Annotated in this window: 50 protein-coding genes; 18 read left to right on the top strand and 32 right to left on the bottom strand. The window is 45.3% G+C overall.

Translation table 11 applies throughout. The features are described 5' to 3' along the window. Positions 1–226 precede the first annotated feature (226 nt). Positions 227–529: a Rieske (2Fe-2S) protein gene (locus tag QUA34_RS23235; RefSeq protein ID WP_333322724.1), complete on the bottom strand. Its 303-nt coding sequence runs from the start codon at positions 527–529 to the stop codon at positions 227–229. Positions 530–628: 99 nt separating this feature from the next. After that, positions 629–865: a helix-turn-helix transcriptional regulator gene (locus QUA34_RS23230; RefSeq protein ID WP_333173917.1), complete on the bottom strand. Its 237-nt coding sequence runs from the start codon at positions 863–865 to the stop codon at positions 629–631. A gap of 115 nt (positions 866–980) precedes the next feature. Here QUA34_RS23230 and QUA34_RS23225 point away from each other — a divergent pair, with 115 nt between their 5' ends. After that, positions 981–1244, top strand: a complete 264-nt coding sequence (locus QUA34_RS23225) for a peptide ABC transporter substrate-binding protein (RefSeq protein WP_333223995.1) — start codon at positions 981–983, stop codon at positions 1242–1244. 192 nt (positions 1245–1436) lie between these two features. Here QUA34_RS23225 and QUA34_RS23220 read toward each other — a convergent pair whose 3' ends face one another. The 3 genes from QUA34_RS23220 to QUA34_RS23210 all read right to left on the bottom strand — a co-directional run bounded on the left by QUA34_RS23220 (position 1437) and on the right by QUA34_RS23210 (position 3764). Further along, a complete protein-coding gene (locus tag QUA34_RS23220) occupies positions 1437–2105 on the bottom strand; it encodes an HAS-barrel domain-containing protein (protein ID WP_333040001.1) in 669 nt (222 codons plus the stop codon). A gap of 265 nt (positions 2106–2370) precedes the next feature. Beyond that, positions 2371–2562 (bottom strand): NAD(P)H dehydrogenase subunit NdhS, encoded by a 192-nt coding sequence (locus tag QUA34_RS23215; protein WP_293145052.1) that lies wholly within the window; start codon positions 2560–2562, stop codon positions 2371–2373. Between the two features lie 131 nt (positions 2563–2693). Next, complete coding sequence (locus tag QUA34_RS23210; protein WP_333322725.1) at positions 2694–3764, bottom strand: Mrp/NBP35 family ATP-binding protein; 1071 nt, start codon at positions 3762–3764, stop codon at positions 2694–2696. A 190-nt stretch (positions 3765–3954) separates the two neighbouring features. Between QUA34_RS23210 and hemF the strand changes: the two genes are divergently transcribed. Both hemF and QUA34_RS23200 read left to right on the top strand, forming a co-directional pair. Continuing rightward, on the top strand, positions 3955–4998 hold the full coding sequence (hemF, locus tag QUA34_RS23205) for an oxygen-dependent coproporphyrinogen oxidase (RefSeq protein ID WP_333211153.1): 1044 nt from the start codon (positions 3955–3957) through the stop codon (positions 4996–4998). Between the two features lie 57 nt (positions 4999–5055). Then, a complete protein-coding gene (locus tag QUA34_RS23200) occupies positions 5056–5418 on the top strand; it encodes an STAS domain-containing protein (protein ID WP_006631392.1) in 363 nt (120 codons plus the stop codon). A gap of 244 nt (positions 5419–5662) precedes the next feature. On the opposite strand, the gene QUA34_RS23195 is transcribed toward QUA34_RS23200, so the two are convergent. Beyond that, positions 5663–6283 carry a chromophore lyase CpcT/CpeT gene (locus QUA34_RS23195; RefSeq protein WP_333389375.1) on the bottom strand — a complete coding sequence of 207 codons (621 nt, stop codon included), beginning with the start codon at positions 6281–6283 and terminating at the stop codon, positions 5663–5665. A gap of 339 nt (positions 6284–6622) precedes the next feature. Between QUA34_RS23195 and psb29 the strand changes: the two genes are divergently transcribed. After that, a complete protein-coding gene (gene psb29, locus QUA34_RS23190; protein WP_333389377.1) occupies positions 6623–7336 on the top strand; it encodes a photosystem II biogenesis protein Psp29 in 714 nt (237 codons plus the stop codon). Positions 7337–7585: 249 nt separating this feature from the next. On the opposite strand, the gene QUA34_RS23185 is transcribed toward psb29, so the two are convergent. The 5 genes from QUA34_RS23185 to QUA34_RS23165 all read right to left on the bottom strand — a co-directional run bounded on the left by QUA34_RS23185 (position 7586) and on the right by QUA34_RS23165 (position 12449). Beyond that, a complete protein-coding gene (locus QUA34_RS23185) occupies positions 7586–8122 on the bottom strand; it encodes a late competence development ComFB family protein (RefSeq protein WP_006631395.1) in 537 nt (178 codons plus the stop codon). A gap of 208 nt (positions 8123–8330) precedes the next feature. Next, positions 8331–9272, bottom strand: coding sequence for a M23 family metallopeptidase (locus QUA34_RS23180; RefSeq protein WP_333389376.1), 942 nt, complete (start codon positions 9270–9272; stop codon positions 8331–8333). A gap of 132 nt (positions 9273–9404) precedes the next feature. After that, entirely contained in the window at positions 9405–9632 is a 228-nt protein-coding gene (locus tag QUA34_RS23175; protein WP_333322729.1) for a hypothetical protein, read from the bottom strand. 52 nt (positions 9633–9684) lie between these two features. Further along, complete coding sequence (locus QUA34_RS23170) at positions 9685–11211, bottom strand: phosphomannomutase/phosphoglucomutase (protein WP_333389374.1); 1527 nt, start codon at positions 11209–11211, stop codon at positions 9685–9687. A 332-nt stretch (positions 11212–11543) separates the two neighbouring features. Further along, positions 11544–12449: a D-hexose-6-phosphate mutarotase gene (locus tag QUA34_RS23165; protein ID WP_333389373.1), complete on the bottom strand. Its 906-nt coding sequence runs from the start codon at positions 12447–12449 to the stop codon at positions 11544–11546. 40 nt (positions 12450–12489) lie between these two features. Here QUA34_RS23165 and QUA34_RS23160 point away from each other — a divergent pair, with 40 nt between their 5' ends. Further along, positions 12490–12717: a hypothetical protein gene (locus tag QUA34_RS23160; RefSeq protein WP_333389372.1), complete on the top strand. Its 228-nt coding sequence runs from the start codon at positions 12490–12492 to the stop codon at positions 12715–12717. A gap of 215 nt (positions 12718–12932) precedes the next feature. On the opposite strand, the gene QUA34_RS23155 is transcribed toward QUA34_RS23160, so the two are convergent. Both QUA34_RS23155 and QUA34_RS23150 read right to left on the bottom strand, forming a co-directional pair. After that, positions 12933–13994 (bottom strand): NADH:flavin oxidoreductase/NADH oxidase, encoded by a 1062-nt coding sequence (locus QUA34_RS23155; protein WP_333389371.1) that lies wholly within the window; start codon positions 13992–13994, stop codon positions 12933–12935. A 36-nt stretch (positions 13995–14030) separates the two neighbouring features. Beyond that, positions 14031–14270 carry a glutathione S-transferase domain-containing protein gene (locus tag QUA34_RS23150; RefSeq protein WP_333322734.1) on the bottom strand — a complete coding sequence of 80 codons (240 nt, stop codon included), beginning with the start codon at positions 14268–14270 and terminating at the stop codon, positions 14031–14033. 541 nt (positions 14271–14811) lie between these two features. Here QUA34_RS23150 and QUA34_RS23145 point away from each other — a divergent pair. Further along, positions 14812–17127: a cation:proton antiporter domain-containing protein gene (locus QUA34_RS23145; protein WP_333389370.1), complete on the top strand. Its 2316-nt coding sequence runs from the start codon at positions 14812–14814 to the stop codon at positions 17125–17127. Positions 17128–17310: 183 nt separating this feature from the next. On the opposite strand, the gene QUA34_RS23140 is transcribed toward QUA34_RS23145, so the two are convergent. Beyond that, positions 17311–17523 carry an Hfq-related RNA-binding protein gene (locus QUA34_RS23140; RefSeq protein ID WP_333150164.1) on the bottom strand — a complete coding sequence of 71 codons (213 nt, stop codon included), beginning with the start codon at positions 17521–17523 and terminating at the stop codon, positions 17311–17313. 312 nt (positions 17524–17835) lie between these two features. On the opposite strand from QUA34_RS23140, the gene dapF reads away from it, so the two are divergent. Both dapF and QUA34_RS23130 read left to right on the top strand, forming a co-directional pair. Beyond that, entirely contained in the window at positions 17836–18678 is an 843-nt protein-coding gene (dapF, locus tag QUA34_RS23135; RefSeq protein WP_333389369.1) for a diaminopimelate epimerase, read from the top strand. Between the two features lie 264 nt (positions 18679–18942). After that, positions 18943–20085, top strand: coding sequence for a hypothetical protein (locus QUA34_RS23130; RefSeq protein WP_333322737.1), 1143 nt, complete (start codon positions 18943–18945; stop codon positions 20083–20085). Between the two features lie 126 nt (positions 20086–20211). Here the strand turns inward: QUA34_RS23130 and QUA34_RS23125 are convergent, their stop codons facing one another. Continuing rightward, positions 20212–21393 carry an aspartate aminotransferase gene (locus QUA34_RS23125; RefSeq protein ID WP_333322738.1) on the bottom strand — a complete coding sequence of 394 codons (1182 nt, stop codon included), beginning with the start codon at positions 21391–21393 and terminating at the stop codon, positions 20212–20214. Between the two features lie 99 nt (positions 21394–21492). Next, positions 21493–22638: an iron-containing alcohol dehydrogenase family protein gene (locus QUA34_RS23120; RefSeq protein ID WP_333389368.1), complete on the bottom strand. Its 1146-nt coding sequence runs from the start codon at positions 22636–22638 to the stop codon at positions 21493–21495. 204 nt (positions 22639–22842) lie between these two features. On the opposite strand from QUA34_RS23120, the gene QUA34_RS23115 reads away from it, so the two are divergent. Further along, entirely contained in the window at positions 22843–23310 is a 468-nt protein-coding gene (locus tag QUA34_RS23115) for a DUF29 domain-containing protein (RefSeq protein WP_333389367.1), read from the top strand. Positions 23311–23405: 95 nt separating this feature from the next. Here QUA34_RS23115 and QUA34_RS23110 read toward each other — a convergent pair whose 3' ends face one another. The 7 genes from QUA34_RS23110 to QUA34_RS23080 form a co-directional block, all read right to left on the bottom strand. Beyond that, complete coding sequence (locus QUA34_RS23110) at positions 23406–23735, bottom strand: type II toxin-antitoxin system PemK/MazF family toxin (RefSeq protein WP_333389366.1); 330 nt, start codon at positions 23733–23735, stop codon at positions 23406–23408. After that, positions 23722–24015, bottom strand: coding sequence for a hypothetical protein (locus QUA34_RS23105; RefSeq protein WP_333389365.1), 294 nt, complete (start codon positions 24013–24015; stop codon positions 23722–23724). Before QUA34_RS23105 ends, QUA34_RS23110 begins: the two co-directional genes overlap by 14 nt. 134 nt (positions 24016–24149) lie before the next feature. After that, positions 24150–24434: a peptidase gene (locus QUA34_RS23100; protein WP_333322743.1), complete on the bottom strand. Its 285-nt coding sequence runs from the start codon at positions 24432–24434 to the stop codon at positions 24150–24152. Positions 24435–24653: 219 nt separating this feature from the next. Next, positions 24654–25085, bottom strand: coding sequence for a hypothetical protein (locus tag QUA34_RS23095; RefSeq protein ID WP_333322744.1), 432 nt, complete (start codon positions 25083–25085; stop codon positions 24654–24656). A 462-nt stretch (positions 25086–25547) separates the two neighbouring features. Next, positions 25548–25715, bottom strand: coding sequence for a type II toxin-antitoxin system PemK/MazF family toxin (locus tag QUA34_RS23090; RefSeq protein ID WP_333389364.1), 168 nt, complete (start codon positions 25713–25715; stop codon positions 25548–25550). Next, positions 25705–25971, bottom strand: a complete 267-nt coding sequence (locus tag QUA34_RS23085; protein ID WP_333389363.1) for a hypothetical protein — start codon at positions 25969–25971, stop codon at positions 25705–25707. The genes QUA34_RS23090 and QUA34_RS23085 overlap by 11 nt, the downstream gene beginning before the upstream one ends. A 179-nt stretch (positions 25972–26150) precedes the next feature. Next, positions 26151–28268: a WD40 domain-containing protein gene (locus QUA34_RS23080; RefSeq protein ID WP_333389362.1), complete on the bottom strand. Its 2118-nt coding sequence runs from the start codon at positions 28266–28268 to the stop codon at positions 26151–26153. Between the two features lie 276 nt (positions 28269–28544). Between QUA34_RS23080 and QUA34_RS23075 the strand changes: the two genes are divergently transcribed. The 4 genes from QUA34_RS23075 to QUA34_RS23060 all read left to right on the top strand — a co-directional run bounded on the left by QUA34_RS23075 (position 28545) and on the right by QUA34_RS23060 (position 33126). After that, complete coding sequence (locus QUA34_RS23075; protein WP_333389361.1) at positions 28545–29969, top strand: aspartate ammonia-lyase; 1425 nt, start codon at positions 28545–28547, stop codon at positions 29967–29969. Between the two features lie 173 nt (positions 29970–30142). Further along, the gene (locus tag QUA34_RS23070) at positions 30143–30469 is read left to right on the top strand and encodes a hypothetical protein (protein ID WP_333081738.1); all 327 of its coding nucleotides are present in this window, start codon (positions 30143–30145) and stop codon (positions 30467–30469) included. A 126-nt stretch (positions 30470–30595) separates the two neighbouring features. Continuing rightward, entirely contained in the window at positions 30596–31555 is a 960-nt protein-coding gene (locus QUA34_RS23065; protein ID WP_333389360.1) for a DUF362 domain-containing protein, read from the top strand. 632 nt (positions 31556–32187) lie between these two features. Next, complete coding sequence (locus tag QUA34_RS23060) at positions 32188–33126, top strand: class I SAM-dependent methyltransferase (RefSeq protein WP_333389359.1); 939 nt, start codon at positions 32188–32190, stop codon at positions 33124–33126. Positions 33127–33831: 705 nt separating this feature from the next. Here QUA34_RS23060 and QUA34_RS23055 read toward each other — a convergent pair. From QUA34_RS23055 to QUA34_RS23035, 5 genes are all read right to left on the bottom strand, one after another. Further along, on the bottom strand, positions 33832–34677 hold the full coding sequence (locus QUA34_RS23055) for a WecB/TagA/CpsF family glycosyltransferase (protein WP_333389358.1): 846 nt from the start codon (positions 34675–34677) through the stop codon (positions 33832–33834). Positions 34678–34755: 78 nt separating this feature from the next. Next, complete coding sequence (locus QUA34_RS23050; protein ID WP_333322753.1) at positions 34756–35838, bottom strand: NAD-dependent epimerase/dehydratase family protein; 1083 nt, start codon at positions 35836–35838, stop codon at positions 34756–34758. A gap of 58 nt (positions 35839–35896) precedes the next feature. Then, a complete protein-coding gene (locus tag QUA34_RS23045; protein WP_333389357.1) occupies positions 35897–37126 on the bottom strand; it encodes a glycosyltransferase in 1230 nt (409 codons plus the stop codon). Continuing rightward, on the bottom strand, positions 37126–38286 hold the full coding sequence (locus tag QUA34_RS23040) for a glycosyltransferase family 4 protein (RefSeq protein WP_333389356.1): 1161 nt from the start codon (positions 38284–38286) through the stop codon (positions 37126–37128). Before QUA34_RS23040 ends, QUA34_RS23045 begins: the two co-directional genes overlap by 1 nt. 1 nt (position 38287) lies before the next feature. Continuing rightward, positions 38288–39196 carry a glycosyltransferase family 2 protein gene (locus QUA34_RS23035; RefSeq protein ID WP_333389355.1) on the bottom strand — a complete coding sequence of 303 codons (909 nt, stop codon included), beginning with the start codon at positions 39194–39196 and terminating at the stop codon, positions 38288–38290. Positions 39197–39584: 388 nt separating this feature from the next. Here QUA34_RS23035 and QUA34_RS23030 point away from each other — a divergent pair, with 388 nt between their 5' ends. Together QUA34_RS23030 and QUA34_RS23025 are read left to right on the top strand one after the other, a co-directional pair. Then, positions 39585–40529, top strand: coding sequence for a glycosyltransferase family 2 protein (locus tag QUA34_RS23030; protein WP_333389354.1), 945 nt, complete (start codon positions 39585–39587; stop codon positions 40527–40529). Between the two features lie 22 nt (positions 40530–40551). Continuing rightward, entirely contained in the window at positions 40552–41244 is a 693-nt protein-coding gene (locus QUA34_RS23025; RefSeq protein ID WP_333389353.1) for a CatB-related O-acetyltransferase, read from the top strand. Between the two features lie 39 nt (positions 41245–41283). Here the strand turns inward: QUA34_RS23025 and QUA34_RS23020 are convergent, their stop codons facing one another. The 3 genes from QUA34_RS23020 to QUA34_RS23010 all read right to left on the bottom strand — a co-directional run bounded on the left by QUA34_RS23020 (position 41284) and on the right by QUA34_RS23010 (position 45503). After that, positions 41284–42315, bottom strand: coding sequence for a hypothetical protein (locus tag QUA34_RS23020; protein WP_333389352.1), 1032 nt, complete (start codon positions 42313–42315; stop codon positions 41284–41286). Between the two features lie 161 nt (positions 42316–42476). After that, on the bottom strand, positions 42477–43814 hold the full coding sequence (locus QUA34_RS23015) for a flippase (RefSeq protein ID WP_333211229.1): 1338 nt from the start codon (positions 43812–43814) through the stop codon (positions 42477–42479). A gap of 267 nt (positions 43815–44081) precedes the next feature. Continuing rightward, the gene (locus tag QUA34_RS23010; RefSeq protein ID WP_333389351.1) at positions 44082–45503 is read right to left on the bottom strand and encodes an O-antigen ligase family protein; all 1422 of its coding nucleotides are present in this window, start codon (positions 45501–45503) and stop codon (positions 44082–44084) included. Between the two features lie 205 nt (positions 45504–45708). On the opposite strand from QUA34_RS23010, the gene QUA34_RS23005 reads away from it, so the two are divergent. From QUA34_RS23005 to QUA34_RS22995, 3 genes are all read left to right on the top strand, one after another. Next, positions 45709–47181, top strand: a complete 1473-nt coding sequence (locus QUA34_RS23005; protein ID WP_333086208.1) for a polysaccharide biosynthesis/export family protein — start codon at positions 45709–45711, stop codon at positions 47179–47181. Between the two features lie 135 nt (positions 47182–47316). Further along, entirely contained in the window at positions 47317–49653 is a 2337-nt protein-coding gene (locus tag QUA34_RS23000; RefSeq protein WP_333389350.1) for a polysaccharide biosynthesis tyrosine autokinase, read from the top strand. A gap of 322 nt (positions 49654–49975) precedes the next feature. After that, complete coding sequence (locus QUA34_RS22995; protein WP_039886668.1) at positions 49976–50341, top strand: response regulator transcription factor; 366 nt, start codon at positions 49976–49978, stop codon at positions 50339–50341. A 66-nt stretch (positions 50342–50407) separates the two neighbouring features. Here the strand turns inward: QUA34_RS22995 and QUA34_RS22990 are convergent, their stop codons facing one another. Continuing rightward, entirely contained in the window at positions 50408–50905 is a 498-nt protein-coding gene (locus QUA34_RS22990) for a hypothetical protein (RefSeq protein ID WP_333216787.1), read from the bottom strand. Between the last annotated feature and the right edge of the window lie 710 nt (positions 50906–51615).

Genomic DNA, 51615 nt, shown 5'->3' with positions numbered 1-51615 from the left:
TTGCACTTTACCCTCGCTCTCGCGAGCGCATAACCCAGGCTACGTCAAGTGCCATCGATATATTCAGCAAGCCCTACAAAAGCAAAGTCGGCCTCCGCAGACTAAGAGAGTGAGGGGGTATTTAAGCCGGATTTGATATCACATATTAATTTACAGTCGTCTGGAGACGACTTGAGCTATGAGACAGGGGTTTAAACCCCTGTCGGACTTAACGAATAACGAATAACTAATCTATCTCCACAAAAATGCGATCGCCCTCAATCTTTACCGGATAAGATTCCAGGGAATCGGCGGGTGCATTCAAACATTTACCGCTATCTAATTTGTACTGATACTTATGAAACGGACAGGTAATGATACCGTTATTTACCTTACCCATGTCGATCGGATATTCTAAATGAGTGCAAGCATTGCGGTAACAAGTGACATTCACCCCTTGACGATTCAAAATCAGCGAAGTCCCCTCAACTTTTACCTTCAACACACCCCATTCGGGAACTTGATTGACCCCTGTTATCTCTACCCACATATAATCTTTCTCGCTTTAAATAAATGATTGCAAACTAATAGGCGATCGCCCTTGAATGCAGCAAGGGCGATCGGTGAGGTCTCATCCACACCTGATAACCTAATCGTTTTCCTCGCCATTTCCCAGGTACAACCTGACGAATTCATTAGCCGCCTCCCGATTGAAGGTCTGCAACGCTTGCTTAATCGCAAATACCGCCTCGGCAGATGGGTCTCGTTCTTCGCTCACCCAACGGCTAACGTTTGAGCGATCGATTTCCATCTTTGCCGCCAATTGATATTGACTGATATCGTATGCCTCTAATATTTTTTTGAGGGCTTTACCTGCTCTTCCCATGCTCCCGATTGTGTCAGAGAGTCACCCTCCTGTAAACGTTGCTGATTGTCATCTAATGCGGTACACTGCGCTCAGTTGACAATTAGCACCTATTAGATCGAGGAGATAGACCGCAATGACTCAAACACAGCTTTTTGTTTCCACAGATATCAACGAAATCCCGACCTCGCCGACATCACAGCCAAATCCTGTGCCTGCTGAACCAGACCGGGAACCTGTGCTGATCCTAGTGATTGGCTCGCAGAAGGGAATCGATAAAATTGTTAGCGCACTCTACTTGCGTCGTTTTGCAGCAGTTCAAGAATGGTCGCAGATTTTACCTGCCCCGACTATCGGCAAGCTCATGCGGAGTTTGATTCGCTATGTTTCTTTAGATTAAATTGGGCAAAAATGCTCTTTGACATCAGACGCAGTGTTCTGCAAAACTGAAGGGGGCGATCGCATTTTAAATTAAGTGCGATCGTTTCTTCTTTCTCAATTTAATTGTAAGGTCGATCAAATACCAGAGTCTGGCTGGTGCGATCGCCTCACTATTTGACGATCGGCCTCAAACATACTATTCAGCTTTTCCCTACGGATGAATCTGACTCAAAATCACCCGCAACCGATCGTAATCATCCTTCAACAAAACACTCAAACTCCTCCCCGCTTCCACCAACCAAGATCGATCGCGCATCCGCAACTGATAAATCTCCCGAATCGCTGCCGCCGTCAGCGCCTCCACCGGCGCATTAGCCACCCCCAGCAGCGTCCTCAAAAAATCCAACTGCACCGTAAAATCAATCACCTCATCGGGTTCGCAGCGATAAACCGCCTGGTGAATTTGCGGCGGGCGCGGCGGCAAATACTGATAAATTTTACCCCTAGATGGGCCGTGACCATTCAACCTTTCCGGCGCAGCCTCATACCCGACAATCGCCACTCGAAACTCGGTTTTTAGCATCGCAAAAATCTGCGGTTGTTCCTCCCGCAACTCTTCCAGCGACAAACCCAAAGCGCGAGCTCTGTGCACCGAGTCGATCGGGCTAGTCGTGGCATAATAAACCACGCCGTAAATTTGATTTTTCGACTCTTCATCCTCGGCCTTCACCCAACTCCCAAAAGGTGGCATCACGGGAAAGCTTAAGTCTTCCGGTTCTAAACATTGAGCCAGAAACTCCGAAGTTGCGGTCTCGATTACCTCAGCAATGCGATCGGGATGGCGCTCTTTTATAGCAAATTGGGGTAAAGGTAAACGCATAGTTTTAGTGATTAGTCATTAGTCATCAGTTATCAGTCATTCGTCATTAGTCAAGGGTTTTCATTTAGTAGCCTGGTCTTGGGTACTTTACCAATTACAAATTACATATAGCGATTCTAAATGAATTGTGTAATTGTTGTAGGGGCAAACCCCCCGTGGTTGCCCCGATCCGTGAGGGGTAGGCACGGGGGCACTACCCCTACATATTTTTACAACTGATTTAGGATTGCTATATTACCCATTACCAATGACTAATGACCGCTGACTATTTCGCGCGGCCAGCCGTAGCATCGACAAGTTCCAACTGCGACAGGCGGAACGTAATCAGCTTGTCCCAATTCCCGCCTTCAAACAGTACCGCGACTTTTCCGTCGGTAACTCGCTGGACTTGTCCTTGAAAGGCGTAGTAAATCTCACCCTTATCTTTAACTCGAACTGCCGAACCTGGAAAAATCATAATTGTTTGAATGTTAAGTTTGCTCTTTATAGCTTACCGTTTATCGTTTCTAGTTCCCAAGCAGAGCCTGAGAACTAGGCAAATCTTCGTCAACCGGAAGACGCGAGGCAAAGCCCCGAAACGAGAGTTTGTTAGGCTAAAGCTGCTACGGAAACTTTACCGGCAATGCGGCCCGCGATCGCCCGCAACTCCCTAGCTGAAGCAGAACCCGGTTGTCCCACGACGATCGGCACCCCCGAATCGCCACCTTCCCGCAACGGAATTTCCAGCGGAATGCAGCCTAACAGCGGCACTCCCAACTCAGCAGCAGTCTTTTCCCCGCCACCTGAACCGAAAATATCGTATTGCTTGTCAGGCATATCCGGTGGCACAAAATAGCTCATGTTTTCCACAATTCCCAACACCGACACTCCCAACTGCTGGAACATCTTTAAACCCTTGCGAGAGTCCAACAATGCCACAGTCTGCGGTGTGGTCACGATCACAACACCGGCCATCGGCACCGCCTGCGCCATTGTCAACTGCGCGTCTCCAGTACCCGGAGGCATATCGACAATCAAATAGTCTAAATCGCCCCAATTCACCTGATAGAGGAACTGTCGAATGATCCCGTTCAACATCGGGCCACGCCAAATGACGGGCTGGTCTTTGTCAATTAAAAACGCCATCGACACTAATTTGACGCCGTAATTAAAGGCGGGTTCGAGGCTTTCCCCGCTTTTTCCGTCCCTCACCATGACTTTCGCGTCTCCCAGACCTAACATTGTCGGGTCATTGGGCCCATAGATATCCGCATCCAGCAAACCCACCTTAGCGCCGGTTTGCGCCAGCGCTACGGCCACGTTTACCGCCACCGTGCTTTTGCCGACGCCACCTTTACCGCTGGAAATTGCGATAATATTTTTCACGCCTTCAATGCCTTGGCGATCAACCACTCCCTTCTGCTGTGGCGTCTCGGCTGTCACCTCCACCGCCACTTTTTCAACTCCTGGCAACTGTTTGACCGCTTTTTGGCAATCTTCCACAATAAATTCTCGCAGCGGGCAAGCAGGCGTTGTCAGCACTAAAGTAAAACTGACGACACCGCCGTCAATTTTTATGTTACGAATCATGTTCAATTCCACCAAACTCTTTTGTAGTTCGGGGTCTTGCACGGGTCGCAGGATTTCTAAGACTGAACTAACATCGAGTGTATTGGGCATTGTGTTCTCCACCATAGCTCTGCAATTGGGTTAGCGAATTTTCGATCGCACGTTTAAGTATATTTTTATTGCTATTTTTTAATGTAACTTCATAGCGATCATTTGCAGACCTACGGTGGCATAATTACATGACGACTGGATTTGGGATTCATCGCCCATCTAAAACTCAAATCTGACAACAGAAAATTTTATGACAGTTTCTACAACACTTAAAACCGCCACTTCCCCGTTTTTGCCGCCCGCTGACTCTAGAGCTAGAGTCAGCCAATTTATGAAAACCCTACAAGACGAAATTTGTCAATCCCTCGAACAGCTCGATGGCGTTGGCAAATTTAAGGAGGACGCTTGGGAACGCTCCGAAGGTGGCGGCGGACGTTCTCGCGTCATGCGCGAAGGCAATGTTTTTGAACAAGGGGGAGTCAATTTTTCCCAAGTGTGGGGCGAAAGTTTGCCGGCTTTGATTCTGGCAAAGCACCCAGAAGCCGCAGGTCACGATTTCTATGCAACTGGCACTTCGATGGTGCTGCACCCCCGCAATCCCTACTTGCCTACGGTTCACCTGAATTACCGCTATTTTGAGGCCGGCCCGATTTGGTGGTTTGGCGGCGGTGTGGATTTGACTCCTTATTACCCGTTGGCTGAGGATGCAGCTCATTTTCACAAAACTCTGAAAGCAGCTTGCGATCGCCACCATCCCGGATATTATCCGACATTTAAACTTTGGTGCGACGAATATTTCTACCTCCCCCACCGCCAAGAAACCCGCGGCGTGGGCGGCCTATTTTTTGACTACCAAAGCGCTCAAGGCCCGCTTTACCGCGACCATCATGTCAAAGGCAAGGCCGCTGAGTGCAGCAACAACATTGGGGCGCCGGAACCTAGGACTTGGGAGTCGCTGTTCGCCTTCGTACAGGATTGTGGCAGGGCATTTTTGCCGGCTTACACCCCTATTATTGAAAAGCACCGATCGAAAGAATACGGCGAGCGCGAGCGTAATTTCCAACTTTACCGCCGCGGCCGTTACGTTGAATTTAACTTGGTGTACGATCGAGGCACGACCTTTGGCTTGCAAACCAACGGACGCACCGAATCGATTTTAATGTCCCTGCCACCTTTGGTACGCTGGGAATATTGTTACGAGCCAGAACCCAACTCTCCCGAAGCCGAACTCTACTCCAAGTTCTTAAAACCGCAAGATTGGGCGAATTGGATGCCTCAGCAGTCACCGACCTGAGTTAAACTACTGGGACAGTAACCACCGCGATAGATAATAAATTTGAGGGAAGGGTCAGTGATTCATATTGATCAAAAAACCCACACGCTTCAAGACGGTACAACAGTTATCGTCTTAGCACCGACAGGACGGTTGGACATCACTACAGCTTGGCAATTCCGCCTCAAGTTGCAAGAGTGTATTTCCAAACTTAGCCGCCATGTTGTAGTGAATCTTGGTCAGGTTAACTTTATCGATAGCTCTGGCCTGACCTCACTTGTAGCAGGTATGCGGGATGCGGATAAAGTTAAGGGAAGTTTCCGCATTTGCAATGTTCATCCCGAAGCCAAACTGGTGTTTGAAGTCACCATGATGGATTCTGTGTTTGAAATCTTTGAAACGGAAGAAGAAGCTCTAGAGGGGGTACCGCGCGCAAGTTGACCACCCGGCTTGCATCGGTTGCGGTGTAAGCGCAATTTAAGCTTGAGGCTCACAAAATGCGCCGGAACCCTGCACAAGAACAGGAAGCAGGTACATTATTGCCAGCTTCCTTATGCTTTCTTCCTTTCTTGAGAGATTGAGAGGTTCACCAAAACACTAAAGTAGAAGAATAGGTCAAGGTAAAGTCTTGCCTTCTATCCTAGATAGCTAAATCTTTCTTCCTAGTTTCTTGTTGCTTCTTGCTTCAAACCAATATCTCAGCAGCAAAATCCTGACGCTTGACAAATCTAAAAGGGCCCATTAAAGCTCCCCAGATAGCCTTGCCTGTCGTGGGGCTTATTCCTTTGTCGTAGCTGAGAAATTCCTCGCCTGCGGCTTCAAATCCCAAGTCTACTTGGTAATTTTGCCCCCCGTAGGCAAAGCCGCAGCGAGTGCCCTCCGGCAAAGATGCCCGAAAGCGATAGCTGTTTGAGGCTAAATTTTGCACCGCAACCGAGAGGGTGCAGCCGGGAAGGAGTTGGATTTGCTCGTTCGTTAGCTTTCCAAGCAAGTCGGGGTTGCAACCGGCTCCTTTGACGGCTGCGATATCCTTGAACATATAATACTGAGCTTCGATAAGTCCTGGCGCTATCTGTGAGTGCCTCAGTTGCACGATGCGGGGGCGGTATGGCTTGTCTAATTCCAGAATGTTGGCTTGTTCGGCAAACAGGGCAATGCTGGGTTCGGAAAATAAATGAACGGGTAGTGGTCTTTGCCACATACGAAGGTGGACGTACCACGCCGGCTCTGCTAGCGCTTGTGCCCGGTTGTCAAATTCGCCCGCCATGTACTGCGCTAAAGCTATTAATTCAGGAGAAAGTGTCATGTTTGTTTGATTTTTGACGATGAGGGTTGACAAGAAAAAGTTATTATGATATGTAAAACCATATCAAGGCTGGGGAAGTCAGAAGATGAGATTTATGAGCGATCCCAGCTAAGCTATGATTGTAAATATACTGGGGTTTTTCCCTCCTCTTGCGACATATTAATTGTTGCTGCTGATCGCGCGTAAAATCTTTTTGATAAAATTTTGTCTCGCAATCCGGCGGCAACGCTTAAAAAACTGGCACTTTTTGTCAGCCCGATCGCAGAATTGACTCCCCGACTTTACTCACGCCGCGCTGGCACGCCCGCTACGGCAAAATTATTTATCTATAAGACTCAGGTGAACAATAACCGTACTGTTTCAGATACTAAGCGAAGTTTCTATACGATTCACACTCGACCGATCAACTCAATTTACCGTCGAGTGGTGGAAGAGTTGATGGTAGAAATGCACTTGCTTTCGGCGAATGCCGATTTTCAATACGACCCGATTTATGCTTTGGGTGTAGTGACAGCTTTCGATCGATTCATGCTTGGGTACGCCCCAGAAGCAGACAGAGTTTCGATTTTTAACGCTTTGTGCAAGTCCCTAGAAGACGATCCAGAGCGCTACAAGCAAGACGCTCAGCGATTGGAAAGCTTGGCGGATAGACTTTCCGGGCAAGAGTTGCTCTCGTGGCTCGATCGCTCTACCAGCTTTGAAGATACACCAGATTTGCAAGCGTCTTTAGGGGCGATCGCCAGCAACCCTCAATTTAAGTACAGTCGCTTGTTCGCGATCGGTTTGTTCTCGCTGTTAGAAAAAGCTGATCCTAACTTAGTAAAAGACCAAGAAACGCGAAACGACGCGATCGCTAAAGTCTGTGTGGCCTTGCACCTGCCAGAAGACAAAGTTAGCAAAGATTTAGATTTGTACCGCAGCAATTTGGAAAAAATGGCTCAAGCACGAATAGTGCTTCAAGATGTCATCCAAGCGGAACGGAAAAAACGCGAAAAGCGAGAAACAAAAGTTACCGCTGGCCCCTCCGCTGAGTCTTCTGACAGCAGCAATTAATCGTTTGAAGGAAGAAGGAAGTTCGGCAACGGATTCTCTAACGGATGTAACGGATGTCATGAACAAGGAAGAAGAAAGAGGGAGTTTTTTATTTCTTACATCAAATAAAAATTCTTAAATTTTTAATTTTTTTTCTTGAATTCTGGCTTCGGCCTTGTGCCTTCAGATGTTGGTTGCTCAGAAACTAAAAATCCCGCTTTCTGAATAGAGCGGGATCGACTTAATCAAAATATAGCTGTTGGGGTGGTACTAAGGCTGGGGTTCAAAATTAGTGGCGTTAGCTTGCAGCCAAGTGCTTAGCTGTGAAAGAACTTCGTTTCCCGAAGACTTGCCCAAAGCTGTCGGGTTTGGGGTGTCGGGCCGATCCAAGTTGCGGGCGATCGCTGCGTTGACTTCTTTGGAAATCAAATCGTGAAGTTGCTCTTTAGCCCTAGCCCTTTGAAAGTGAGCGCCCTCTTCCGTCGTAGCGTACAGAGGTGGCAGCCTATTTAAAGCATAAGCTGCAATATCTCCCACATCCAGACTCAGGTCGCTCGTCGCCTCAATTTCTGCCACCCTAGCGATCGCATCGCTGAGTACCAACTCTTCCATCACGTTGATGAACTGTTTGCGTGGCAGAACTACAACTTCGCCAGTCAACAAAGAGCCCATCAGACGATCGAGAGCCATGTACTCTTCGATCGACAATTCCGAAGCCGTATTGCAGATCCGTCCCACCTCAGCTTCCATAGACGGCGTTAAATAGCCATCCTGCAAAGCCTGTTCAACAATTTTTTCAATACTCATATATGCGTCCCCGCTCAACGGCATCATCAATAAAGTTTTGTGAAGACGCGATTATTAGCGTCTTGAGATTCGAGTTTTGAGAGTTGAGTTGAGAAATTTTATACAAATCCTAACTCAATACTGATAACCCATCACAGTTATCTGCACACCCTAGCCACAAACTTACCCCATAATTGACTGATAAATCCGTCAACACCTGTAAAAACTCCTACTCAACTCCCTGAAGTCGCCAAGGTACAGGATCAACGGACTGCCCATGCACGTAAAGTCCCCAATGCAGGTGAGGGCCTGTAGAAGCCCCTGTTGACCCCACAGTACCAATTACTTGACCGGCTTTCACGACATCGCCTTCCTTGACATCAATCCGGCTGAGGTGCATCAAAATACTTGCTACGCCGTGACCGTGGTCGATACCAACCACGTTTCCGTGGATTTTGAAGCCTTGCGATTCGCGTCCCACTAGAGACACCCGACCGGCTGCTGGTGCCACTACAGGGGAACCGGAAGCACCCGCGTAATCCACGCCGCGATGGTAGTAGTCTTGAGCAAATACCCCATTATAATAGCGTCGCACCCCGTAAATAGTGGTAATTTCGCCGGAGTTGGGGCGCAACAATTTGCCGTCCCAAAATTTTTCGGGTGTCACGAGTGCTTTAAATGCGTCTACGCGATCGAATTCAGCATCTGTACCTTCCTCGTCTTTCCCAGGCGGTAGCCAGATGGATTGAGTGGGAAAATTTCGATCGCGCACTTGCACGCTCAAGTTCTGCACTTGTCCGTCACCTGCGACTTGGATTTGGCGGGCACCGGGTTTCTCTACCGGCGTCGTCGGCAGCAGGGCCCGAAAGCGGCCGTTGCCGATGGGAAAGGCAGGGTAGTTTTTTTGCTGTAGAGAAACTGTTGGAGTTTCCCCGCCGTTACCGTCAACTTGAATCATTACTGACAGCGTATCTCCCAGTTGGGGATTGGCCGGCGTCACAACTACCTGCAAAGCTTGCACCGGCAGGGCAAAACTCAGAAAGCCAGCAACAATTCCCCCGATCGAACTAGCGGTTAGCTTGTTTGCTTTCAACTGCCCCCACCGCAAAATCCGACCTGTAATTATTTCCGTACTTAGCCCGCAGTTGTCTCGATTCACACTCATTACCATCACTAGCAGTCCTTAACCTTTCTCTCGCTGATATATTTTTAACTATCTAGACTAACTATAGCAATCCGCAATGAGTCCAGAGAAACAGCCGTAGATAAAAATTGAGAATGGCTATAATCTTATCACCTAAATTTATAGGGATTCAAAGGTAGCGGTGAAACCATTTAAGGTTAAGCATTCTTCCATAAATTCCTCTACATCATTGACATTCTCAAGCTGATATTCCATAATCCGTTGACCATCGCCTTTCATCTTTTTGGAAGAAAGAGGCGTAGCCGGATATTTATCAGCGATCGCTTTGAAAGCTTTGGAATGGGTATCCCAGCTTTCAGCAGAACATTTTATGGTTAAAAGCCACATGATGAAATTCCTCCTTGGGTTGGGTTTAGTAATAGTCTGACACGAGTAAAACTTAAATCGATAGTGCCGAAAAATCAAGAGATTCGGTGGTTTGGAAAAAAGCTAAAAGCCTAGCCACTATGCGAGCGACACCACCCTTAACATTCGACTCCACATTCAAAGGCATCACCGGATCATGGAGTGATAAGCGTAACAGAAACCAGCCGGATTCGCTAGCTGACGTGCTGGAAATTCGCAGACCTTCGTAGTTATTGGGAACTATTTTCCAGTCTGCTTGCGTCGAGACAAATTGTTGCAGTTGTTCAATAACCCGATCGCCGTGAGCCTTGAAATCATCCACACCAATTTTAATCCGAAATTCTGCACTTTCTTCGGGTTCTTTTAAATTCGCAATTAAATCCGGCAAAGATTGATTTGCTAGCTTTGATTTAGCCAATTCAATCAACAATTTGCTGACCAAATAAGCGCCATCATCCAGAAAGTAATTTTCTTTCAAAGCTCCATGTCCAGAGGTTTCAATCGCCAGCCATGATTCCTGTCCGGCTTCATTGAGGCGTATCGACTCGTCAATCACATTTTTGTAGCCGCGTTTAAAGCGATGGTGAATCCCTTTTAAATCTTGTTCGATGAATTGCGTTAAGCCATCGGAGGTGATAGAATCCGTGACAATGGTAGAGCCTGGGTGTTCTTTTAAGATGATGGCAGAAATCAAGGCAATTAAGCGATTGCGATTGAGTTCCTTGCCAACTTGATCGACGGCCGCACTGCGATCGACATCGGTATCAAAAATAATCCCAAAATCAGCTTGGTGTTCAATTACCGCTTGACAAATTGACTGCATTGCCTGTTTATCTTCGGGATTTGGCACATGATTGGGGAAAGTACCATCGGGTTCTAAAAACTGACTGCCCGTAGTGTCTGCACCTAAAGGTTTTAAGACTTTATCAACATAAAAACCGCCAGCACCGTTTCCTGCATCTACAACAATTTTTAATCCTGTTAGTGGTTGCTCAAAATTATCGGGATGATTGACTGCTTCCCTAATGTTGGTGACAAATTGGTTAGCATAAACTGAGATAAAATCATGCTTTGTAATCTTACCGGGCGATGAGGCGGGCTGAAAGTAATTGCTTTGGGCTAGTGTTAAGATATCTGTAATATCCTGCTTTTGTAACCCACCTTTGGCAGTGAAAAACTTTAAGCCATTGCGATTAAATGGCAAATGGCTAGCAGTGAGCATAATCGCGCCGTCGCAATCAAAACCAGGGGTAATGGTACTCATAAACATGGCGGGGGTTGAGGCCATGTCAAAGTCGTACACTGTTGCACCAACTGAGGCGATTCCCTCCATGACTGCTTGCATTAAGGTTGGGCCTGATAGGCGACTGTCACGCCCGATCGCGATCGTTAATTCTGCCGCTGGTTTATTGACTTTTTGCACCAGCCAACTGACAAATGATTTACCTAAGATTGTCGCAATTTCGGGCGTTAGGTTGACTTTTTCATTGGGAACTCCTTCGAGGGCGATACCGCGAATGTCTGATCCATTTTGAAGTTTTGTCCAGTTGAAGATTTGCATAATAATGGATGGTAAGTAAAAAGATCGGAGTCGGCGGTTGAAACCGATAATACAAAGTTTTGTCTGTAGCTAGACGGTTCGACTCAGCTTACCCGAACGTCTTTCGCGGACTAATAAATAAACAGGGGAGAAATTTGGGATTTGGTATTATTAGTCATTAGGGTGACAGAGTTTTTCAATTCAATCAGCTAATCGGCATTTAAGTTGTATTTAAAGAAACAATCCCAGTCTTGTGGGTGGGATTTGAGCAACGCCCAAAATATCCAATTGAAATGTTGACCCGCTGACGGAGAATTTTGACCCCATCACCGCTAAGCTTAAGCTCTAATTTCTTAGTCGCGTTCCACACTGTAAATTGCCTGCAAGCGGAACTCACCATGAGGGGGAACTTCGACAATATCTGTAGCTGCATTGGTCGTTTCTACGCAGAGTAAACGCTGATAATCTGCATCATCAAGGTCGGCCATATTTGCAGAAATTGTCACCCAGGGATTCCACACTACGACGGATTTACTACCAGATGATTTAATGCGAATCCGACGATTGAGGGCGCTATCGTCAATGACTAATTCATTGGTGACATCAAGATAAATACGATCGACTTCACCTGTTACTACTACTGCACCCACTTGAGTTTTTTCGACACCACCATCCGCTTTATCAAGATACTGGCTATTTTCTAAGCCTAAAATCTGCACGCGGTTGATATCGCCGACTTGGAAATAGGTGTGGAAAGCTTGGGTGAGGGGAAATGCTTTGTCGCCTAGATTGCGGGTGATTAATTCTACCGTGAGGCTGGTGCCGATCGTAATTGCGATCGCCAGTTCAAAGGCTTGGGGCCAAATTGCTCTAGTTTCATCGGTATCCTTGAGTCCGAGAGTGACTTTGGTTGCGCCGTCTGGGGTTGTGGCGGTTTCTAGCACATTCCAGAGGCGATTCCGCACAAACCCATGACTCGGACGCCCCAAGGCTTCGGGATCGGGGCCAAACCAGGGCCAACAGATGGGTATACCGCCTTTGATGGCTTTCCCTTCGGCATAGTAGGCTTTGTCGCTGACGAACATCAAGTCTGTGGTTTCGGTGGCGGGTTGAAAGGAGAGAACTTGACCGGAATACACAGAAATTAAGGCTTTGGCTTGACCGTTGTCGATGTGAATCATCGGGAAACCACCGTTTCCGGTGGCGAATGTGAGGTTCCCGGCAATGCCGTAGTCTGTGTTTAATTGGTCAATACTCATGCTGTTGGCTTGGTGAATTGCTTTACAATTATCCGATATTATGGTTGCGAGATTGATTAGATTGTTGGGTTGGACGCGGGAAGGTGCGATCAACACAATCATGCACTCAGAGAAACGAATTGGGAGTGCCAACACCTCGCCAGGGGATGTGCGATCGAACCCACCGACACACCTTGCTGAGTTCCCCGTCAGCCAGCTAATGCAGCAGTTCCTCAAAACACGGCGCAGCCGCCAAACTCCGCATCTCTTCGAGGGTGATTTCAGGTGACAATTGCCAGAAATGCGCCTAAAACAAGCCAAAGAGCGCTATCCGAGTGACTGCATCCGCTAGCGTTCGCATCGAATCACGTCACGGCAATGGGAACCTGCCTTGTACTTGAGGCCGCATCAAAAAAGCCTTTATTGAGCGACTGGTTTACAGAAACACTAAAAAAGTTATTCCTAGTGGATTTGTGTAAAACCGACGATCGCAAATCCGCTTAATTACCAAGCGCGATCGTATTGAATTGGAGCAGGCACCGACTGACGTAGTTGCTTCGCAGCCCGCATCGGCCAATAAGGATCGCGCAGCATTTCTCTGGCAAGTAACACCATATCTGCTTGACCTGTACGAATGATGTGGTCAGCCTGGGCGGGTGCAGTAATCATACCAACGGCTCCGGTGGCGATGTTCGCTTCGCGTCGAATGCGATCGGCAAAAATAGTTTGATAACCTGCACCCGTGGGAATCTTTTCACCGGGTACAATTGCGCCTGAAGAACAATCGATTAAATCAACGCCCAGTGACTTTAATTTATCGCTGAGTACAATACTTTGTTCAATGTCCCAACCATTTGGAACCCAATCGGTTGCAGAGATGCGAACCCAAAGTGGTATTCGATCGGGCAAAACATTTCGCACCGCTTGTACAACTTCACATAAAAACCGGATGCGATTCTCAAAACTGCCACCATAGTCATCAGTCCGTTGATTGCTCAAGGGAGACAGAAATTCATGTAGTAGGTAGCCGTGAGCAGCATGAATCTCGATTACCTCAAATCCGGCTTCTAGGGCGCGTTGAGCTGCGTTGACAAAGAGTGCCGTCTGCTTCTGAATCTCTTCGATACTCAGAGCAATGGGGGCGGGGCTATCGGGTTTAAATGGAATGGCGCTAGGGGCGATCGAAGTCCATCCTCCCTCAGATTCCGAAAGCACATCGCCGCCCTCCCACGGAAGTGCTGTACTGGCTTTTCGACCTGCATGAGCCAATTGAATTCCCGCAACCGCACCGTTGCGGTGAATTAACTCGACGATTCGCGCCAACATTTCAATATGAGCATCGTCCCAGATTCCCAAATCTTGCGGCGTAATTCGTCCTTCAGGCTCGACTGCCGCTGCTTCAGTCATGACAAGCCCTGCCCCTCCTACGGCTCGACTGACGAGATGAACCAGATGCCAATCATTCGCGAATCCATCAACGCTTGAATATTGACACATGGGAGAAACTGCAATGCGATTTCGGAAGGTAACGCCACGTTGATCCAATGGCTCAAATAAATGCGACATGGTTGTAAACCCGTGATTTATAAAATGCTACAGATGTCAAGTACAGACTTTCTTGACGCTGGGAAGTTGACTGACTTCATTCCACCAAGTCCGCAGTTTCGGAGTTTGAGCCATCGTTGCTTCGTACTCTGGGGTCTGCGATAGGTAGGTGAAGACCGGAATTAGGTAAAAATCGGCAATGCTCAGTTCGTGACCGAGCAAATACGGGTGTCCTACAGTTAGGGACTCGATCGCCTCTAGTGCAGTTTTTACAGGTGCGATGGCAGCTTTGTCCAACCTACATCCCGAATGGACAAGTCATTTTGAGGTATCAAGAGCAACGACCAAATCACTTGTCTAAAACCTAAATCTTTATTGTTAGCAAAACCGGGGATTACTAGAAAAAGACACAAAAGTGCCTGAGTAATTATCCAGTATATCGGGTAAATCCGCAAGCAGGGCTTGAATAAATAAAAACGATGTTAACTAATCCTTTTTACCGAGCGCCGATCTGTGAACGTAAACCGTGATAAAACCGCCCAATAGAAAAAAGTAATCAACACCACTTTATTCCGCCTGAAATTCATTAAATAAAGTAACTTGATTTAATCTCTCCGCGCTCATATCGTTGAGGTGAAACATTACCCTCAATCAAGGCGCAATGCCTCGATCTACTTGCAAGAGGTTAAGCTTCTTTTGAGGAGTGAAACTCTTTGGTATCAGAAAATACCTGGTTCTATAGTTGCAGTTGCCCTGACTCCCCAACTACATTCAACCCACTAAACATAATCAACACATTAGACACTATAATATAACTTTATACTTTTTTCATAAAGTTGTGCAAGAAGACTTCCGACTGATCGTTGACTTAGTTCTAGTTCTCGCTGCTGCCGCAGCAGGAGGACTCTTTGCATCGCTATTGCGACAGCCGGTAATTCTCGGCTACCTCCTTGGAGGGATCGTAGTTGGGCCGGCCGGTTTGGGGCTGATTAAAGAATTAATTCAGGTAGACACCCTGGCTGAATTCGGGGTTGCCTTTCTGTTATTTGCCTTGGGAGTGGAATTTTCTTTCGCCGAACTCCAGAAAGTTAAAGCCATTAGTTTGGGCGGGGGGGGCTTGCAAATTGTGCTGACGATCGCCATTACTACTGCAATTTCCTTGGCTGTAGGGTGGGTAGAATCGCCCGCTCAAGGCGTGTTTTTAGGATCGATTCTGTCGCTTTCCTCGACCGCAGTCGTCCTGAAATGCTTGATGGAACGCAATGAATCCGGTACTTCCCACGGTCAAGTCATGCTGGGAATATTAGTAGTTCAAGATCTGGCTTTGGGGCTAATGCTAGCAGTTTTGCCCGCACTCAATCAGCCAGCAGAGGCGATCGGCATGACGGTAGCGTGGGCCCTGCTGCGGATCGGGTTATTTGCGATCGGTGCTGTAGTCGCGGGCATTTGGATCGTACCGCAGTTGCTGCGCTACCTCGCGCAAACAGAAAGCCGGGAACTGTTTTTGCTGGGAGTTGTGGTTTTGGCTTTAGGGATTGCGCTGCTTACAGAATATTTGGGTTTTTCGATCGAGATGGGCGCATTTGTGGCGGGTTTAATGATTTCGGAGGTGGAATATGCCGACCAAACTCTAACTTATGTCGAGCCTTTGCGAGATATTTTTGCATCCTTATTTTTTGTCACTATCGGGATGTTAATTGACCCGATGTTTCTGTGGAACCATCTAGAAGTAATTCTGGGACTGGTATTTATAGTATTTGTCGGCAAATTCTTGATTATAACGCCGATCGTCCGACTATTTGGCTATCCACTAAAAACAGCATTGATCGCAGGTTTGGGCTTAGCTCAAATAGGAGAATTCTCCTTTGTACTCGCTAGTGCCGGCCAAGTTATGGGGCTGGTTTCGCGGGACGTTTACCTGTTAATTTTAGGAACGACAGCCGTCACCCTCGTGCTAACTCCGTTTGTGTTGAGAAGCGTGCCACAGTTATTGAAATGGGCGGAAAATTTCGGGCCTTTGCAGCGCTATTTTGACGAAACATCTCAACCTGTGGAAATAGCTGAAAGTTTGCCGGAACAAAATTATGTTGTGGTTTGTGGCTACGGGCGAGTCGGCAGAATTTTAGTCAAAATGCTGCAAAGCCGCAACTGTTCTGTTGTGGTAATCGATGAGTCAGAAAGTAGAATTCAAGAGTGCAGAATGCAAGGAATTCCTTACATTTACGGGAATGCTGCCAGCTTGCACGTATTGGAAGCCGCGCGGGTGGAACGGGCAAAAGCAATGGCGATCGCCCTTCCCGATCCCATGAGCACTCGCTTGTGTCTGAAGCGCGCTTTAGAATTAGTCCCGGATTTGGATATTGTGGTGCGGGCCAACCAAGATAAAGACATCGAACTGCTTTACCAACTGGGGGCCTGGGAAGTCGTGCAGCCGGAGTTTGAGGCGAGTTTAGAACTCTCTGCCCACTTGTTGGCTAGTATTGGGATCTCGGCAATGGCGATCGGGCGGGAAGTGCAGCAAATTCGCAGCAGCCGCTATCTGGAATTGCGGCCACCGCGCGAACCTTTGGCGGTTTCGCGGGATTTGAAAGTGGCAGTTCGAGATATGAACAGCGAGTGGTACAGCTTGCCGTCGGGTTCTCCCATTGCCAGCATGACTCTGGAAGAAACTAACCTGCGCCAGTTGACAGGCGTCAGTGTGATGGCGATCGTCCGCGAGAATGGCGAGGAAATTGATTATCCTAACGGGAAGACAGCTTTGCAGCCGGGCGATCGACTTTTTGTAGTGGGAGAACCGGAAGAACTCATCAGTTTTGAGTTGCTGGCGAAGGGGGAAGTTGCAGTACCGCAGGGTGACAGTTCTTGCCAGTGGCTGAGGCTGCCAGCAAAGAGCCCTTGGGCGGGCAAAAAACTGTCAGAGGTAGATGTGCTGACCCAGTACGGGGTGCAGGTGCGGGCGATCCGCCGGGAAGGGAAATTTACTCGCTGGCCCGACGGAAGTAGCAATTTGCAAGAAGGCGATCGTTTGCTGCTGTGTGGCGGCTTCTACGAGCTCGGCTTGATGCAGCGGACGGCCTCACCACCGGTGCCACAACCTGCTTTAAAGCTGCCTTTGGTCAAGGCCCAAGTCATCGAAAAGCTGTTTAGCGATTAGTCAGCGGGCAGTGGGCAGTGGGCAGTGGGCAGTTGACAGTGGGCATGGGGCATGGGGCAGTTGGCAGTGGGCAGTTGGCAGTGGTGAGCTTTCCAGCGAACAGTCAACAGCGAACAGTCAACAATGCCCCATGCCCCATGCCCCATGCCCCATGCCCCATGCCCCATTCACCATTCCCCACTCTCAGCCGTTGGGTTTGAGATAAGCAATGGCTGGTCGCGAGATCAGAATTTGTGTTTCTGAGGGATCGAGGAGGCAAATGCAGCTATTATCCTGCCAAAAAATTCTGCCAGCTACTAAGTCGCCGGTAAGGAGTTTAATCTCCACCTGTTTTTTGTCTTTGATGTAGCTTTGTATTAAGCGAACGCTGGGCAATCCGGTTTCAAATTCAGACATAGTTCAGAAAAATATAGTCAAATATTACCTTAAACCATATTCTTCTCTTTATACCGTTTAACCTTTACTGCCGCAACTACAAGCGCGTCTAATCGATGAGGGAGAAACCCATTGGCAGTTACTTTTCGACGAATATTCATTGAGCCATTGACATCAGCATTAAGTAGGTATCCCTGTGGAGTTATAAATATTATATTTGTTTATATTTCAGTAGAAAGGACTATAAATTGCATAAAGTTTTATAATACTGGGAACTGGGTAATTTGGTAATCAAATTATCTAATCAGCTTTAACCAAAAGAGGTTTGTTTTTATGCCGATCGAGTTTGCGAAGTATCAGGGACTGGGCAATGATTTTATTCTAATTGACAACCGCCACTCGTCAGAACCCGCGCTCACGCCAGAACAAGCTGTGGATTGGTGCGATCGACATTTCGGGATTGGCGCAGACGGTGTGATATTTGCTCTTCCGGGTCAAAACGACACTGATTATACAATGCGGATTTTTAACTCCGATGGTTCGGAACCGGAAATGTGCGGCAACGGGATTCGCTGTTTGGCTAAGTTTATCGCCGATTTGGAAGGGTCAGAGGCGAAAACTCAGTACCGCATCCACACTCTGGCTGGTGTGATTACCCCGGAATTGCGATCAGACGGTCAGGTTAAGGTGGATATGGGAGTGCCCCGGCTGCTGGCTGCGGAAATTCCGACAACTTTGGCTGCAGCGGATGCTAAAGCTATAGATGTGCCGATCGAAGTTGCTGATAAATCTTGGTCTGTTACCTGTGTCAGCATGGGTAATCCTCACTGCATTACTTTTGTAGAGGATGTTGCGGCTGTTGCTTTAGAAACTGTCGGGCCTCAATTCGAGCACAACAAAGCCTTCCCGCAGCGTACCAATACGGAATTTATTCAAGTGATACGTTCAGACTATGTAAAAATGCGGGTGTGGGAAAGAGGCGCGGGTGTTACTCTAGCTTGTGGGACTGGTGCTTGTGCTGCTGTGGTAGCTGGGGTGTTGGTAGGCAAGTGCGATCGGGTAACTGCGGTTGAACTCCCCGGCGGCGTTTTGGAAATCGAATGGGCAGAAGTTTCTGGACGGATTTACATGACTGGGCCGGCACAGCGAGTATTTACTGGTTGTATGAGTGATTAGTGATTAATCATTAATCATTAGTCATCAGTCATCAGTCATCAGTCATCAGTTATTAGTTATTAGTAACTGGTCAGAAGGTTTTTTTGGTGGAATTAACAAACAATAAAAATTATTGAATTCAAAATTTTTATTGAATTTTGACCAATGCCTTCCGCCTTCACAAGTTATTGGCTGCGGACTGAAGACTGAAGACTAATAACTAAGCCTGAAATCTAAAATCTAAAATCTAAAATCTAAAATCTAAAATTAACTAGGTGGGCTTGCATGGCTGGAGGTATTTATCTCATTCAGGACGACGATAGGCTGGTAGAAATGATGGAACAGCCCTACGACTCGGAAGACCAGTTACAAGATTTGCTAGTAACTTATCCTAATTTGATCGCGGGAGACCAAATCGATCGCGCGACGGCGCGCAGGTGGCTGTTAATTTCGCGGGAAGCTGCACCCAGCGATGAGGAAACAGCGGTGCAGTGGTCGCTGGATCATTTGTTTCTCGACCAAAATGCCGTTCCTACTTTGGTGGATGTGCGGCGAACTCCGAATGCCGAACTGCGGCAAAAAGTTTTGGGTCAGTCGATCGACTATGCTGCTAATGCGTTGTTTTACTGGCCCATCGATTCAATTATTGCTCTGTTTGAAGCTAATTGTCGCGATCGGGGTCGCGATCCTGAACAGATTTTTGAAGAGTTTCTCGGTGCGGATGCTAATGAAGACCTATTTTGGCAGAAGGTTAAAACTAATTTGCAAGCTGGTAAAGTTCGCTTAGTGTTTGTAGCTGACGAGATTTCCGCTGAAATGCGTCGAGTTGTGGAATTTCTCAACGAACAAATGGACCCGGTTGAAGTTTTGGCCCTGGAAATTAAGCAGTATGTAAGCGAAGACGGTTTGAAAACGCTGGTTCCCAGAGTGATCGGTCAGACAGCCGAAGCACAGCAGAAAAAATCCAGCGCAACGCGCGAAAGAAGGCGCTGGGATGAATCTTCATTTTTTGCGGAAATCAAAGCTAGACGAGGCGCGGACGAGGCGCAAATGGCAAGAGAAATTTACCTGTGGGCAAAAAGTCAAGAACCCGAAGTTCAAATCCAGTGGGGAACGGGGGATGCCTACGGCGGTTTCGCCGCTCAATTGCCTCAAAAGGGCAGAAAGCCCTATCAGTTATTCACTGTAGATATTGCTGGCAGAATGGAGATTTCTGCTGATAATTATGGTTCCCAGCAGCCTTTTAATGCGGAACAAAATTGGCTGGAATTGAGAAGTAAGCTGAGTTCGATCGGTCTGTCGCTGCCTACAGAACCGGGTGAGAGAAGGTCGCCGACTCTGGCTTTGTTTACTTTGCAAGATGAATCTGCCCTCAACCAAGTTATGGAAACTTTTGATTGGGTGATTGAGCAAATTAAAACGTTATAGTCAGTTGTCAGTTGTTAGTTGATTATTGGTTATTATCACCAACAAATAACCAATAAGAACTAACAACTAACAACCCACAAATAACCAATAACTAATGACTAATGACTAATGACTAATGACTAATGACTAATATCGAATGTTTGCTTGTTTCAAACGCCGCAGGGCTTCTCCCAGTCGATCGCAATCTGCAATTAAACTAATTCTCACATATCCTTCGCCGCCCGGCCCAAAAGCATTACCAGGAGTCACCACAACACCCGTTTGCTGCAAAACATTCAGGGCAAAATCAGTAGAACTCATGCCGCGAGTGCAGGGAACCCAAAGATACATTGCAGCCAGAGGTTTAGGAATATTCCACCCTAATTCTGCCAATCCTTCCACCATGAAATCACGGCGAGTCCTGTAACGATTCTGCACTTCGTGCAAGTAACTGTCCGGCAATTGCAGTGCTGTTTCTGCTGCTGTTTGCAATGCGGAAAATATACCGTAATCTAGGTTAGTTTTTAATGTCCGCAAACCTTGAATAATCTTGCTATTTCCTACTACAAAACCGACGCGCCAGCCTGCCATATTGTAAGTTTTGGACATGGTGTGAAATTCGACGCCGATTTCTTTACCGCCGGGAATTTCTAATAAACTTGTCGGTTGATAGCCGTCAAAGGCTAATTCCGCATAACACAAGTCGTGAACCAGCAAGATTTGATGCTTGTGTGCGAAAGCCACAATATCTTTGTAAAATTCGCGGGGTGCAGTTGCTCCAGTCGGATTGCTGGGATAATTGAAATAGAGTATTTTGGCTTGTTCGGCTACGCTGTCGGGAATGTCGGCTAAGTCAATTACCCAGTCATTTTCGGGTTTGAGGATGATGTTGTGAACTTTTGCACCCGCAATGATTGGCCCGCGAAATAATACGGGATAAGCAGGACTCGGTACTAATATTACGTCCCCTGGATTGATATAGGCGATCGCAAAATGTGCTAAACCTTCTTTAGAACCCAACAAAGGCAATGCTTCGCTTTCTGGATCGAGTTCAACATTGTAGCGACGGCTGTACCATTTAGTAATAGTACGGCGAAAACTGGCAGTTCCTTCAAATGGTGGATAGCCGTGATTTGCAGGATTTTGGATGGCTGCGACAGCGGCTTCTACTACTGGTTGAGGAGTGGCACCGTCGGGGTTTCCCATTCCTAAGTCTATTAAATCGAGTCCTTGTTCGCGGGCGCGGGCTTTGAGTTCGTCGAGACGGGCAAATACGTAGGGCGGTAGTTTTTGCAACCTGTCAGCAGGGCTAATCCAATCCAAGGTCATTTATTTTGTGTCAGTTGTCAGTTTTCCTGGTTTGTAGTAAGGACTTTCGTCCTTGCTAGCACAGCCTTTTCAGGACTTTAGTCCTTACTACAAACTGTTTTAATTCTTAATCTTTAATTCTCCCACAGGTGCGGTGGTAGAAACCATCGCTGCCATTAATTGTTGGGGAACAACTTTAAAAGGCAGTCGGTGGATGTCGGAATTGGGATTGCAGGCGATATCGGCGGCGCGCTGCAATTCTGCTATGGTAATGTCTCCGAGTCCGAGGTTGTCTAAAGTTTGGGGTAATCCAATCTCGGCGTAGAATTTTAGCAGTTGCTGTCTGGCGCTAGCGGCGAGTTGATTGTTTTGCAGCATTTCTTCTAGTCGCAGTTGTACTAAAATGCCGTAGGCAACTTTTTCGCCGTGCAATGTGCCGTGACTTGCTAATAGATGAGTTAGGCCGTTGTGGACGGCGTGGGCGGCGACGGTGCGACATTGGGCGCCGCCAATTCCGCCGATTACTCCTGCTAGCAATACGGCTGCATCTGTGACTTCTTGCCAGGTTTCGCTACCGGGTTCTTTGAGGGCGGCGGCTGATTTTTGGAATAAAATATCGCGCAGTATTCTAGCTTGTTGAACGGCGGAAATGATCAGGGTTTGTTCGGAGTGTCCGCTGCTGACTGATGCTTCGTACCATTTGGCGATCGCATCTCCAATTCCTGCTACTAATGTCCGCTGTGGTGCGGTTTGAATTAAGCCGTAGTCTAGTATTAATAAGTCGGGACATCTGGCTAATGTGACATCGTATTGGAATGCGCCTTGTTCTGAATAAATGTTAGAAAGGGCTGTCCAAGCGGCACAAGTGGCTGCTGATGTGGGAATTGTGACGATCGGGATTTTGCACTGATAAGCGACGAGTTTGGCAGCGTCTAAGGCTTTGCCGCCGCCTACACCGATGATGAAATCGGCTTCATGGGTTTGGGCTGCTGCGCGGAGGGTTTCGAGGCTGGTTTCGCTGCAATCCTTGCCGTAGGCTGTTTCAGCGGATTGTAACTGCTGCTGTTCGAGGATTGGTTGCAGGTAGGGTTGGGCGGCGGCGAGGGAGTTACTGCCGCCGACGATTAGCGGCCGCTTTCCGAAACGGGCGATGGCATCTCCGGCTTGTGCGATCGCCGATCGACCTCGCAATACACAGGCGGGAGCAATTGTCAAGGAATAAATTGCAGTTGCGGTGGCGGTTTTGGTGCTTTGGGTTTGAGTCATCGAACCACTGGATAAGTGACGAGAAGGTTGACGCTTTGCAGGATTGCTGGATTTTATAGGATAACTCTAACCCATGTTGGGCGATCGGGTAAGTTTTGTAAAGTTTTTATTAAGTATTGTTGGGCTGTTGGGGGATGGGAGAGGGGAGTTGAGGGCGATCGCTATGATAAATTTAGGAATATAAGCAATTTCAAGGATAGGGCAATGCTGACTAAACAAGATTGGGACTGGTTAGCAGTGTGTTCTCATTATCAAACGGCTGTCACAGTCCAGACACTTCTCAAAGAAGGAAAATCTATGGAAGCAACGGCAGGTTTAGAATCTTTAATTGAAGCAATGGGAAGAACCGAAAAACGAGCAGTAAAAAGCCAGTTAATTCGTTTAATGCTTCATATTATTAAATGGAAATTTCAACCTGAGAAACGAACTGCTAGCTGGGCTATTAGTATTCGTTCGGCGCGGCGAGAGATTGAAGAAAGTCAAGAAGAAATGCCTAGTTTAAACCGTGATTTTATTGAGTCTGTCTGGGAGAAATGTTTTAAAGTTGCGGTGAAAGATGCCGAGGATGAAATGGGTAAAAAATGTCAATTAACCTCACTTTCTTGGTCAGAAGTTTTTGAAGATGAATATACTTTGTCGGATGGCGCTTTAGAAGATGAAAAGTTTGAGTAATGTGCGCGATCGCATTTTTTGGACTGATGCAGTCACCTGGTTTCTCAACCTAACCTGTTTACTGATCGGGACTTACGCAGAACCTTTATATGTTATTAAAATTGAGGCTTAACGTACAAATCCCAGACTCGTTTCACTTCTGCTGCATCTGGTTGAGAAATTTGCCCGATTTTTGCTAGCAACAAAGACTTTTCCAGACAATCTAATCTAGACAAGCGTACTGTTGAAGCAACGCGCAAACCGCTGGCAGACCAATCATTAAGAAATACATCAGTTTGGCTGCGGGGTTTTGCAGAGGTAACGACTGCTGCTACCACATCCTCGCTATCCAACCACAGTAAAAGTATGGGGCGTTTTTTAGAGCCTGCGCCGCCTGTAAAGGGAATATTTGCTACCCAAAAATCACCAGGCTCAATAGTCGTCATAAAGTCCTTCGTCTTCGGGTGCGTAACCTTTCAAAAAAGCATCATGACTGCGAGTAATTGCTGGGTCAATTAAATAGTCTTCGCCGTCTAGTAGCGAGCGCTGGAGAGGCGGTGTTTCTGTTGTTGAAGTGCCAGATTCGGAACTTATGCTAAACTGCTTTGTCTGTTGGGCTTTGTACAAGAGGAATTGAACGAAATCGAGCACTTCCTCTTGTTTTTCTATCGACAGAAGTCGCAAATTTTCTGACACGGTTTGTTCGACATCAATAGTGGGTTTCATTGAATTTTTACCCTTCAGCTTTGTTATATTTCTGCGTTACCTACATATATTGTCACGACTCTCAAAGGTGAGAGCGTTCCTGATTCTAGCCAGTCCAACAATATAACCGGCCAAAGTTCCTCACCTCTGTGGTTTTAATCGTGGGAGGTGGGCTGCTTTTTCCGGCCAAACACACCCGACATACTTAAACCAGTCACTAGCAAGCCAATCATTCCCAAGCCGTTTAAAATCGGGTAAATTGCTTGCAGGTGAAAGATTTCACCTGTATGAATTTTTAACAAGAATCTTGATGAAATTTCTATACCAAGCGGCCACTCTCGGACAATTGTGATCACCATTCCAGTCAAGACAGTCAGCGCGATCGGCAAAGCAACAATAAGGCCTAGAATGCGGTGGTACTTGCGAAATGCTCTCTTCATAGTGGTTGAAAGTTTGGGAATACTGAGGTTATATAAGGAGCGAACGTTGAGTGCTTTTTTCTAAGTAACTGCGATCGCATAACTCTCACAGGACTTACGCACTCCGACGCACATAAACCGGATATTTTAACTTTTATTCAAGGTTTGAACCAATTACCGGAGTTAAAAAACTCGGTTTCTGCGTCCCAGACTTTAGAATCAAGCACTCACCACTTAAATTTAGGACTTAGGAATGCTAGTAATAGTCTTTTCAAGCGACTGCAATTGAGTTAGCACTTGGTCTTTACTTGGCTGAGACTTTTTGAGCGCAGTCATCACTTTTTCTGTGGTATCCTCAACTGCATCGTAGCTTTTAGGAGCTTTAGCTTTGATACCGTCTTCTACTTTCTTCCAGGCATTCTCGAATTTGTCAAATTCGGTTTTGGCTTTGGTAAAGTTTCCAGCCTGAACTGCTGCTTTGGTACTGGACACCACACCACTCAATTCTGCATAGTTTCCCTGGGATGCTGCTTTCTCAGTTTTAACAGCAGTAGCAGCAGGAACCGGGGCGGGTGAAGTTTGCGGAGTGGAAGCTTCCTTAGCGCTGTCGCAACCAGCCAAAGCTATAAGGCTGATGGCGCTAAGGACAAGGATTTGATTAAAACGAGCCATGAAAAATCCTCACATAGATGGATACTAGATTCTATTGTGTCACAAACAAATCAGATCCGTGGGAATAAATCAACATCCTGCGGGATAGTAAATTTTGAAGCTGGAAGTGGGCGGATAGTTGGGTAAGTTTGGTAAGTTTGGGTTTAGGGAGGAAACGCCACTAGATGATGGTTTGCCACTGTTGACCTGAATCCAGTGCCACCCAACCTATTGACTAGCCTCTGGTATGTTTTATGTTCAGAAAGCTAATTCGGGCGAGCGACATTCCTGGTTTTATGGAGGATAATCAACACAGATAATTAAGCTTATTACTAATTCTTGCACAACCGTTTCAGAAACTTTTCCGATACATCTGACAAATCGCTCAGTAGTTACACTCCGCCCTTGCAAAACCTTCCCTGCTGAGTCGGCGTTTCAACAGTTTTCTTCTGTTAGCTGAATCAGAATCATGAAAGGGCGACTTTAAAATTTAGGTTGCCCTGTAGCCACAGGAATTATAATCCGCATGGGGATAGAACTAAACATTTCCGAACTAATCACAACCGCAGGACGTGTTTTCTGAATTTCTTGTCCTCGGGTTGGATCAAGTTGTACCAGCCAAACCTCTCCTCGTTTTGGGTTAGTAGTCATACTCAGTCTCCCAGTCTTCGCCATCGAGTACCGAAAACTCGCTTAATTCAGGATATGTCAAAAAATCTTCGGCTGTAGCAGGTATAAATGGTGCTAGTATTTTATGGCGTTCTGCTATTGGCAGGCTATCAATTTCTCTAACTGATAGCTTGAGAGTAGGTTCGGTTGTTGACGAACTTTTAGACTCGGAACTTTCGCTGGATAACTGCTGTTTCTGTTCCGTTTTTTGCACCAGGAATTGTGCAAAGTCGAGCAATTATTGTTGTTTCTCGGTTGGCAACTGTCGCAAATTCTCTAACAGTGCTTGCTCAAAATTAATGGTTTCTGACATTTCAATTACTTTCCCTAAGTGTTTATCAGTTTATTCGTCACGCAGTCAAGTTTTGTAGTTCCATATTGGCCAATCGACCATAATTTTTATCTTTCCCTCTTACTTCACCCATCACACCGCCAAATCTTGATACTGCCATCATTACTGCCACTAACCAGAGTGTTTCCATCCGGGCTAAAACAGACCGAATTAACCCTGGCTGAATGCCCTTTGAGAGTGAAAATTGTGTCTCCATTTTTTAGATTCCAAAGCTTGATAGTGTTGTCTCCACTACCACTAGCAATAATTTGTCCATCCGGGCTGATGACAACGGAAAAAACCGACTCTGAATGCCCTGTGAGAGTGCGAATTTCCTGTCCGGTTTTCCGATTCCATAGTTTGATAGTGTTGTCTCGACTAGCACTAGCAATAATTTGTCCATCCGAGCTGATGACAACGGAAAAAACCAACTGTGAATGCCCTGTGAGAGTGCGAATTTCCTGTCCGGTTTTTAGATGCCAAAGCTTGATAGTATTGTCATAACTGCCACTAACCAGAGTGTTTCCATCCGGGCTGATAGCGACAGAACAAACCGAGTATGAATGCCCTCTGAGAGTGCGAATTTCCTGCCCGTTTTTCAGATTCCACAGTTTGATAGTATTGTCTTGACTGCCACTAGCAAGAGTTTCTCCGTCTGGACTAAAAGCAAGAGACCGAATTAAAGATGAGTGACCCTTTATGGTTCTAAATTCTTGTCCAGTTTCCAGATTACGCAGCTTAATTTGTTTGTCATAACTGCCACTAGCTAAAATTGTTCCATTAGGGTTAATTGCAACGCAATAAACCGCGCCTGAATGCCCAGAAAAATTACCAATCAGCTCTCCTGTATGGAGATTGCAAAGTTTGCTGCAATTTCCACTGCTGTTACTAGCAAAAGTCTTGCCATCGGGACTAATAACTACGCAATCAACAGATGACATAGCTACGCCATTAAGAGTTTTTACACATTTGAAGGAGTGAGCTTTTCTAATGATTTTTTCTTCTATTTGGTGTTGGCGTTGAGCTTCCGCTTTGGCAGCTTTTTCTATTGGTTGTTGGCGTTTTGCTTCAGCTTTGGCAGCCTTTTGAGATTGACGTTCAGCCTCTACTTGCTCCATCAGCTTTTTCAACTCCTGTTCATACTGTTCTCGCTGTCGCCGCTGAATATCCTGAAGAATATCAAAATAAGGTTTCACCCACTCTTCTGCTAATCCATATTCAGCCAATTCATCCTTTAAATTAAATAACAAAGGTTCATAGCTGGGGTCAATATTGAGATAATACAAATCCGCTAAAAAGCCCGCCAGCAATTTGTGAATCGCTACAATCAACTGCCGAATCATGCGGAGGGCTTTTTTCTCACTTACTCCAGATGCTAAAAGTGCATCTTTGGCCTCTTCCCAGTCAAAAACTTTGGTAGAAAACAGGGATACTTCCTGATTATTCAGGAATCCCCAAAAGCCGACGCGAAAAGTTACGGCATAGTCGCTGATATCGCTATATAAAATTGTAGTAGGAACCGGAGATAAAATTCGCTGCAAGCGTTCCACATCAATATCACCAATCGACTCAGTGAAATAGTCGCTATAAAACTTAACTGGGCGTAAGACATCCTGTTGAGGATAATGCTGTCTGAGAAAATCTCCCACACTTCTCATCTCAATTGGCAAATCTTCACAGAATGTTTCCGGGCATTGCTTGCTAATTTTGGGCGGTGATAGTAAGATTAAGAGGCGGTGTTGCTGCTGAAGTAAAATCTGCTTAGTTTCCTCTCGATTCAACTTAGAAAACCAAGTATTTTTATCCCAAATTGTTTGAATTTCAGCCAGCTTGACCTGAATATCCTTTGCTTGCAATTCCCGCATCAAATCCCGCTGCAAGGCTGCCAGCTTCAGTCTGTCTCGCTGTTCCTGTTCCTGCAACTCAAGGCGGCGTGCTGTTTGTGCTACTGTTAGCTTTAACAATTCCCGATCTCTAGTATCTTTGGCTTTCGCGTATTCCAACATTTCTTGAGAATAACGCTGTTTTGCTTGCTCTATCTCAGTCGAATCCGATGAATTATTGGGATATGGAATCAGGATATCTCGGTAATTTTGAGAGTTATTGCCGAAGGCTTCTCCTAGTTTGTAGCCAATATTTCTGGCGATGGGTGAGAGCACTCCCGATATGTAGGGAGCGATAGCGGCGATGATTGTTGGAAGCATAAATGTGGGTGAGGATGCGGTTATTAATAGTGTAGCAGGATGTTAGGAGGTATAATTCGGATGGTTGCCAGATATTCTGCACTTGTTGATTTTTAGATTTAATTTCATCATTGATACTCCTGGACGCAGAAACCAGGTTTTTTACGGAAATACTGCATTTGACGCTTAAATACTGGTGAAAAACCCGGTTTCTTTGGTATTTAGGCGTCCAGGACTAATTAAACTACCTCTAAACGTGCGATAATCTAAAATCTAAAATTTAAAATCTAAAATCGAATGACTGAACAGCCAACCGCAACCTACCGCACCGAAAGCGACTCGATGGGAGACAAACAAATCCCATCTAATGTCTATTATGGCATCCAAACTCTAAGGGCTATTGAAAATTTTCCGATCAGTGGCATTAAGCCTTTATCAACATACGTTGATGCTTGTGTTTTAATTAAGAAAGCTACGGCGCTCGCCAATGGCGAACTCGGCTGCATTCCCCAAGACATCAGTCAAGCAATTGTCCAAGCAGCAGATGAAATCCTAGCAGGCAATTTGCGCGATCAATTTGTAGTTGATGTCTACCAAGCCGGCGCCGGAACTTCTCACCACATGAACGTTAATGAAGTTCTTTCAAATCGCGCTTTGGAAATTATGGGCGACGAAAAAGGTAATTACAAGCGCGTCAGTCCTAACGATCATGTAAACTACGGTCAATCGACAAATGATGTGATTCCGACGGCGATTCGGATCGGCGGATTGTTGGCGTTAGAAAAAACTCTGTTTCCGGCTTTGTCGGATGCTGTAGTTGCCCTAGAAAACAAAGCAGAAGAATTCAAAAATATTGTTAAATCCGGCCGCACTCACCTACAAGATGCTGTGCCAGTTCGACTCGGCGACACCTTTGGTGCTTGGGCGCAAATTTTGAAAGAACATACCTTGAGAATTGACAGGGCATCCGATGATTTGACATCCCTGGGATTGGGGGGAAGTGCGGCAGGAACAGGCTTAAATACTCACCCTGAATACTGTCAAAAAGTTGCTGAAATTCTATCCGAATTAATCGACCAACCTCTGAAACCAGCAAAGCATTTAATGGCTGCTATGCAGAGTATGGCACCATTTGTAAATGTGTCTGGTGCACTGCGAAATCTCGCTCAGGATTGCGTTAAAATCTCCCATGACTTGCGTTTGATGGACTCCGGGCCGAAAACTGGTTTGAAAGAAATTCAACTGCCTCCTGTGCAACCAGGTTCGTCTATTATGCCGGGAAAATACAATCCTGTGATGGCAGAAATGACATCGATGGTTTGTTTTCAAGTTATGGGTTACGATAGCGCGATCGCCCTGGCCGCCCAAGCGGGACAATTAGAATTAAACGTGATGATGCCCCTGATTGCCTACAATCTCATTCACAGCATCGAAATTTTAGGCAATACCATCAGCGCCCTGACTACACAATGCCTCGCCAAAATTGAAGCTAAGGGCGATCGATGTCTCGCTTATGCTGAAGGTAGTCTCGCCCTCGTTACCGCCCTCAACACTCACATCGGCTATCTCAACGCCGCCGCTGTCGCCAAAGAATCTCTAGAAACCGGCAAATCTTTGCGGCAAATTGTGCTAGAACGGGGTTTAATGAGTGCAGAAGACTTGGCAAAAGTTCTAGATTTAGAGAAAATGAGTGCGATGCCAACATCTTCTGCTAACGTATAGGCGATCGCAGGTATCAGCTAGAAACTAGAAGGCTGAACTCGATTTAATTCTGCCTTCTGCCTTCTGAGTTCTGCCTAACGGCTGTCACAGGTTAAAGTTAAACAATTCAGAATTCAATTTTTTTAGATTTGATTCTGGATTTTTTTATAGTCTAAAGTTTGGGAGCAAGATTTATGCGCGCAGGTTCTTTTGCCAAATTAACTCAAGATAAAGAGAACACAACTCAAGTGACATTTCATTATGTGGAAGGTCAGGCTGAAACTTTCACTATTCCGATGCCTGCACAAGAATTCCAAGAGGAAGTGCTGACTTTGTTAAATCAACCTTGGTTGACTTTCCATTTAGCCGATCAAACGGTTTTTATCTGCACAGCCAGGGTGGTAAAAGTAGAAGTAAAACCTGCTATCCCTGAACTGCAAGGTCAAGGAATATTCTCTAACTCACTGCGAGTTAGTACCATGCAGCGGGCTGCTGTTGGTAGATTGCCGATGAATAGTTAGGGTTCATTTGTATTGAGATGATTCTTGGTAACGCAGGCGCAGATCACCCTGCTTAGGGTGTTCCGTGCCTGCGTTACATTGAGATTATTCCCCCATCGATAACCAATTACAAATTAATTCATAATTATGTCTGCTGTTAGTTTAGTTCAGGCCAATTCATACGATCGCCAAATCTTGCAAGTATCTTTAGAAAGTTTGCTCGCACCCTTGGGCGGAATCTCGGCTTTTGTCAAATCGGGCGATCGGGTTTTACTCAAACCCAATCTCCTCACCGGTTCTCGCCCTACAAAAGAATGCGTCACCCGCCCAGAATTGGTTTACTGCGTCGCTAAAATGGTCATTGAAGCCGGAGGAAAACCATTTTTAGGCGATAGTCCAGCTTTTGGTAGCGCTATGGGTGTAGCCAAAGCAAACGGTTATTTGCCACTGTTGGAAGAACTGAATTTGCCAGTAGTTGAGTTTCAAGGAAAACGCTACGAAACTGTCAGCGAAGATTTCAATCATCTGCGAATTTGCAAAGAAGCAATGGAAGCGGATGTAGTGATTAATTTGCCCAAACTCAAATCTCACGTTCAATTAACCGTGACAATGGGCGTGAAAAACTTGTTCGGCTGCGTCCCCGGCAAAATGAAGGCTTGGTGGCACATGGAAGCTGGCAAAGATAGCGCCAGATTCGGTGAAATGCTGGTAGAAACTGCCCGGGCAATTAACCCAAATTTGACGATTTTGGATGGCATTATCGGTCACGAAGGTAACGGGCCAAGCGGCGGCGAACCTAAATTTTTGGGAATTTTGGCCGCGTCTGATGATGTGTTTGCTTTGGACAGAACTTTAGTTGAAATTATTAATGCTGATCCGGCGGCGGTTCCCACTGTAGCTGCGGCGATGAGATTAGGACTGTGCTCGAATTTAGAGGAAATTGATTTTCCGCTGTTGCAGCCGGAAAATCTCAAGGTTTTGGATTGGAAGTTGCCGGAAAACATGATGCCGATCGACTTTGGTATGCCCCGCGTGATTAAGTCTACTTTCAGGCATTTTTATATCCGGTTTATCAAAGAACGGATGGGGGCTTACGCCGATCGATAGGAGGCATTCGCTACAAACTCATAAAAATGCGCGCTTGTCAATCAGCTCTTGTGCTGAAGATTAAAGAAAAGTTTGGCTTCCCAACTCAATTGGGAGCTAAATTTTCAGATCAAGGAACAGTAGCGGGCGCAACATTTGCGCCCACCGATATATGAAATGGCAAATTTTATACTTCGCTTTCGCAAAAGATTTCAGCAATATTATTGAGGTACAAATGCAAGAAAGTTTTTATTGGTCTCGCTCGCAGCCTACATCGCTACCCAGTTTTATAACTTAATTTATACTTGAAGTATTGCTGAATTCGTAAATATATGAAAACTTACTCAGATCCCGATCGCGGAATGTGAAGTTTTTTTATGCAAAGTGACAAAGCAAGTTAAATGGGTTAGCTTAAATTCGATGTAAGCTGAAAACCACGCCGCAGCAATCGTGTTTCCGAAACCTAATATTTTTTGGGCAGTCATCTGCTGTATTTCGGATTCTGCAATTGTTAATCGCACATAATTGATTTCTGGATTTGACATCCGACACGAGTGGTTATTAGTACGTCAAGTACCTAAATAATGAAAACTCCAATGCAAAGTCAAACGTCCTTAAGCCCTACCGTCGTCTGCCCGATATCGGGAGAGAGTATGAAACCGTGGCTATTCATACCCGGTGATTGGCGCAGACCTGCAAACAAAGAGTCATTTCAATTGTATTGGTGCGAAAAGTCACAACTTGGATGCATTCATCCTCTACCCGATCTCAACAAAATCGCCAGCTTCTACGACATCGATGAGTATTATACTCATCATATAGACTTTACAGGCTTCGTATCGGCCTCTTCTATTTCCTTCTTCGATAAATTGCGTACCCATCTAGCTTGGCGTTTTGATCGCGGAGTAGATGTCACAAGTAAATGGTGGAAGCAACAGTTCGGGACTGCTTCCTGCTCGATATTAGAAATCGGTTGCGCCAACGGGCACCTGCTGCAAGAATTGCAAGCAGATGGTCACAAAGTCTGGGGTGTAGAACCCGATCGACAAGCTTTGGTTTTGGCCCAACAGCGAGGTCTTGATGTATTTTATGGTACTGCTGAATCTTTGCCCCCGGAAGTCAAGTCTAGACAGTACGACCTAATTGTGATGAACCACGTACTCGAACATACCAGAGATCCTTTACTTGCACTCCGCAATGCCATGCAATTGCTCGTGGATGGTGGCAAATTGGTAATGGAAGTACCAAATAACTCTTGTATTGGGCTGAAGTCATCAGGGATTGCATGGATGCATCTAGATGTACCAAGGCATTTGTATTTCTTCACACCGCAGAGCTTCCGCGCTATCTGTGAAAAAGGGGGATTTGAGATAATTTCTACTGAGTTTAATGGCTACTATCGCCAATTTGCCAACAGTTGGATCGATGATGAAAGAAAAATTTTCAGTGTGTTCGATTCAATGGCATCTCATCAGATAGTAAAGCTCCAAGAAAACAGTAAATTCCAAGCTTGGAAGCTACTGCTGACAACAATTGTTGCTGCTGATGAAAACAAGTACGATTCGATCCGGATTGTGGCACAAAAGCCATAGCCAAATCGAGGTAAGGGCAATAAACTTTTGGTTTGATTATCAAGTTTGGTTATACACTCACACTACTTTTGTGATCCCCTGCGATCATCGCCCATGGCAGGATTACAGTCAAACCAAATGCGACTATTGACCCAGCAATCCACCTGACTCGATCAAAACTGAGGCACAAACTTTGTATGTAATGTGTGCAGTCCGCACCTTACCACATAGATAATTTAAAAATTGTTTTCTGGCGTAAGATCGTTTCCAGTTGCATCGGAATCATATATTTGGATCATGTCATATCATGTCCGGTCGTGCGACCGCGATTGTTGTAGGGCCTCCCCTCACGAACAATACCTGCCAATAATTGACAATCTCAAAAACCCGCCCCGACCGGGATATTATGGTTAATCGCTCGGACATGATATCAGTGGGGGCTTAAGAGCTCGCGATTTGGGTAGCGAGCTCTTAAGCTCCCACTATACTTCGGATGCCACCGGATTTGATATCAATTTTATTGAATAAGCTGTCGCGCATTTAAATTGTATATTCAGGGCGGGCGGGACGCCCACCCCACAAGACTTTAATTTTTTTTGACAGACAATTTAAATGCCGGAACAGCTTATGCGATCGCAGTTGCACCTCAAAACGATTAGTTACGATGTGTTTGCTTTTTAAATTTTTTCTTGTGAGCAGCAATAATTCACAAGAAACTTTTAAATTTCAACCATATAATACTTCTTCTACAGGCGGCGTCGCGTCTGTGGGGTCGAACTGTTTGATTTTCAAAGCTTGTAGCAAAAACAACCAGATATAAAGCGGATTCAAAAAAACATACCGCTGCCAAAGGCGCCGAGGTTCCTTCATCATCCGAAACAGCCATTCCAAACCTATTTTAGATAAAAAGTCAGGAGATTTAGCCAAATTACCCGCATGAAAATCGTAAGCAGCACCTACAGCAATCAACGGCATTGATAAGTCGTCCCGGTATTCGTAAGCCCAGACTTCTTGCCGGGGACACCCCAAACCGACAAACGTAATTGCTGCACCGCTGTTGCGAATTTCCTGTGCAATTTCTTGTTTCTCCTGGGGCGAAACGTGCCTAAATTTAGAAGGCTGAGTTCCAGCAATAATTAACTTGGGAAAACGCTGGCAGAGATTGCGAGATAAAGCTTCTAGTACAGAAGCTTGAGATCCGTACAAATAGATAGGCAATCCTTCTTCTGCCGCACGTTCGCAGATTTGTAACATCGCATTCGGCCCGCAAACTCGATCGGGCAATTCCGTATGGTATAGCCAATTTAACGCCCACCTGACCGGCTGTCCGTCTGGCAATACTAAGTCAATGTGATTAATCCGATAACGATGAGTGCTGTCTAGAACCCCAGTCATTACCCCGTGAACCGCTAAAGCAGAAACTGACATTGGTTTTCCGGCGCTGGCTGCTGCAATAATTTTGCTAACAGCCGCTTCATAATTAACGGCATTTACTAATATGCCCAGTACATTCTTTTTCCCTTTATCAATCATGGAGCACCTCTTTAAGTCAACGCTCGCAGTTACACTCATAAATCTCCCCTAAGATTTGTTTAACTTTGTATTCTTCAATCGTTTACCAAAATTCCCAGCACATTCTTTTTGCCCCGCTCAATCATTGGCATCTTCTTTCAGCCAACGCTCGCGGTTACATTCATAAATCTCCTGTAGAATTTGTTTAACGTTATATTTCATTTTCCAGTTGGGATAGTGACTGGAAAATTTTGAATTGTCGCTAATCCACCAAATGTGATCGCCAATGCGATTCCCTTCAGCATAAGTCCAATTAAACTTGCGTTCCGCAATTGCCTCGCACATCTGGATAGCTTCTAACATCGAACAATTGCTGTACCTGCCTCCTCCTGTATTATAAACTTGGGCGCTTTTGGGAGCTTTATAAAATTCATAAAATGCCGAAATTAAATCAGCGCTATGAATGTTATCGCGAACTTGCTTGCCTTTGTAGCCAAACACGGTGTAGGGAGTTCCCGTGACAGCACACTTCATCAAGTAGGCGAGGAAGCCGTGCAATTGAGCTCCAGAGTGATTTGGGCCCGTCAAACAGCCGCCGCGAAAACAAGCGGTGTTCATATTAAAATATCGACCGTATTCTTGAACTAAAATGTCAGCAGCTACCTTAGAAGCACCAAACAAACTGTGCAGGCACTGATCAATTGACATATCTTCCCGAATGCCGCTTTCGTAAGTATGGCCTGGTTCAATTTCCCACCTGTGTTCTAATTCAATTAAAGGCAAAGTGTTAGGCGTATCGCCGTATACTTTATTGGTAGAAGTGAAAATGAAAACCGCTTTAGGACAGTACAAGCGAGTTACTTCTAGAAGATTGAGAGTGCCGTTGGCATTGACGGTAAAGTCTATTTTCGGAGCACGGGAAGCCCAATCATGGCTGGGCTGGGCTGCTGTGTGAATTACTAATTCGATCGACTCGCCGTACCGCTGAAAGATATTGGTAATCGCTTCATAGTCGCGAATGTCCACATCTAAGTGATAATACTTGGTACCCAAAGACTTTTCGAGCAGTTGGCGGTTCCAGTTTGTAGAACCATCAGCACCAAAAAAGAACTGGCGCATATTATTGTCGATGCCAACTATATCTAAGCCTTGTTTGGCAAAGAACTTACACGCCTCAGAACCAATTAAACCCGCCGAGCCAGTAATGATTGCAACGCCCACGTTTCACCGCCTGAAAAAATATAGTTTTCTTTGTTTTGCCCGATCGAACAATCAGAAGTTATCCTGATTTTCCATCGAATACATCTTCGCACAATTGGGCAAAGAATAGACCTTTAACATCCCAATCATAGATTTCCCTGACGCGCGTTTGACCCGATCGACCCAAGCGCTCTCGCAATTCACGATTTTGCGCTAAACACACTATAGCTTCTGCTAGACCTTGCACAGTGCGATCGGGGTCAGTAGCAGCCACTTTAATCCCCGTTTGAGCCGTCACTTGAGTAGCCGGGCCCCCCAAATCCAAACAAATCGTCGGACGGCCAACCCCCATCATTTCCGTGCAAACAAAACCTCCAGAGTCATGCAAACTCGGATGGAGGAGAACGTGAGAGTCCCCCATTTTAGAAAGAGTTTCAGTGCGAGATAAAGTTCCCCAAAAAAATACTTTATTTGCCAGTCCCAATTCTGTTGCCAAAGCTTCCAAGCGCTGCCTTTCGGGCCCGTCTCCAACAATCCAGTATTCCGATTGTTCCAGCTTCGCCTCCGCAAATGCACGGAGTCCCAAGTGCACCCCTTTCCAGTGTAAGAGACGACCGACACTGATGAATCTAATTGGTTGCTCAGGCGGGGGAGAAAATTTCTCTAGTTCTTGAATTTCCTGCTGCGATAAACCGACTTGCGAGAAAATCTTCACGTTTTTTGCTTTGAGAAATCGCAGTCTGGCTGCGGTTTCTTCCGTAGTTGCCAGCGCCACGGCACTGCGACGCGCCGTCAGACCCACAAACGGATCTCGTTCTCCTACGCTTTGAGCCAATGCCCGCAGCGTTTCGTAAATTTTTCCCCGGCGGCTAAAATCTTGCCAAAAAGGCTTTGGTGCTGCTTCTGCACCCCCCACAGGCCCCCAAATAAAAGGATGCGGCAACAGCGCCAAGAAACTTGGAGACCAATGTTTGACATAAGTTACGTGATGTACTATGTCAAAACCAATTTCGTGATCGAGCTTCCGAGCGATAAAATAAGCCCAGATTTGCCACAGATAGTAGTGAAGTTGCAGCAATCCTTGTTTCCCCTTCCAATCTTCGCTCCACCCAAACGGATCAAAATAAACAAAGTGCAGGTTTGGCACTGGGTTCCGCTCTAGTTCTGCTTCAATGTACGATCGACAAAACGTGCGAGTAAATACCCAACTTTCGTGATGTTTAGCAGATTGGATAACAGTATTCCATCCTACTCCCTCTTCGGAGCCGAGATTCGGTTCGCAGGCAAAGGCAGATAAAAGAATTTTCATCAACTTTTCTCCAATACTAGCGACGTCACATCTGCTATTAATTTTGCAGCCTTTTCTGGTGTATGTTCAGCGATCAGTTCCTGGGACTTTTGCCCCATCATCACTAACTTTTCGGGGCAATCAATCAAGTCCCGCATCGCGTTTGCAATACCTTCCGACTGATAGGGATCAAAAATATAACCATTTTCACCTTCAACGATCATTTCGCAAGCCCCCGCCCATTTTGAACACAAAACCGGCTTACCAAATGCCATCGCTTCTAGCACCACCATTCCCCAAGTATCTTCTAACGTAGGAAAAACAAACACATCAGCTTCTAGAAAATAAGAGCCCAAGTATCCGTATTCTATCCACCCTGTCCAAACAATTTGTTTTTCTAAACCCCATTCTTTTGTAAGAGCTTCTAGTTCCGGTCGCTGTTCTCCGTCTCCAACGATAATGACTGTGTAATTCGAGTATCCCTGGCTTTGCAAAATTGTGCAAGCTTCTAACAGATTCTTAATCCCTTTGCGAGAAATTACTTGACCCACGCACAAAAAAATTGGGTGGGGAAATGACAAGGATACAGACTTATTATTTTCTAACTTTTGTACCAAAGCTTTAGCATCAGGAACCATGTAAGGTTTAGCAAAGATATTACTTTCGTCGGCCCCAATCACTTCTACCAAATATTCTTTACCTCGGCGACTATTAGAAACAAAGGTATCAGCAAATTTCCCCATCCAGCGTCGAATAGTCGAGCGCACCTTAGAATCTCGAAAGTCTACATTCGGGGAACTACTTTCATAAACTAAAACCAGTCGCCATTTCCCTATAGGCTTAAAGATTATAGCTACCAATGTCCAGATCGAAAATCCACTAGCAAAAATGACCTGGGGCTTGAATTTCAAAAGAGGAAAAATAATCCCAGGAGTAGCCTTAATATAACCACGACTGTACCCCGTTTCTATCTTTTGGGTGGTGATGAATTGAGTATCTCCCACAACTTCGACTACTTCTGTACCAGGAGCTTCCGGATCGTAGCGAGGCCAGAGGCGACCTGTATAAAAAATCGTGTTCGGAATTAGTTTTTTCAGCTCATGTAAAACCGGCGGCCAATAGGCCCCAAATTCTGCCGAAGGAACGAGCCAAGCGATGCGAAATTCATTTTTGTCAACCATCCTATTCACCTTGAGTTTTGTTTTTAGTCAATCCCAGTTTACTCAACACTGACAACCAAACTAACCTTCTATAAGGTAGCAGCCAATAAATTGGCCACAACAAACCACCATGCTGCTGAGTAAATACCTTCCATTCTCCAGGCGGTTGCAGGGTCGCATCTTTAAAGGATAAACCTTTCGGCGTGCTCATTTTATCTAACCCTTCGCTCAAATTTTTTGCAGCGGTTTTTGTCACCTGTGGGTTTAGGGAACAAGTTCCTAAATGACCGGGAGCAATCCAAACTGTACATCCTTTCTGTCTCGCTCGTAAACCATAATCCCAATCGCCAATATAATGAACAAAAGCAGGATTTAGGTTGCCCACAAGTTGGACGACATTGCGGGGAAGTAGAACGCAGTTGCCATGTATTGTGCTACAAAGTAGAGCTTCTTGAGTTGGTTCTACGAGGCGGTATCGGAAGGGAAGAAGGGGGTGGTCTCGCACCACGCCACCGTAAGTAGTTTTACCCGTTTGGGGATCGCAGGTAGAACCGGAGACGATGGCTTTTGTTTCTCCTTTTTGAGCGAGTTGGTTGCTGGTTGTTAATAAGGTTTTAAGGGCTTCTGGATACATAATTGTATCGTCGTTCAGCCAAAGGTAGTAGTCGGGATCGTCTTTCATGGCTTCGGTGAAAGCAAAGCGCATTCCGCCGTTCCAGAATAAATTGCCATCCCCATGAAAAATCTTGACTTGAGGGTAGGCTTGGTGAACTGCTTCGCTGGTACCGTCGGTACTGGCATCATCTACTATATAGGTGGAAATATCTACATTGGCTGGAAATGCCTGGTTAAAAAGAGCCTCTAAGCAAGCCAATGTTTTCTGTTTGCGGTTGAAGCAAGTTAAAAGGACGGCGATATTAGTACGGTTCATTCTTCCCTGTGTTGCGGTTTTTAACGATAGGTAAGGCTAAAAGTAACAGTGTTTTATTTTGCCACTCGCTCGGCGGTTGCAACCGCCGCTACAAGAACGAAATTAGGGCTTACGCAGTCGCTCGCCCCTTTCACAAGAGGGCTTTAAGAGTGCCCCACTTAGCCAAGGGGGGTCGGGGTATCAAGGTTTGAGAGTTTAAGAGCGTCAGTCTTAGAAGTGTGTCTGGATAAACTATTGCTGTATTATAGTTGACCCGCGAACTTTTTGGTGATAAATTGGAATTTAGAACTTAAGTTAACAGACCAACCCTGCAAGCTTCCTAGCACATTTATAATGATGAGTTCTACTAAGCCAAAATATTTATAATCTTTGGAGTTGAACAGTTTAAATGCCACATTCCCAGATAAAAACTCCCATTGTTTTCGTTATTTTCAATCGAGTTGATAATACCGAAAAAGTCTTCGAGGCGATTAGACAAGTTAAACCGCCTAAGCTGTTAGTAATTGCTGACGGCCCTCGTGCCAACAAGCCTGGGGAAGCTGAAAAGTGCGCCGCTGTACGTGCAATTATCGATCGGGTCGATTGGGACTGTGAAGTTCTAAAAAATTATTCAGAGATTAATTTTGGTTGCAAGGATCGCATTTCTAGCGGTTTCGACTGGGTATTTAATACCGTAGAGGAAGCAATTATTTTAGAAGATGACTGTTTGCCCCACCCAAACTTCTTCCCTTTTTGTGAACAGTTATTAGAGCATTATCGAGATGACAAACGGATTATGTCAATCGCTGGTGTGAATTTACAGTTTGGGAGAAAAAGAACAGAAGACAGTTACTATTTTTCGCGTTTTAGTAACTGTTGGGGATGGGCAACTTGGCGCCGAGCATGGCAATACTATGATATTGACATGAAGTTATGGCCTCAACTTCGGGAAGCAGGTTTTCTCGAAAATTTATTAGCTAATCCTCAATCTGTAAAAGTTTGGGATAGTGCTTTTCAAGTTTCCTATGATGGAACTCTCAACAATTGGTTTTTTAGATGGCTTTTTACTTGTTGGGTTCAAAATGGACTTGCTATTATTCCAGAAAAAAATTTAATTTCTAATATTGGATTTGGCAGTCAAGCTACCCATACTTCAGGAGAAGATAGTATATACAGTAATATGCCAACGGAAGCAATAACCTTTCCTTTAAGGCATCCCAACCACGCGATCCGAAATTTTGTAGCCGATCAATTCACTCAAGATACATTTTATGATTATCATCCCCCATTAATCAGGCGTATTAAGAAAAAAATAAATAAGTTATGCGGGAACACAATATTTAACCTTGAATAAGTAATTAGTAACCATGTCTAAAATGTCAACACTTCTCAGTTCTCTACTCAAAAATCCGATCACTGAATATCTGCGATTTTTAGTCAATTGGTGGAAGAACAAGTTTAAATATGATAATTTTTATCAAGACTATATGGCTTTGGTTACCAATTCAACTATCAGTCACAATGTTAGTGTGTCTAGTCGCGTAGCCATAAAAGATTCTGTCATTGGTTCTTACACTTATGTGCGCGATAATACGCGAATTTTCAATGGTGTTGTCGGCAATTTTTGTTCGATTGGGCCAAACTGCATCATTCGCTTAGGCGTACATCCTGTAGGAAATTTTGTTTCAAGCCATCCGATATTTTATTCGCCCAAGATACTAGTAGGGACAACCTTTGTAGACAAAAAATATTTTGAAGAAGAGGAAAAAACTGTCCATATAGGTAATGATGTTTGGATTGGCTCAAATGTTATTGTTGTAGATGGTGTAACTATTGGTGATGGAGCCATCATCGCAGCCGGAGCCGTTGTCACCAAAGATGTGCCACCTTATGCTATCTGTGGAGGAATTCCCGCCAAACTTATTCGCTATAGGTTTGATGAACAAAAGATTGATTTTCTGCTGAAGTTTAAGTGGTGGGACAAGGATGAACAATGGTTGAGAAAAAATGTCAAAGACTTTCACAACATTGACAAGTTCATCCATATTTATAATACGGAAAATAGTTGAATGCTAGCCAATTCGGTATTATGTCTAAGTAGCCGGACATTATATAACATCAGCAGTCATCTGGGATTTAAACTTAGACCACTTGAGAAGCATTACAGCCGCTATGAATGCCAGTGTATCATTGCTAGTCTGATACGGCAAAAATCTATAGCGAAAAGTAGCCATTCTCGGGTCGCTTTCTTGGTATAAAATATCTTGGGCAAAGTTTCCCCACCGCTCATCTATCAAATCAATTGTCATACCAGCATGACCAGACGGTAGCAACATATTGGAGCCGTGAAGACCAATTATTAAGCGGCTCTCTGAATAAAGGTGGCAAATCTCCTTTTCAATTTTTTCATTAAAACTATCCACCCTGTAATCTTTAATCCATTCTGGAAACTTAGTTTTTGTGCCCAGGCCAGCCACTGCAAATTGTGCTTCTGGTACTTGCAACCTGATCTTCTCAAATAACTGCTGAATTTTTAAATTTTGCAATCGCAGTGACATTGCTTGTTGATCTATTTTTCTAAGCACTCGAAACAGCAAACGGTTAACTAATAAACGATCTTCGCGCCAAATAAAAGTAATTTTGATTTCTTTGTTCTCAAAGTTATGTTTGGGAACTCTAGTAAAGCGCGTGATGTCGAACTGACTAGGATGAGAATGGGCTTCGCTGACATAAATTTCATCAAAGCGTTTAGTTTCTTCTTCAACAAACTCGGCGAAACTGGGATAGTAATTCTGACCATTTTTTAAAGACATAGGTACTGTCCAGATTTCTGCAACTTCATCGGGAACCATCCACCTTAAGAACTTAGGAACTATCACAACTAACCCGTAGTCAGAATTGCATTCTAAGTGCCTTTGTGCATTTAGCAACTTGAGCAGGGAGTGACCATAAAGATGATCGATACAGTTTAAGATAATTACCCGATTGCAGGGTTTAAAAATTTCTTTTACAATCTCAAGTTGTTCCGGTTGAGGATTTTGGAGTGAATAGAGTAATGGTTTGCCTAACCATTCCTTTTTGTAAGTATCGGCTGCAAAAACTTCTCCTTTTATTAAATTAACTTGGATGTAGTTTTTCACTCCATGACCTACTCTCAAATCGTCGATTATCTCGCTGCCGCATCCCTCGCACTTAGAGTCTAGAATAATGTGGATACCGTGCCACAGAACATTTTTGGGATGAAGTTCTGTTCCACAATAGGGGCAATTCGATCGCTGTTCGATTTTAGGTTTAATTTGAATCACTTTATTAATCCTCTGATTCTACAAGCTGCCTTGTATAAGTTAAGGGATCGCCAGATGAAATTTCCGAAGGGTCGCAATTCCTTAATCAAGAAATTCACTAATATAATCACGTAAAAATAAGTTATAAGAGTAGCTGCAGTTGCTCCAAAAGCTCCATACTTAGGAATCAGGAAAAAATTCAACGCTACATTGAAAATAGATCCGACTACAGTCAAGTAAAGGCCGTAGCGCAACTGACCTTCTATGTTCAAATATGTACTCCGTGCTACTCCAAAGTTACTGCCAAATTGCGCCCAAACGTAGAGAGCCAGTACCGCTGCTGACTGTGCATATTTTTCACCGTAAAGCAGATGCACTATCCAGGGAGAAAGTAATGATATCGGTATGGCCACCCCCAACCATAAAAATATCATAATATCCGAGTAAATTTGAAATTTATTTAGATATTCTTCATAATTTGTCTTTCTCAAATTCGCTAATTTGGGAAAAATAGAGCTTGATATGATCATCGGCAAAAAATCGCAGATTTCCGAAATTTTAACAGCCGCAGCATAATAGCCCAGTTGAGCATTTTGATTCATGGCGCCGAGCATTATCTGATCGGTTTTTGAGTACACATAAACTGCCAATCCCGACAAAATTATCGGCCAGCTCTCCGAGAGCAGTTCCTTACACCGTTCCCAACTAAAATGCCAATCCTTAATTTTATTCCCCGTAAGCTTATAAAAATATACATAAGCGATTCCTACCAATGCCACCTCTCCCAATCGAACCCAGGCGAAGGCAAGCAGGGGGGCTTTAATTGTCACTAACCCAATTCTGACAGCAGCAACTAAAAAACATACCGAATTTTTAGCCAACACTGTATATTTTGACTGGATTTGGGACTGAAACCAAAAATTGATAGCCTCAAAAGCATTAAAGATAGTTCCTGCTGCGATGATACCTACCAGCCACCGAGTCAGAGTGTCGTTGGGCTTGAGTAGCGCAATCACGGTGACAGTTAACAACAAAGTGATGCAGCCACCAGTAAATTGCAGTCCGAAGGCTGTTCCCAGAGTCTCATTTTTGCATTCTGGGTCGCGAGCGATATTCCTCACTACCAGAGTACCCAACCCCATCGTTGCCACTGAACTAAACAGCGACACAAAGGCGATCGCGTAGTTGAGCAATCCAAATTGTGTCGGACCAAGATAGCGAGCCACCCAAAGGCCTACAAACAGGCCTAGACCCATCTGCAAGATTTGGTCAGTGAACAGCCAAGCTATGTTGCTGAGTACCTGGCGCAGACTAGGGCCGAGCCTTTGACTGACCGCAGTTAACTTATCTAGCATCAGAATATTTTAAATCTTTACAAAACACAAACGCGGTTCTGGCAGGGTCGGCAATCTTGCAAAATTAGACTGGTTGATCCTATAACAACATACCACAACTTAAGGGAGCGTCTCAATGAAAGCAGCCAACCTAGAAATTGGAGTTTGGAGGCAGAAGGCAGGAGGTAGGAGGCAGAAGGAAAGAGGAAGAAGGAAGGAATCAGAAGAAGTGTTTTTACAAATATGAGATGTTCCCCTACTTGACCCACGATCCGCCCAATGGTTACTTCAATGGACAGTGTGAGCTAAATAACGCCTTTGAGGGTTACTGGTGCTACTGTTAGAACTATTGTTAGCATTATCTATCGCAAGTCGAACCGTCAACATTGCGTAACTCAGCCAAGGATTTGCTATCTCTATAATATAACCTTCTGTGATGTTGCTTATAATAATAGACACTAGAAAACAAATAGGCATTCCCGCTTCTTCCAGGGTGCTACGACTCAAATACCGAACTGCGTAAGCTAAATTGAGTACCAAGGAAGTCATCATTAAAATTAATCCCGGCCAACCGAAGGCTAACAAGATCCCGATGGCGCCATTGTGAGGATTTTTCGGTTGAAATCCATTTGGAGTATAAATAAAATAAGCAGGAGTACCCGCTCCTAACTTATCTTGTTGAAAAAATCCATCGTATCCGTAGCCAAACCAGGGACGCTGATTGACCGCAGCGATTAACTGTGGCCAGAATTCTGTCCGCCCAGTTAGAGTCAAGTCCTTGCCTAACCCACCTACAATAATATCCTCTAGGTTGTCTACTACAAAAACAGTCATAATTATGCTGACCACCAGGAAACATATAATCGCCGTAAAGGCCCACTGAAAACTTAATTTTTTTAGAAAATTTAGTGACGACACTGCCATTATTAATATGATAGTAATCACGAGAGCCGAGCCCGATTTATTAGCCCTTACTAGGTAAAAGGAAAAGAACATCATTCCCAAAGAAATCCAGCGCTCTTTCTGAGTTTTAGCTCCTTGAAAATAATGCAAATACCAAAATGCCGTACAGAGAGCTAAGACTCCCCCCAAAGAATTTTTAGATTGGGTTAAGCCGACAAAATCGCCTGCTCCAGGGGGTTCTATTACAAAACTTGCCAAACCTATTGCCGTGTATCCCCACCGCCAGAAACGAGATAAATCCTCCCATTTATATTGGGCTGCAATGTAAAACCCGAAAGCAGTAAATCCTGAAAAAGCTAGGCCTGCTCTTAGCGTTGCTTCAGGAACTAGAGACCATAATGTAGACAGTAATGGAAGTAATATATAAAGTAAGAAAAAAGGATTCATTGTCAATACTTTGGCAAAAATTTCTATAAAATTGCTACTAAAATTTTTAATTCTTGAAATTAAAATAAATACTACCCAGGGGTAAAAAAAATAAGGTATGAGTTTTAAGATGCCACCTTCTGGATCTTTCAAGTTGACAAAATGCAAGTAATTAAAAGGAGGTTGTATCAGAAAGGGAGAGATAAAAATATAAAGACCAGCAAAGCTTTTTTCTAAAGCCAAACCTATTTTTTTATAGCTAGCAAATTGAAATAATAGTATAGTGGCTATCGCGACTATAGCAAGTAGCATCCATGTCAATGAAGAACTACCTAAAATCAGCTCTTTCAGCATATTTGGTAGAGACACTGGTTCAGTCATAATTGCTTTCCTTTATCCGAAAAAAGACCAAATTATCGAGATATAAAATATAGCCGTCAACCCGGAACCACGCTAACACAGAAATTAGGCATAAAGCACAAATACAGCATCGTTTTTTCGGCGATCGCTTAAAATAATGAGCTTTTTGCCCAGCACTAAAAAGGCTACACTTATATAAATCATAGTCAATAAAATTAGGTGGTGTATGGTTAACACCCATTTTCCAAGACAGATAGCCCGGTCGGTTGTGGGTGTTGTCTTGTTTGCTTCCAGTGTCCTCGCTGACGCCAGAAGCACCCCGGCACAACTCCCCATCCCGCTAGGCACAGAGCAAGCCCAGAATGTTGCGCCCGTTACGAGATCGCCGGAAAGCTATAAACTCGGCGGCGGCGATCGCATCCAAGTAGAAATACTCGAAGTACCCGAACTCAGCCGCGGCTACGAAGTTCTTTCCGACGGTTCAGTTAACCTGCCCCTGATCGGCTTGGTCTCCATCCGCGGCCGCACCTTAGTAGAAGCCACCAACATCATCCGGAACGCCTACCGCCGCGTCCTCAAAGACCCCATAGTCACAGTCAGCCTCGTCGCCGCCCGCCCCCTCAACGTCGGCGTCATCGGAGAAGTTACCAGGCCCGGAAACTTCACCATCACCCTAACTCCTGGCCCGGGAGCCTCGCCGAGTGTCCAGTACCCCACCGTCACCCAAGCGATCAGACTAGCAGAAGGCGTCACGGGTGTCGCCGACATCCGCAACATCCGCGTCCGCCGTCCCCAACGAGACGGCCCGGATCAAGTCCTCAACGTCAACCTGTGGAAATTCTTGCAAGAAGGAGACATCTCTCAAGACATCATTTTGCAAGACAGAGACACAATCGTGATCCCCACAGTCGCCAACTTTAACCAAGCAGAAGCTCGTCAATTTGCGACGGCAAACTTTTCGCCACCCCCAGAAAAACCTCGATCAATCTCCATCGTGGGTCAAGTCACCCGCCCTGGGGCTTACGTCGTGATCGGTGGCAACACCACAAACGACCTCAGCCGCGAAGGTTTCCCCACCGTCATCCGGGCGATTCAGCTAGCCGGTGGCATCACCTCCGATGCGGACATCCGGCAAATCCAAGTGCGGCGCGTCACCAGAAGCGGCGAACAAATTATCCCAGTCAACCTGTGGCAGTTTTTAGAGTCCGGCGACGGTGCCCAAGATACAATCCTCCAGCAGGGAGACACGATCATCGTGCCCAAAGCTACGATCGTCAACCCTGCAGAAGCTGGCGTACTGGCGACCACTAACTTTGCCCCTGTCGGCATTAACGTTTATGTAGTAGGAGAACTCAGAACATCCCTCGATCCCGTGAGGCTCCCAGCTAATGCCACCCTGAATCAAGCTTTAATTTCCAGAGGATTTTTTGGCTACGAGAATACCAGAGCTAGAAGGGATAAAGTTGAGCTAGTCCGCCTCAATAACGATGGTACAGCTACTAAACGGACGATCGAAGTCAATTTGACTCAAGGAATTAACGAAGAAACCAATCCTCAACTTCGCAACAACGACATGATTATCGTATCTCGCAGGGGTCTCGTCAATTTTGTCGATCGCATGAACGCTGTAATCGGACCTGTCGGGCCAGCTACGGGAGTGTTAAATTTTATAAACGTTCTCCGATTTTTATTCAGGTAAGAAGGCGGCGGGTGAGGTGGATAATTTCTGGCAAAGGCTAGAATAAACGAAACAATAAGATTACCCAGCCGAGACCTGGCCGCTTCAAAAATATCAACCTCAAAAATATCAACCTCAAAAATACCCAGGCTGAATATGGATAGCAGACAAGATTATCAACCCTTCAAACCCAAATCGAATGGCAAACTGCCGGAGTTATCAGCTCAGAACTACAGATCTCACTTCGTAGAGGAGAGAGAAGAAGAAAAGCTAGACTTGTCCTGGTTGTTAGGGGTCGTGCGCCGTCGCTTCTTGGTCATGGCAGCAGCCACCATTGCTTTGAGCGCCCTGGCAGGAACAGCGATCGTCCTCACGTCTAAACAGATTACGATCGAGTATGAAGGCTCCTTTTCCCTGTTAGTAGAACCAGCCACGGCTGAAGGTTTGCAATCCAAACAATTAAACAACACCCAATCTGCCGACTTAGCAAGAATTAATATAGAAGGAATTAGCCTACTAGACTACGAAACCCAAATTAGGATTTTGCGAAGTCCCAAAATGATGCAGCCAGTGATTGAGGAATTGCGGGCTTCGTATCCCAAAATGAACTATAGCGAACTGATATCAAAAATGTCGATCCAGCGCATCAGCTACACGAAAGATGGCAAACAGCAAGGCACAAAAATTTTACAAGTTCGCTACAAAGATTCAGACCAAAAAAAGATTTACCGCGTATTGGAGAAAATTTCTAAAGCTTATCTAGATTACAGCTTGCAGCAACGGCTGATGGGCATTAATCAAGGTATTAAGTTTATAGATACGGAGATGCCCAAGCTCCGAGAAAGAGTGGAAGTTCTACAACTGCAAGTCCAAAGACTGCGGCAGCAGAGCAACTTGTTTGAACCTCAGATGGAGGGAAAATCTCTCTCTGAACAAGTTCAAAGCATTCGAGGTAAGCAAGTAGAAATTAGAGTTCAGCTAAAAGGGATGCGAAACCTCTATCAAAGCTATGAAAAACTACTCAACGAAAATAATCCCCAGGGGCTGCTGATGACCCAAGGACAAGCTTACGCCGGACTCTTAGGTCAAATTCAGAGAATTGACTCGGAATTGTCATTAAAATTAGCTCAGTATAGAGAAGACAGTTTGCCAGTTTTAGCGTTGCGAAAAAGTCGGGAAGAACTGATTTTAACCGCCACTCAACAAGCAAGAAAAGTGGTGATGGGAAATTTAGAGACCCAAATCAAAGAAGTTGAAGCGCGCGATCGCGAAATGACCGCTTTGCAAAATGCTCTCAACCAAAAAATTAGAAATTTTTCAGTCACAACCCGACAATACGACAATTTACAGCGGGAACTGCAAGTAGTTACTAAAAGTTTTTCGGACTTCTTGGCAAAACGAGAAGCGTTGCGGATCGATGCAGCTCAGCAGCAAATCCCCTGGGTGCTGATAAATCCTCCGCAAATTCCGCTAGACAAATTCGGCCAGCCTATAACAGCTACCGTCAAACAAACCAGAAAACAGTTAGCGCTGGCAGTAATTTTAAGCACTCTCCTGGGCATAGCAGTCGGCTTGCTGGTAGAGGTACTAAATACTGTGTTCCACACTCCAGAATCACTGAGAATCGCCACAAGATTGCCAATACTCGGGGTGATTCCGTTTACCAAAAAAGTCAAGCGCAGGCCGCCAGCCAGACAGAGGAAACTAACATCGGCTCGATCGAACTCGAAAGTGGAAGTAGTCGAACCGGGCGAAGCTAGACATACTGGTCCGATGAGCGGGGGACCAAGTATTTTGAGCGACTTGGACTATCAATTTTTAGAAGCATTTCGATCGTTATACACGAACATTCACTTGCTGAGTGCAGGCAGGGCAATTCGATCGCTCTTAGTTGGTTCAGCCGTAGCCGGAGACGGCAAATCTACAATAGCTTTGCACCTTGCAGCCACAGCAGCAGCAGTCGGACAGCGAGTATTGTTAGTAGATGCAGATTTGCGCTGCCCGCAACTGCACGCTAAATTAGGACTGTCAAACGTGCGTGGCCTAGGCGATGCCATCTCCACAGATCTCAGCCTCAATGACGCGATTCAACGAGCCCCGAACCAAGAAAATTTGTTTGTACTCACTGCAGGCCAAATTCCCCCCGATCCGATCAAGCTTCTTTCTTCCAAAAAAATGCAGTATCTGATGGAGCAATTTCAAGCATTTTTTGACTTAGTAATTTATGACACCCCGCCACTAGCAGGCTTAGCAGACACCCACTTGATCGCAGCTCACACAGACGCTACGATTATGGTCGTCCAAATTGGGCAAACCGACCGATCGCAAGTTCGCAAAGTTTTAGAAGAATTAAAAATTTCTGGAGCTTCCGTTTTGGGAATCGTTGCTAATGGCTGCAAAAACACCGGTCACAGCTACCGCCAGCGCCCGGTCGTTTTAGAGACGGTCTACGACCAAAAACTATCCGCTTTTGGTACGAAAAATCCTAATTAGACAAATGTTGATGCAGGTGGCCGAGCACCGCCGTCCTCAACGGGAAACGCACAACCAAGCTATACCCTGATTTTTTGATAATAGTACCATTTGAGAAAGAAAATGATAGACTAACGGACATAGCCTCGTGTGTCAACCGAGATTGCGCGGATCTTTAAATTTGGTGGTAATTACTCAGAAAATGATTGAGAAATCAGCAAAAGTGGGTAAACTACATTTAGCAGAGCGCAATCTCAATCAGGAAAAGACACCTTTGAAGGTGAACGTTAGTGTAAACGTTAATGAGAACGTTTCAACCCAGAAACTTGGTAGGGATTATTCTATGAGTACAGTTATGGTTGTTGATGATAGCGTCACTCTGCGGGAGATGATCGCCGACTTGCTCAAAGGTAGAGGACTCAACGTCACGGTAGCGAGTGATGGCGTAGAAGCTCTAGAGCAAATCAAGGCTAACCGCCCAGATTTAGTCGTTCTGGATATCGTGATGCCCCGGATGAACGGCTACGAAGTCTGTCGTCGGCTCAAAAGCGACCCTAAAACCCAAAATTTGCCGGTGGTAATGTGTTCGAGCAAAAGCGAAGAGTTTGATCGCTATTGGGGAATGAAACAAGGAGCAGACGCTTACATCGCCAAGCCATTTCACCCTCAAGAATTGGTCGGCACCATTAAGCAACTGCTGCGAGGTTGAGGTGGAGGAATAGGGACAGGAAAAAAATTGTCTTCAGCGCTGATTATTTCTGCTCCCGCAGCCTCTCTAAACTACTCGATTGACAATAGTCCAAACATCCCCGTCCGATCGCACGTATGGAACAGAAATACTTTTAAAACCAGTAATAAAAGGCTTGTAATAAACCTGCCAGTAGCTGGGACTAATTTGGTCGGCGATAGCTTTGAGTCCCTTCACTTCCGCCGCCAGTTCCGCCGCCAGTTCATTAATCCGTTCCGCGTGTCCCTGAGCAAGCACTCTTCCTTCTTCAACTTGCTCCTCCATCGGAGTGATTCTTTGCAACTTTACCGACTGCTGCTGTTTCTGACTCAGTTGAGCAGACAGAGCCGCGATCGCGTCATCTATCCCCTTGACTTCTGCCGACACTTGTGCTGTTTCCCTTGCGTGACGCCGATAAGCATCGGCGATCGCTTGGGGCGAATCACCGGCTGGGACAACATCGGCAATACTAAGCTGCTGGCGTTCCAAGCGCAATTCCTCAATTTGAGAGTAGATTGCCTCTATATCAGTCTGAAGTTTGTCCACCTAATTATTACCGCGTGGTTGTTGGATATTTTAGCATATTAACACAAACCAATCACCTAATCGGCATAGAAATTGCATATTTTAGGCGAGCTAGATGCAAAGCCCCACAAGCAGAAGTGGAAGAGTTTGAAAAATACAAATTTTTATATTTCTCAATTTATCGATTTCCGTCGATATCCAGTCGGTTTAATCAGGATCGTGTACGGTATCAGCATTATAGATTGGTAGTGAGGAAGGCAAGTACGAGCGAGTTTTATGAGGATTAAAGTCGTCACTACAAGCACAATTCCCAATTCCAATTTACCACTTTCCAATTTCCAATTTCCAATGATTAAGAGATTTTTTTAAGTTGTTAAGCTGTTGCACATTTAAACTGTGATACAAGCATTGCCATTATTTTTGATTTTGCGCCCCCATTTAATTATTAATTAATTATCCTTCATTTAAGAGGCGAGGCCATAAACAGGGCGAACGCATCTAAATTTCATGTTAACAGAATCTGGTATAGCGGTTCTCAAGAAAGCGAGGTATGGGGGCGAGTCCTATGCCCTATGCTCTATGCCCTATGAGCACCTCATGTTACGGAGAAAGGCTATATATTGGAGAAGAATTATTGAGTAACTACAAAAAATTTAATTAGGGCTTGCTGAATATATCGATGGCACTTGACGTAGCCTGGGTTATGCGCTCGCGAGAGCGAGGGTAAAGTG

The organism is Microcoleus sp. POL10_C6 (assembly GCF_036701585.1).
Classification (GTDB): Bacteria; Cyanobacteriota; Cyanobacteriia; order Cyanobacteriales; family Microcoleaceae; genus Microcoleus.
This window is presented reverse-complemented; position numbering and strand designations above follow the sequence as displayed.

Coding starts and splice junctions, on each gene's coding strand:
- QUA34_RS23235 (WP_333322724.1), bottom strand. CDS start 529: ATGTGGGTAGAGATAACAGGGGTCAATCAAGTTCCCGAATGGGGTGTG.
- QUA34_RS23230 (WP_333173917.1), bottom strand. CDS start 865: ATGGGAAGAGCAGGTAAAGCCCTCAAAAAAATATTAGAGGCATACGAT.
- QUA34_RS23225 (WP_333223995.1), top strand. CDS start 981: ATGACTCAAACACAGCTTTTTGTTTCCACAGATATCAACGAAATCCCG.
- QUA34_RS23220 (WP_333040001.1), bottom strand. CDS start 2,105: ATGCGTTTACCTTTACCCCAATTTGCTATAAAAGAGCGCCATCCCGAT.
- QUA34_RS23215 (WP_293145052.1), bottom strand. CDS start 2,562: ATGATTTTTCCAGGTTCGGCAGTTCGAGTTAAAGATAAGGGTGAGATT.
- QUA34_RS23210 (WP_333322725.1), bottom strand. CDS start 3,764: ATGCCCAATACACTCGATGTTAGTTCAGTCTTAGAAATCCTGCGACCC.
- hemF (WP_333211153.1), top strand. CDS start 3,955: ATGACAGTTTCTACAACACTTAAAACCGCCACTTCCCCGTTTTTGCCG.
- QUA34_RS23195 (WP_333389375.1), bottom strand. CDS start 6,283: ATGACACTTTCTCCTGAATTAATAGCTTTAGCGCAGTACATGGCGGGC.
- QUA34_RS23185 (WP_006631395.1), bottom strand. CDS start 8,122: ATGAGTATTGAAAAAATTGTTGAACAGGCTTTGCAGGATGGCTATTTA.
- QUA34_RS23180 (WP_333389376.1), bottom strand. CDS start 9,272: ATGGTAATGAGTGTGAATCGAGACAACTGCGGGCTAAGTACGGAAATA.
- QUA34_RS23175 (WP_333322729.1), bottom strand. CDS start 9,632: ATGTGGCTTTTAACCATAAAATGTTCTGCTGAAAGCTGGGATACCCAT.
- QUA34_RS23170 (WP_333389374.1), bottom strand. CDS start 11,211: ATGCAAATCTTCAACTGGACAAAACTTCAAAATGGATCAGACATTCGC.
- QUA34_RS23165 (WP_333389373.1), bottom strand. CDS start 12,449: ATGAGTATTGACCAATTAAACACAGACTACGGCATTGCCGGGAACCTC.
- QUA34_RS23160 (WP_333389372.1), top strand. CDS start 12,490: ATGGTTGCGAGATTGATTAGATTGTTGGGTTGGACGCGGGAAGGTGCG.
- QUA34_RS23155 (WP_333389371.1), bottom strand. CDS start 13,994: ATGTCGCATTTATTTGAGCCATTGGATCAACGTGGCGTTACCTTCCGA.
- QUA34_RS23140 (WP_333150164.1), bottom strand. CDS start 17,523: ATGTCTGAATTTGAAACCGGATTGCCCAGCGTTCGCTTAATACAAAGC.
- dapF (WP_333389369.1), top strand. CDS start 17,836: ATGCCGATCGAGTTTGCGAAGTATCAGGGACTGGGCAATGATTTTATT.
- QUA34_RS23130 (WP_333322737.1), top strand. CDS start 18,943: ATGGCTGGAGGTATTTATCTCATTCAGGACGACGATAGGCTGGTAGAA.
- QUA34_RS23125 (WP_333322738.1), bottom strand. CDS start 21,393: ATGACCTTGGATTGGATTAGCCCTGCTGACAGGTTGCAAAAACTACCG.
- QUA34_RS23120 (WP_333389368.1), bottom strand. CDS start 22,638: ATGACTCAAACCCAAAGCACCAAAACCGCCACCGCAACTGCAATTTAT.
- QUA34_RS23115 (WP_333389367.1), top strand. CDS start 22,843: ATGCTGACTAAACAAGATTGGGACTGGTTAGCAGTGTGTTCTCATTAT.
- QUA34_RS23110 (WP_333389366.1), bottom strand. CDS start 23,735: ATGACGACTATTGAGCCTGGTGATTTTTGGGTAGCAAATATTCCCTTT.
- QUA34_RS23105 (WP_333389365.1), bottom strand. CDS start 24,015: ATGAAACCCACTATTGATGTCGAACAAACCGTGTCAGAAAATTTGCGA.
- QUA34_RS23100 (WP_333322743.1), bottom strand. CDS start 24,434: ATGAAGAGAGCATTTCGCAAGTACCACCGCATTCTAGGCCTTATTGTT.
- QUA34_RS23095 (WP_333322744.1), bottom strand. CDS start 25,085: ATGGCTCGTTTTAATCAAATCCTTGTCCTTAGCGCCATCAGCCTTATA.
- QUA34_RS23090 (WP_333389364.1), bottom strand. CDS start 25,715: ATGACTACTAACCCAAAACGAGGAGAGGTTTGGCTGGTACAACTTGAT.
- QUA34_RS23080 (WP_333389362.1), bottom strand. CDS start 28,268: ATGCTTCCAACAATCATCGCCGCTATCGCTCCCTACATATCGGGAGTG.
- QUA34_RS23075 (WP_333389361.1), top strand. CDS start 28,545: ATGACTGAACAGCCAACCGCAACCTACCGCACCGAAAGCGACTCGATG.
- QUA34_RS23070 (WP_333081738.1), top strand. CDS start 30,143: ATGCGCGCAGGTTCTTTTGCCAAATTAACTCAAGATAAAGAGAACACA.
- QUA34_RS23065 (WP_333389360.1), top strand. CDS start 30,596: ATGTCTGCTGTTAGTTTAGTTCAGGCCAATTCATACGATCGCCAAATC.
- QUA34_RS23060 (WP_333389359.1), top strand. CDS start 32,188: ATGAAACCGTGGCTATTCATACCCGGTGATTGGCGCAGACCTGCAAAC.
- QUA34_RS23055 (WP_333389358.1), bottom strand. CDS start 34,677: ATGAGTGTAACTGCGAGCGTTGACTTAAAGAGGTGCTCCATGATTGAT.
- QUA34_RS23045 (WP_333389357.1), bottom strand. CDS start 37,126: ATGAAAATTCTTTTATCTGCCTTTGCCTGCGAACCGAATCTCGGCTCC.
- QUA34_RS23040 (WP_333389356.1), bottom strand. CDS start 38,286: ATGGTTGACAAAAATGAATTTCGCATCGCTTGGCTCGTTCCTTCGGCA.
- QUA34_RS23035 (WP_333389355.1), bottom strand. CDS start 39,196: ATGAACCGTACTAATATCGCCGTCCTTTTAACTTGCTTCAACCGCAAA.
- QUA34_RS23030 (WP_333389354.1), top strand. CDS start 39,585: ATGCCACATTCCCAGATAAAAACTCCCATTGTTTTCGTTATTTTCAAT.
- QUA34_RS23025 (WP_333389353.1), top strand. CDS start 40,552: ATGTCAACACTTCTCAGTTCTCTACTCAAAAATCCGATCACTGAATAT.
- QUA34_RS23015 (WP_333211229.1), bottom strand. CDS start 43,814: ATGCTAGATAAGTTAACTGCGGTCAGTCAAAGGCTCGGCCCTAGTCTG.
- QUA34_RS23010 (WP_333389351.1), bottom strand. CDS start 45,503: ATGACTGAACCAGTGTCTCTACCAAATATGCTGAAAGAGCTGATTTTA.
- QUA34_RS23005 (WP_333086208.1), top strand. CDS start 45,709: ATGGTTAACACCCATTTTCCAAGACAGATAGCCCGGTCGGTTGTGGGT.
- QUA34_RS23000 (WP_333389350.1), top strand. CDS start 47,317: ATGGATAGCAGACAAGATTATCAACCCTTCAAACCCAAATCGAATGGC.
- QUA34_RS22995 (WP_039886668.1), top strand. CDS start 49,976: ATGAGTACAGTTATGGTTGTTGATGATAGCGTCACTCTGCGGGAGATG.